This window comes from uncultured Acinetobacter sp. (genome assembly GCF_947626835.1).
In the GTDB taxonomy this organism is placed as follows: Bacteria; Pseudomonadota; Gammaproteobacteria; order Pseudomonadales; family Moraxellaceae; genus Acinetobacter.
On the sequence record NZ_CANQTS010000012.1, the window covers coordinates 1 to 57671 of the forward strand.

49 protein-coding genes (1 of these 49 running past the window's edge) are annotated in these 57671 nt (G+C 41.8%); 28 read left to right on the top strand and 21 right to left on the bottom strand.

Features of this window, described 5'->3' with window-relative positions:
* On the top strand, positions 1-263 hold a 263-nt coding region (locus Q0Z55_RS06675; protein ID WP_297426026.1), incomplete at its 5' end, for a hypothetical protein.
* 30 nt (positions 264-293) lie between these two features.
* On the opposite strand, the gene Q0Z55_RS06680 is transcribed toward Q0Z55_RS06675, so the two are convergent.
* The 3 genes from Q0Z55_RS06680 to Q0Z55_RS06690 form a co-directional block, all read right to left on the bottom strand.
* Positions 294-1250 carry a 2-hydroxyacid dehydrogenase gene (locus Q0Z55_RS06680; protein WP_297426030.1) on the bottom strand — a complete coding sequence of 319 codons (957 nt, stop codon included), beginning with the start codon at positions 1248-1250 and terminating at the stop codon, positions 294-296.
* A gap of 77 nt (positions 1251-1327) precedes the next feature.
* Positions 1328-1522: a hypothetical protein gene (locus Q0Z55_RS06685; RefSeq protein WP_297426033.1), complete on the bottom strand. Its 195-nt coding sequence runs from the start codon at positions 1520-1522 to the stop codon at positions 1328-1330.
* A gap of 114 nt (positions 1523-1636) precedes the next feature.
* Entirely contained in the window at positions 1637-2902 is a 1266-nt protein-coding gene (locus Q0Z55_RS06690; RefSeq protein WP_297426036.1) for a hypothetical protein, read from the bottom strand.
* A 121-nt stretch (positions 2903-3023) separates the two neighbouring features.
* Between Q0Z55_RS06690 and Q0Z55_RS06695 the strand changes: the two genes are divergently transcribed.
* The gene (locus tag Q0Z55_RS06695) at positions 3024-3800 is read left to right on the top strand and encodes a class I SAM-dependent methyltransferase (RefSeq protein ID WP_297426039.1); all 777 of its coding nucleotides are present in this window, start codon (positions 3024-3026) and stop codon (positions 3798-3800) included.
* A 19-nt stretch (positions 3801-3819) separates the two neighbouring features.
* Positions 3820-4338, top strand: a complete 519-nt coding sequence (locus Q0Z55_RS06700) for a hypothetical protein (protein ID WP_297426042.1) — start codon at positions 3820-3822, stop codon at positions 4336-4338.
* On the opposite strand, the gene Q0Z55_RS06705 is transcribed toward Q0Z55_RS06700, so the two are convergent.
* Positions 4335-5537 (bottom strand): TIGR03862 family flavoprotein, encoded by a 1203-nt coding sequence (locus tag Q0Z55_RS06705; protein WP_297426045.1) that lies wholly within the window; start codon positions 5535-5537, stop codon positions 4335-4337. The genes Q0Z55_RS06700 and Q0Z55_RS06705 overlap by 4 nt on opposite strands.
* Positions 5538-5540: 3 nt before the next feature.
* Positions 5541-6182, bottom strand: coding sequence for an SAM-dependent methyltransferase (locus tag Q0Z55_RS06710; RefSeq protein WP_297426179.1), 642 nt, complete (start codon positions 6180-6182; stop codon positions 5541-5543).
* Positions 6183-6262: 80 nt separating this feature from the next.
* Between Q0Z55_RS06710 and Q0Z55_RS06715 the strand changes: the two genes are divergently transcribed.
* Both Q0Z55_RS06715 and Q0Z55_RS06720 read left to right on the top strand, forming a co-directional pair.
* Positions 6263-6448, top strand: a complete 186-nt coding sequence (locus tag Q0Z55_RS06715) for a DNA gyrase inhibitor YacG (protein WP_297426048.1) — start codon at positions 6263-6265, stop codon at positions 6446-6448.
* A 114-nt stretch (positions 6449-6562) separates the two neighbouring features.
* Positions 6563-6742 carry a hypothetical protein gene (locus Q0Z55_RS06720; RefSeq protein WP_297426051.1) on the top strand — a complete coding sequence of 60 codons (180 nt, stop codon included), beginning with the start codon at positions 6563-6565 and terminating at the stop codon, positions 6740-6742.
* A gap of 31 nt (positions 6743-6773) precedes the next feature.
* On the opposite strand, the gene Q0Z55_RS06725 is transcribed toward Q0Z55_RS06720, so the two are convergent.
* The 5 genes from Q0Z55_RS06725 to Q0Z55_RS06745 form a co-directional block, all read right to left on the bottom strand.
* Positions 6774-7418 carry an MBL fold metallo-hydrolase gene (locus tag Q0Z55_RS06725; RefSeq protein WP_297426054.1) on the bottom strand — a complete coding sequence of 215 codons (645 nt, stop codon included), beginning with the start codon at positions 7416-7418 and terminating at the stop codon, positions 6774-6776.
* Positions 7419-7427: 9 nt separating this feature from the next.
* Positions 7428-8447: a ferrochelatase gene (gene hemH / locus Q0Z55_RS06730; RefSeq protein ID WP_297426057.1), complete on the bottom strand. Its 1020-nt coding sequence runs from the start codon at positions 8445-8447 to the stop codon at positions 7428-7430.
* Between the two features lie 63 nt (positions 8448-8510).
* On the bottom strand, positions 8511-9539 hold the full coding sequence (locus tag Q0Z55_RS06735; protein ID WP_297426182.1) for a DUF4062 domain-containing protein: 1029 nt from the start codon (positions 9537-9539) through the stop codon (positions 8511-8513).
* 40 nt (positions 9540-9579) lie between these two features.
* Entirely contained in the window at positions 9580-10446 is an 867-nt protein-coding gene (gene murI, locus Q0Z55_RS06740) for a glutamate racemase (RefSeq protein ID WP_297426060.1), read from the bottom strand.
* 40 nt (positions 10447-10486) lie between these two features.
* Positions 10487-11098, bottom strand: a complete 612-nt coding sequence (locus Q0Z55_RS06745; RefSeq protein ID WP_297426063.1) for a DUF1285 domain-containing protein — start codon at positions 11096-11098, stop codon at positions 10487-10489.
* Positions 11099-11283: 185 nt separating this feature from the next.
* Here Q0Z55_RS06745 and Q0Z55_RS06750 point away from each other — a divergent pair, with 185 nt between their 5' ends.
* Complete coding sequence (locus tag Q0Z55_RS06750; protein ID WP_297426068.1) at positions 11284-12996, top strand: electron transfer flavoprotein-ubiquinone oxidoreductase; 1713 nt, start codon at positions 11284-11286, stop codon at positions 12994-12996.
* Positions 12997-13116: 120 nt separating this feature from the next.
* Here Q0Z55_RS06750 and tusA read toward each other — a convergent pair whose 3' ends face one another.
* Complete coding sequence (gene tusA, locus Q0Z55_RS06755; RefSeq protein WP_297426070.1) at positions 13117-13368, bottom strand: sulfurtransferase TusA; 252 nt, start codon at positions 13366-13368, stop codon at positions 13117-13119.
* Positions 13369-13524: 156 nt separating this feature from the next.
* Between tusA and Q0Z55_RS06760 the strand changes: the two genes are divergently transcribed.
* Together Q0Z55_RS06760 and lnt are read left to right on the top strand one after the other, a co-directional pair.
* On the top strand, positions 13525-14364 hold the full coding sequence (locus tag Q0Z55_RS06760) for a transporter associated domain-containing protein (protein WP_297426073.1): 840 nt from the start codon (positions 13525-13527) through the stop codon (positions 14362-14364).
* Entirely contained in the window at positions 14361-15920 is a 1560-nt protein-coding gene (lnt, locus tag Q0Z55_RS06765; protein WP_297426076.1) for an apolipoprotein N-acyltransferase, read from the top strand. The genes Q0Z55_RS06760 and lnt overlap by 4 nt, the downstream gene beginning before the upstream one ends.
* A gap of 34 nt (positions 15921-15954) precedes the next feature.
* Here the strand turns inward: lnt and Q0Z55_RS06770 are convergent, their stop codons facing one another.
* The 3 genes from Q0Z55_RS06770 to gspF form a co-directional block, all read right to left on the bottom strand.
* Positions 15955-16290 carry a hypothetical protein gene (locus Q0Z55_RS06770; protein ID WP_297426079.1) on the bottom strand — a complete coding sequence of 112 codons (336 nt, stop codon included), beginning with the start codon at positions 16288-16290 and terminating at the stop codon, positions 15955-15957.
* A gap of 283 nt (positions 16291-16573) precedes the next feature.
* On the bottom strand, positions 16574-17038 hold the full coding sequence (gspG, locus tag Q0Z55_RS06775) for a type II secretion system major pseudopilin GspG (RefSeq protein ID WP_297426082.1): 465 nt from the start codon (positions 17036-17038) through the stop codon (positions 16574-16576).
* A gap of 10 nt (positions 17039-17048) precedes the next feature.
* A complete protein-coding gene (gene gspF, locus Q0Z55_RS06780) occupies positions 17049-18254 on the bottom strand; it encodes a type II secretion system inner membrane protein GspF (protein ID WP_297426086.1) in 1206 nt (401 codons plus the stop codon).
* 154 nt (positions 18255-18408) lie between these two features.
* On the opposite strand from gspF, the gene Q0Z55_RS06785 reads away from it, so the two are divergent.
* From Q0Z55_RS06785 to Q0Z55_RS06805, 5 genes are all read left to right on the top strand, one after another.
* Positions 18409-20613: a primosomal protein N' gene (locus Q0Z55_RS06785; RefSeq protein WP_297426088.1), complete on the top strand. Its 2205-nt coding sequence runs from the start codon at positions 18409-18411 to the stop codon at positions 20611-20613.
* Between the two features lie 37 nt (positions 20614-20650).
* Entirely contained in the window at positions 20651-22471 is a 1821-nt protein-coding gene (locus tag Q0Z55_RS06790; protein ID WP_297426091.1) for a cation:proton antiporter, read from the top strand.
* Positions 22472-22513: 42 nt separating this feature from the next.
* Positions 22514-23389 carry an Hsp33 family molecular chaperone HslO gene (locus Q0Z55_RS06795; protein WP_297426094.1) on the top strand — a complete coding sequence of 292 codons (876 nt, stop codon included), beginning with the start codon at positions 22514-22516 and terminating at the stop codon, positions 23387-23389.
* Positions 23390-23667: 278 nt separating this feature from the next.
* Positions 23668-23985, top strand: a complete 318-nt coding sequence (locus Q0Z55_RS06800; protein WP_297426096.1) for a chaperone modulator CbpM — start codon at positions 23668-23670, stop codon at positions 23983-23985.
* A 67-nt stretch (positions 23986-24052) separates the two neighbouring features.
* Positions 24053-24307, top strand: a complete 255-nt coding sequence (locus Q0Z55_RS06805) for a DUF465 domain-containing protein (RefSeq protein WP_297426100.1) — start codon at positions 24053-24055, stop codon at positions 24305-24307.
* Positions 24308-24352: 45 nt separating this feature from the next.
* On the opposite strand, the gene pnp is transcribed toward Q0Z55_RS06805, so the two are convergent.
* From pnp to Q0Z55_RS06830, 5 genes are all read right to left on the bottom strand, one after another.
* Positions 24353-26440, bottom strand: a complete 2088-nt coding sequence (gene pnp / locus Q0Z55_RS06810) for a polyribonucleotide nucleotidyltransferase (protein WP_297426185.1) — start codon at positions 26438-26440, stop codon at positions 24353-24355.
* 239 nt (positions 26441-26679) lie between these two features.
* Positions 26680-26949 carry a 30S ribosomal protein S15 gene (rpsO, locus tag Q0Z55_RS06815; protein ID WP_004692669.1) on the bottom strand — a complete coding sequence of 90 codons (270 nt, stop codon included), beginning with the start codon at positions 26947-26949 and terminating at the stop codon, positions 26680-26682.
* A gap of 633 nt (positions 26950-27582) precedes the next feature.
* Positions 27583-29247 (bottom strand): exodeoxyribonuclease V subunit alpha, encoded by a 1665-nt coding sequence (gene recD, locus Q0Z55_RS06820; protein ID WP_297426188.1) that lies wholly within the window; start codon positions 29245-29247, stop codon positions 27583-27585.
* 29 nt (positions 29248-29276) lie between these two features.
* On the bottom strand, positions 29277-33002 hold the full coding sequence (locus Q0Z55_RS06825) for a UvrD-helicase domain-containing protein (RefSeq protein ID WP_297426107.1): 3726 nt from the start codon (positions 33000-33002) through the stop codon (positions 29277-29279).
* On the bottom strand, positions 32999-36655 hold the full coding sequence (locus Q0Z55_RS06830) for an exodeoxyribonuclease V subunit gamma (RefSeq protein WP_297426111.1): 3657 nt from the start codon (positions 36653-36655) through the stop codon (positions 32999-33001). The genes Q0Z55_RS06825 and Q0Z55_RS06830 overlap by 4 nt, the downstream gene beginning before the upstream one ends.
* Before the next feature lie 159 nt (positions 36656-36814).
* Here Q0Z55_RS06830 and Q0Z55_RS06835 point away from each other — a divergent pair, with 159 nt between their 5' ends.
* The gene (locus Q0Z55_RS06835) at positions 36815-37384 is read left to right on the top strand and encodes a hypothetical protein (RefSeq protein WP_297426190.1); all 570 of its coding nucleotides are present in this window, start codon (positions 36815-36817) and stop codon (positions 37382-37384) included.
* 29 nt (positions 37385-37413) lie between these two features.
* On the opposite strand, the gene Q0Z55_RS06840 is transcribed toward Q0Z55_RS06835, so the two are convergent.
* Complete coding sequence (locus tag Q0Z55_RS06840) at positions 37414-38820, bottom strand: phosphate--AMP phosphotransferase (RefSeq protein ID WP_297426114.1); 1407 nt, start codon at positions 38818-38820, stop codon at positions 37414-37416.
* Between the two features lie 157 nt (positions 38821-38977).
* Between Q0Z55_RS06840 and Q0Z55_RS06845 the strand changes: the two genes are divergently transcribed.
* From Q0Z55_RS06845 to Q0Z55_RS06880, 8 genes are all read left to right on the top strand, one after another.
* Positions 38978-39682: a hypothetical protein gene (locus Q0Z55_RS06845; protein WP_297426116.1), complete on the top strand. Its 705-nt coding sequence runs from the start codon at positions 38978-38980 to the stop codon at positions 39680-39682.
* A 166-nt stretch (positions 39683-39848) separates the two neighbouring features.
* Entirely contained in the window at positions 39849-40766 is a 918-nt protein-coding gene (gene ubiE / locus Q0Z55_RS06850; RefSeq protein ID WP_297426119.1) for a bifunctional demethylmenaquinone methyltransferase/2-methoxy-6-polyprenyl-1,4-benzoquinol methylase UbiE, read from the top strand.
* A gap of 10 nt (positions 40767-40776) precedes the next feature.
* Positions 40777-41427, top strand: a complete 651-nt coding sequence (locus Q0Z55_RS06855; protein WP_297426122.1) for a hypothetical protein — start codon at positions 40777-40779, stop codon at positions 41425-41427.
* A gap of 18 nt (positions 41428-41445) precedes the next feature.
* On the top strand, positions 41446-43065 hold the full coding sequence (locus Q0Z55_RS06860) for an AarF/UbiB family protein (protein ID WP_297426125.1): 1620 nt from the start codon (positions 41446-41448) through the stop codon (positions 43063-43065).
* Between the two features lie 210 nt (positions 43066-43275).
* A complete protein-coding gene (locus Q0Z55_RS06865) occupies positions 43276-44835 on the top strand; it encodes a hypothetical protein (RefSeq protein WP_297426128.1) in 1560 nt (519 codons plus the stop codon).
* 64 nt (positions 44836-44899) lie between these two features.
* Entirely contained in the window at positions 44900-45997 is a 1098-nt protein-coding gene (locus Q0Z55_RS06870) for a hypothetical protein (protein ID WP_297426130.1), read from the top strand.
* A 234-nt stretch (positions 45998-46231) separates the two neighbouring features.
* Entirely contained in the window at positions 46232-47914 is a 1683-nt protein-coding gene (locus tag Q0Z55_RS06875; RefSeq protein WP_297426133.1) for a hypothetical protein, read from the top strand.
* An 82-nt stretch (positions 47915-47996) separates the two neighbouring features.
* The gene (locus Q0Z55_RS06880; RefSeq protein WP_297426136.1) at positions 47997-49070 is read left to right on the top strand and encodes a patatin-like phospholipase family protein; all 1074 of its coding nucleotides are present in this window, start codon (positions 47997-47999) and stop codon (positions 49068-49070) included.
* Here the strand turns inward: Q0Z55_RS06880 and Q0Z55_RS06885 are convergent.
* Positions 49065-49385 carry a hypothetical protein gene (locus Q0Z55_RS06885; RefSeq protein ID WP_297426139.1) on the bottom strand — a complete coding sequence of 107 codons (321 nt, stop codon included), beginning with the start codon at positions 49383-49385 and terminating at the stop codon, positions 49065-49067. The two genes, Q0Z55_RS06880 and Q0Z55_RS06885, sit on opposite strands and share 6 nt — an antisense overlap.
* A gap of 138 nt (positions 49386-49523) precedes the next feature.
* Between Q0Z55_RS06885 and hisIE the strand changes: the two genes are divergently transcribed.
* From hisIE to Q0Z55_RS06915, 6 genes are all read left to right on the top strand, one after another.
* Positions 49524-50306 carry a bifunctional phosphoribosyl-AMP cyclohydrolase/phosphoribosyl-ATP diphosphatase HisIE gene (gene hisIE, locus Q0Z55_RS06890; RefSeq protein ID WP_297426142.1) on the top strand — a complete coding sequence of 261 codons (783 nt, stop codon included), beginning with the start codon at positions 49524-49526 and terminating at the stop codon, positions 50304-50306.
* A gap of 9 nt (positions 50307-50315) precedes the next feature.
* On the top strand, positions 50316-51800 hold the full coding sequence (locus Q0Z55_RS06895) for a UvrD-helicase domain-containing protein (RefSeq protein WP_297426145.1): 1485 nt from the start codon (positions 50316-50318) through the stop codon (positions 51798-51800).
* Positions 51801-51820: 20 nt separating this feature from the next.
* Positions 51821-53146 (top strand): AAA family ATPase, encoded by a 1326-nt coding sequence (locus tag Q0Z55_RS06900; protein ID WP_297426148.1) that lies wholly within the window; start codon positions 51821-51823, stop codon positions 53144-53146.
* Between the two features lie 342 nt (positions 53147-53488).
* On the top strand, positions 53489-56329 hold the full coding sequence (locus Q0Z55_RS06905) for a monovalent cation/H+ antiporter subunit A (protein ID WP_297426151.1): 2841 nt from the start codon (positions 53489-53491) through the stop codon (positions 56327-56329).
* Between the two features lies 1 nt (position 56330).
* Positions 56331-56696, top strand: a complete 366-nt coding sequence (locus Q0Z55_RS06910) for a Na+/H+ antiporter subunit C (protein ID WP_297426153.1) — start codon at positions 56331-56333, stop codon at positions 56694-56696.
* Positions 56696-57671 carry the 5' portion of a monovalent cation/H+ antiporter subunit D gene (locus tag Q0Z55_RS06915; protein ID WP_297426156.1) on the top strand. The gene runs 836 nt beyond the window's last position, so 976 of the gene's 1812 nt are visible here — the first part of the coding sequence; it begins with the start codon at positions 56696-56698; its stop codon lies off the right edge, out of view. The genes Q0Z55_RS06910 and Q0Z55_RS06915 overlap by 1 nt, the downstream gene beginning before the upstream one ends.

The following is a 57671-nucleotide window of genomic DNA, read 5'->3' on the forward strand; positions in this document are numbered from 1 at the left end:
CAGCATCTACAGCATCTACAGCATCTACAGCATCTACAGCATCTACAGCATCTACAGCATCTACAGCATCTACAGCATCTACAGCACAGTCTGACGTTGGCATAATACAAGCTCAATCTACTTTAGATTTAATGCAACAAATTCACCCAACCTTACCCAATAATTTTGTTGGTCAGCAACCAAATAAAAAAGAACCACAAATTATTATTGAAGAAATCCCCATTGAAATTGAAGATGATTTATTAAAAACCCTACATCTATAACCTAAGCCGTGCATAGCACGGCTTGTAGTTTTAATTGACTTGGCGAATCGGTTGTCCTTGTTGAAATGCCAATAGGTTTTCAATCATTTGCGTCACAATACTTTGCCGTGCATCTACACTTCCCCATGCACTATGCGGTGTAATGATTAAATTAGGGATACTATCATCATCTAATAATAGATTGCCTGCTACAGGTGGCTCAACGCTTAAAACGTCTGTGGCAGCCCCTGCAATAGTTTTATTAATTAAAGAAGCTTTGAGTGCCGCTTCATTGACAATACCACCACGAGCACAATTAATTAAAAAGGCGGAAGGCTTCATCTTTGACAATTCTGCTTCAGCAATTAAATCACGGGTTTCGTCGGTCAGTGGACAATGTAAGCTTAAAAAATCTACTTGCGATAACAGCTCATCTAAAGTCATACGCCCTTGTACGGACGGACGGTTTGGCAACTGTGCCACCAAAATTTTCATGCCAAAAGCTTCGGCAAGTTTTGCTACGGCTTGACCCAACTCACCAAAACCGACAATCCCTAAAGTTTTACCTGATAATTCAGAGATCGGAAAATCAAGCAAACAAAATTGCTGCGCTTGCTGCCATTTACCCTCACGTACTGCACGGTCGTATTTTAAAAATGAGGTGGCTAAATTTAGCATCAGCATTAAAGTATGTTGTGCCACAGCGGCTGTGCCATACCCTTGGCAATTACACACCACAATGCCTTGGGCGCGAGCTTGTGCTAAATCTACATTGTTGGTACCAGTGGCTGAAATTAAAATTAACTTAAGTTGTGGGCATTGCTTTAAGACAGCTGCATCAAGTTTAACTTTATTGGTCATCACCACATCCACATTTTGAATGCGTGATAAGACGTCTTCTGGACTGGTGCTTGCAAATAGCGCTAAGTGGCTAAAAACTTGGCTTAAACCGCTAAAATCTAAATCGTTTTGATCTAAGGATTGATAATCTAAAAATACCGCCTGCATGGGGGTCGATCCTACACACTGCAAAATCCCATTAAACCCAATTTAATTGTCCTTATTCAAGCATTAAAAAAGCCTGCTTATTCCACAGGCTTATTACTATGTTGACGAATGAGATAACGCATCTGTTTGACCACATAGGTCGCTAAACCCAATAACAATAGCAGTCCACTTGCCATGGTCAAATAAACCGGTGCACCTAAGGTTTCAGCAAAAGCGATATTGGGTAAGCATGCACCCATCAGGAGCAGTAACACTGACAATGCTTTTGGCATTTGACTCTCCTTGTGTCATAGATATGCCTGCTCTTTGATCTTAAGTCATCTAGTGATAAAAGCAAGCTGTGCCATGCTAGACCTAAGTGCAAGCCGATTTGGCACAGTTGCTGCTTAATCAATTTGCGTGACAAATTGGCTTTGCTCGTCTAAATGCGGGCTAAATTCGGTAGCACCAAACTCATTACTGTGCAAATTCAAATCCTTATAGCTAATCACATAATAGTCGCTATATTTTTTTAGCATTAAAGGATGCATGCCGACACCCAATGGATCTTGGACTTTGCACAATTTCATTACATGACGATCATTCATGGTAATTAAATACACTTCGTCATTGACCAAAATGCGCACCAAAGCATTGTGCTGTGCATAAATAGGAATCAAAAATTTATGGTTTAAATTAATGGCATCAAAGGTATAGCTTTCAATGTTTTGGCTAATGGCATTAAACACTAAGGCATGACCAAAACTATCCAGCAAATGATTGTGATTTTCTTGTGGCAAGTTAAATTGAATGCCTAATTTTTCAAGATCTTGCTGACTCACTTGTTTATTACTGAGTAATTCACGCACTAAACTTTGTTTGAGCTTGTTGTCAAAAAATTGCTGATCGAGTGCCAAATGGTTATTTTTTAAAATTTTCCCTAAAGCAAAGCGATGCCGCGGTAACAGGTTTTCAATCACTTTACGATAATAAAACTTACTATTTTTTTTGACCTGACGCATTTTTTGATAGAAAAACTCTGCATCAAATTCACGCGTTAAAAAGTCATGCAAAAGCTCTGAACTGGCCAAAATGGCAATCGCATCATGTCCGGTAAATGGCAAGTTTAAAGTATGTAAATTGGGTAAAACTGCTTTTAATTTTTCATAATGACGACGATCTTCAACACAATACGGATCATAAACAATAATGTACTCGCACTCTGTGCTGACATCCTGTGTAGTAACCCGCATATTTTGATTATTGTCTTTATGAAAGAACATGTTATAGCGCGGATCATCAACATCTTGCGGGTCAATTGAGTATTGCGGCACTAAGGCCACCACACGCTGACAGCCCAATTGTTGTGAATATTTAATCGCAGCATAACCGCCCATAGAACCTGCATAAGCAATACGTTGCTTAAATTTTGCCATAATAGGTGCAATGGCAATCAGCATGGCTTGCATGGATTTATGCGGAAACCATGAACGCTCTTTAGGCATAATGCCAATCACGTTAAACTGGTATTTGGCTAAGGACTTTTCGGCATTAATGTTGTTGCCTTTGGCGCGGGTAATTAAGTCACCAAACGAGAAAATTAGTTGCTCGGACTGACCGGGCATCCAAATCACACGAATATGCTCATCTTCAAAAATAATCTGTTTTTCCATGTTTCAACCAAAAGCGTTAGGCGCTTATTTTTATTACGAGGGTTACGATCCGCGAACCTACTTGTCAGCGCGATGAATAGTGTTATTTTATAGATATCAATAAGATTAAAAAGCACAAAATATGACACAATCATTGCATCCTGCCGCAGCCGTAGGCTTTGCTACAGCGGCAAAACTGTATCAAGATGTGCGTCCAAGTTATCCGCCTACCATACAGACTTGGTTACAACAACACTTAAAGCTCAATTCAAACAGCCATATTTTAGATCTAGGCAGTGGCACCGGTAAATTTATTCCACACTTACAAACGATCAGCTCACATATTATTGCAGCCGACCCCGTGGCCGCCATGCTTGAGCAGCTACAACAACAATTCCCTGATATTCATACCATACAAACTTTAAGCGAATCTTTACCGTTTCAGCCTGAGCAGTTTGACGCAGTGACCTGTGCGCAATCTTTTCATTGGTTTGCCAATACATCGGCACTGCAAGAAATCCATCGGGTGTTAAAACCCAATGCTGCTTTGGGCTTGATTTGGAATCAACGAGATGAAAATGTGCCATGGGTTAAAGCACTTGCCGATGTGATACAAACACTTGAAGGTGATACACCACGTTTTCATAGTGGTCATTGGAAAAAAGTCTTTGAAGATCAAACACTCTTTGCTATGGTAGACCAACAAGTATTACAACACCAACACATCGGAACAGTGCAACAGGTGGTGTCAAAGCGTTTGCTTTCGACCAGTTTTATTGCTGCTTTAGCAAAAGAGCAACAGCAACAGCTCAAACAACAATTTGAACAGATTGTCTTTGAACATACTGGTTTAACGGCAGATCAGGAAATTTGCTTTCCCTATCAAACCTTTGCCTATTACTTTCAAAAACTGCCATAAATAAGAATGAGGGCACGTTATGCGTATGCTTTATTTGCTAGCGCCAATGATCTTGACAGGTTTAATCTTGGCTGCATGTCATGAACCTGTAGAAACGCCTAAGGCGCAAGATAGCGTCATGCAACAACTGATCAACGCACCAGTTAAAACTTTTGCTTTAACCCAATATGATCAACATGACATTAGCATCTTAAACGATTACGACAACCGTTTTAATGAGATGAGTGATGCCACAGAAGATGAATTAATTGCTATGCGTGAGGCAGGCACGTTGAGTGAAGACTTTGCCTTATTGCGTAAACGTGACAACATTGGCTCAGCTTTAATCATGCTAAAAGATTTAGATTTAAAAACTGAGCAAGGTCGTTATATTCAAGGCATTATGTATGAATATTGGCAGCAGCAAGATCAATTGTATGCAGCCAGAATCACCGGCAGCAATACACTACGCCAACAAGACATTGCTATGCAAGGCATTGGGCATTTTTTACATGCTCACCAACAACTTGAGCATTGGCAAGCACAATATCAACCTTAAGGCTTAAGATGGCTTAGGTATCTATGCACGCCATGTCCTGCTGCACGTCCTGTGGCAAAACATGCCGTCAGCAGATAACCGCCTGTTGGTGCATCCCAATCTAGCATTTCACCGCATGCAAAGATATGTGGCTGTGTACTAAGTGCCAAGTGTTCAGTAAAAAATTCACGGCGTATACCACCTGCACAACTAATGGCTTCTTCAATAGGACGAAAACCATCTAATCTTAGCGTTAAATGTTTAATGGCCCCAGCCAATTGAACATGATCTTGCCAAATTTCTTTTGCAACCAATTCACGTACCAAATTGGCTTTGGCACTATCTAAACCTGCTTTACGCCAAATATTGCTCAAAGACTGCTTTTTACTTGGCTTAAGTTTTTGGCTTAACTCGTCTAGGCTTAATTCAGGCATTAAATCTAAACTTAAGCACATCTTGCCTTGTTGCTGCTGCATGTCACGTAAAGCACGCCCTTGTTTATAGATTAAGCCACTTTCTAAACCATAGTGGCTAATCACAATATCACCCATGGCTTTGTCGCCATGTTCAACCCATGCATGTACGCGTTTTAAGGGCTGCCCAAACACAGGCTGCATAAACTTAGACCACGCATATTCAACCCCTGCGTTACTGGCTTGAAAAGGTGCAATACTGTTAGGATCTAGCCATGCTTGCCATGCGCCATCACTGCCAAGCGCAGACCATGATATAGCGCCACAGGCTAAAACAATGGCATCAAATTCTTCTTCACGTAAACAATTATTTTTCAGGTCATATACGCTTAAGCAATGATCGTTTAAGTTTTTCACTTGATGACGATAAAAAAACTCTACCCCAGCCGCGTTAAGACGTTTTAACCACGCACGCAATAAAGGCGCAGCTTTCATCTCCATGGGAAAAATACGGCCTGATGAACCCACATACGAAGCAATGCCTAAATCTTGCATCCAAGCTTGGATCCATTTGGCATCCCATTTTTTCACCCACGGCGCCAGCCAATCACATTGGTCATAACGCTGAATAAACTGCGCTATATCTTCAGCATGTGAAATATTTAAACCGGTTTTACCCGCCATTAAAAATTTACGCGCCGCTGAAGGCTTTTGTTCAAACACCTGTACCTGATAATTGAGTTGGCTTAAGACTTCTGCTGCCATTAAGCCTGCCGGCCCAGCACCCACAATTGCAATCCGTTTCATGCTTTATTCTGCTGCCACATGCTGCCCTTGTAATGGGGCAAAATCTTCAAAACGTGTTGTATAGCCCACAGGCTTGGTGATAATCAATTGCTGACACAATTCACCACGCTGTAAATATTTCACTTCAAAATGGGTACGCGCTGAAGTTGAGGCAATTTTTTCTTTTACAAATGGCAGTTTCCACACATCAATCAATTGCTGCTGTGCTTCTTGAATATATTCTGGAATATTACTGGCTAAGGTGATTTGACCACCAGTTTTTAAACGCGATAATAAATATTCAAAAAATGGCATATTCAACCAACGCTGCGCGGGGTTATGCGGTTCTGGATTTGGGTACAAAATAAAAAAATCTTCAACCTGCCGAGGGAATAAAGCATGTACCACCCAAGGTAAGGCATCGGCATGGACCGGTGTTAAATTATGTTGCCCTTCAATTTGATGCTGCTTTTGCATCGCCAAAAATTTCTCGCGAGTACGTTCAATGGCAATTAAAGTCCGATCTGGATTGGCTTGGCTAAATAGCAAGGCATGCTTACCCTTGCCTGCGCCAATTTCTACACAAATTGGGCTGTTGTTGATGGCTTGAAAGTCACGTGGTGCACGCATACGTTGGGCTTGAAATTGACGAATTGGCATAATCAGATCAAACTTAGAAAAATCAGCACAAGTCTAACAAGTGTGCTTGATTTTGCCTAATCTATTGCTGAGGTTAAAGATACATTATGCCAACTCAACTCCAATGCCCACGCTGCGGTAACACCACCACATGGCAATGCAATGACTTTCGTCCATTTTGTTCTGAACGCTGCAAGCTGATTGATTTAGGCGCTTGGGCAAGTGATGCATATAAAATCCCAACCCAAGATGCCCCACAAGCCTTGGGCGATCCAGATGAAAATCAACACTAAGATCATAGTGATAATGTTGCATTTTGTTGTATTTTGTCCTAGAAAATGATCCTTATTTCACACAAAATATCCCTCTATCATTTGGTTGCATATTTATATAAGAGGGATATAAACATGACAGCATTAACGTTAAAACTAACCTTTGCCGCTTTAGTCGGATTAGGGATGTGTTTTTTAGCCATGGGGATCTACGCAAACGATCATATTTATTTGGTGATTGGTGCGTTGCTTGAGTGTGCCGCAGCATTGGTTTTTCCAGAAATTGGACGCGTGCATCGTCATCCATTTCGTTAAAAAGGGTCAAATTATTTGACCCTTTTTTAAGTTAGCCAGCTTTGCCTGCCACAAATGGATTATGCATTTTTTCATGTCCAATGGTTGATATTGGACCATGGCCTGAAATAAATTGCGTGTCATCGGGCAGGCTAAAGCATTCACGTTCAATAGAATCAAGCAACTGCTGATGGTTACCGCGTGGGAAATCTGTGCGTCCAATTGAGCCTTTAAACAACACATCACCTGTCCATAATACGCCATAGTTTTTGTTATAAAACATCACATGACCTGGGGTATGACCTGGGGCAAAGCGTACTTCAAATTCTTCACTGCCAAGCGTTAAGACTTCACCACCTTCAAGCCATTGATCAACAGTCACTTTTTCTGGAATTGGAAAGCCATAACGCGCTGAAACTTCTTGAATTTGATCCAACCAAAATGCATCTTCTTTATGCGGCCCAATCACAGGCACATTCCAAAGTTGTTTGAGTTTACCTACTGCACCAGCATGATCTAAATGCCCATGGGTTAGCCATAAAGCTTTTACGGTTAAACCCAATTCATCAATCACGCCTTGCAATTTTTCAGGCTCACCACCGGCATCAATTAAAATGGCTTCTTTGCTGTCTTGATCCCAAACAATTGAACAGTTTTGGGCAAATGCCGTGACCGGCACAATTTGAACTTGCAACATGGGAAATCCTTAAGGCGAAATGGCCAAAGTTTGGCGTAAGGCTTCAAGATTAGCTTGAAGCAAATGGCTGAGCAATTGTAAATGATCACTACGAGTGTTTAAGGCAGGAATATAGGCATAGCTTTGCCCACCTGCAGCTTTAAAGTTCTCTGCATTTTCAATCGCAAGCTCTTCTAGGGTTTCTAAACAGTCGGCAGAAAAAGCTGGACTCATAATCTGTACCGATTTCACCCCTTGTTTGGCCCAATCTTCTAACAAAGCATCGGTATAAGGTTTGACCCATTCTTGCTTACCAAAACGCGATTGGAAACTCACCGCCCATTGATCTTCTGTTAAACCTAACTGCTGTGCGACTAGCTTTGCGGTGCTGCGACAACGATCAGCATAAGGGTCACCTTTATCAGCATAAGGCTGTGGAATACCATGAAAGGACATCAAGAGTTTATCGGCACTGCCATGCTCTGCTCTAAAATCACGTACGCTTTGTGCTAAAGCCTGAATATAAAGCGGATGCTGATAATAATCGCGAACAATACTAATACCCGGCAAATTACGTTGCTTTAAAGTCCACTTGGCTAATGCATCATACAGTGGTGCGGTAGATGTGGCTGAATACTGCGGAAACAATGGCAATAAAATAAGATGATCATGCGGATCTTGGGTTAAATTTTGTAGTACCTGTTGAATGCCCGGATTACCATAACTCATAGCAGGCACAATATTGAGTTCAAATTCCGGGAATTGCTGCGGCAGCTGAGCTTGAATCTGCTTAACTTGCTCAAACAAAATCTCACGCATAGGTGAATCTTCACGCCAAACACTGGCATAAGCTTCTGCCACACGCTTTGGTCGAAAAGGTAAAATAAACAATCTTAAAATGATTTGCCAAATCGGTTTTGGAATTTCAATCACACGCTGATCTGATAAAAATTGCGCTAAAAAACGACGTACCCCAGCAACGCTGGCTTCGTCTGGCGTACCTAAATTGGCAACAATAATGCTCACTTTTGGTTTTTTTACCGACGTCATACAACTGGCACCTTCATCAATATGCGCTTACTTTAACAGCTTTTTTAACCTTGACTCTATGGATTAATTTGAAGATTTTAATTGAGAAACACGATGACTATCGAGCAAACGACTCTCGACCAGTTTTTGTGCTTTTGGGGTCATTTTCCACAATAAGCGTTGTCGCTCGTCACGGGTTTGTGGACAAATCCATTCATTGCGACGCATTTGCGCTTTAATACTATGCAATGCGCGGATATTAATTTGCGCGCGTGCCACCGCATGTACCCGTGGCATCTGTAAACGGGCTTGATCAATTGCGGTATCGTTTAGGTAATCATTTAACCGTTTATTGAAATATTCTTCTGGCATGGCACGCAAAAAGGTATCGCTTAAAGTCAGTAACAATTGTGCCCAACTGATTTTTTTAATGAGTTTAAGTTCCTTAAAGTTACCATCTTGATAGGCATGAATGCGATATTCAAACTCAAAATCATCATGCATGGCCACTTTTTGAATATTCAGCACAGGGTCAGCTTCACGTTTGCCTTGATCAACTTCAAGTTGCGTCAGTTGATGTTTAAGCTTTTCAATTTCATCCAGTAGCTTTTGCGTACCTTCTGGTCGCACCCAACCTTGTGCCGGATAACGCTCAAGCATTTGTGGCATTTGGCGGCGCAATACCAACTCTAAATCACGCAGGCTGCGGTAGTAAAATATATGCTCATTTTCATTGCACACTTGCTGACGAAATTCATAAAATTTTTGTTGTGATTCAATTTTCTCATCTGCCAGAGCCGCTGCACGGCTTTCTGGTGCTTCATGCACAATCACAAGAATAGGTTTTTGCTTACTTTTGGCATACAAATATTCAAGATGTAAGTAGCTGACTCCCGAAACTGACAACTCACCATATTGACTGCCTAATATTAAAATCAGGTAATCACTTTCATCAATCTGACGACGCGCAAAAGCAGTCGTGACAGGCGTACGTTGTGCTAAGCCCCACGAGAAAAATCCCATGCCAATCAATGTTTGGCTTAACGTCATACGCTCAGGTAGCATATCAAGCCCTGATGTTGCAATAAACACCTGATAACGTTTGTCCTGCATCCCCATTCCCCAAGTCATTTGTGTCTTCATCCCAAAGTGCTTAATTTAAGTTAGCAATCGTCCATGACATTTGTGTTGTAATTAAATGATTTAAAATTGGTTTTAACGTGACTGCATTACCACCACTGACATAGCAATCAATTTGGCTGGTTGTCTCTTGCCTTTGAGCACATAGCAAGCCATGTTTAATTAAGATTCTTGCCGTTTGCCGTGCCACAGCCAAACCTGAGTCCACCAAGGTCAATTGTGCTGGAAACAGATGTTCAATTGCAGGTTTTAAAAATGGATAATGCGTACAACCTAACACCAAGTGATCTACCCCTTGCTCAATCAGTGGTGCTAAGAGTTTGTGTAATGTATCTAAACATGCTGCGCTCATCTGCTGGCCGGCCTCAACAAAAGGCACTAGGTCCAGACACGTTACTGCCACAACATCTACCCTAGCAGGTTCTGCAAAACGTGCGATAACATCTTTAATCAATTTACCGCGGAAGGTTGCAGGCGTGGCTAAAACTGCTACTTTTTTAGTTTTAGTATTTAAAACAGCAGGTTTTAAAGCCGGTACTAAACCAATAATCGGAAAGTTATCACCATAGTGATCACGTAAGTAATCTAAACTAAATGCCGATGCCGTATTACACGCCACCACCGCCACTTTACAGCCTTGTCGATACAACCATTCAATCGCATGTGCGGTGAGTTCACGAATCTCTTGATCAGAGCGTGGCCCATAAGGCACATGTGCAGTATCAGCAAAATATACAATGCGCTCATGCGGCAGGTAATGGGCAATCTCAAGTGCCACCGATAACCCACCTATACCTGAATCAAAGATGCCAATGGGCGCATCAGCTTGTGCTTTGGGCATAGGATCGATTAAATCAGGTAAAGGATAGCGCGTGCTCATAGCCAGTAAAGTGCGAAAAAGAATCTGACAAGCTTAACTCTCAGCTTTGTAATTGCAAGTAAAAATCACCACTTTGTAGCTGTAAAATTGTTGTGCCTTGATCAGTTTCCAGCAGCTGCCCCATCTCAATGAGATGGAAAAATGCTGCACGCTCAATTAAAGCGTTAATCCCATAACGTACATGTACATAAGGACGCATTTGCCCTTGATAGTCACGCATAAAGATTGAATGTGCCTCATCAACAATCACCACATCATCATGATCTGTCATCAACTGAATATAAGACTTGCCTTCAATTTCAACTTGCGCTGCTGATTGAATCAATAAAGGCTCATCTTCGACCTCAATTTCAATCATCTCCACCGGCGTTTTTAAATAAAATTTTTGATCCTGTTTCCAAAGTACACTGGCAAATAAATCGGTTAAGGCTTTACGCTGAATCAATTGCCCTTCATGCCACCATTCGCCATTGGCCAACACCTTTAAATCCATCTTGCCACAGTGTTGTGGATTCCACTGCGCTAAAGGTGGTATGGCTTTTTTGTGACCCACCTGTGCACTTTTTAAGTATTGTGCTATTGAGTTTAAGTTTTTATTATCAAGACTTGCTGAATTTTGCGTCGGATGATCAGCATTATTTTGATTTTGCATAGTTAAATACCCGTCAGACGTAAAAATAAAAGGAGTCTGCCGATTGGCTAGAACTCGGTTTAAAACTATACTAACCCACAATCAAGGTGTGATGCCAAATCATGCTGCGGTATTCAGAGCACTCATGGCAGCGCCGATTTTAAAAATCATCGGTTGCCACCCTTAAATAATATGAGGAGTCCTACATGGAACACATCGAACGTGAATCGATGGAGTTTGACGTTGTTATCGTTGGTGCAGGCCCTGCCGGCCTTTCTGCTGCGATTAAAATTCGTCAACTTGCAATTGAAAATAACCTAAACGATTTGTCCGTTTGTGTCGTGGAAAAGGGCTCCGAAGTCGGTGCACACATTTTATCTGGCGCGGTGTTAGAACCACGTGCTATGAATGAATTGTTCCCAGATTGGAAAGAACAAGGCGCACCATTAAACGTGCCGGTGACAGAAGATAAAACCTACTTCTTAATGTCAGACACAGATGCCAAAGAAGTGCCGCATTGGATGGTGCCAAAAACCATGCACAATGATGGCAACTATGTCATCTCACTCGGTAACGTGGTCCGTTGGTTAAATACCAAAGCTGAAGAACTCGAAGTGTCTGTGTTCCCAGGCTTTGCTGCTTCTGAAATTTTGTATCATGCTGATGGTACAGTCAAAGGTATTCAAACCAGCGACATGGGCATTGGTAAAGATGGCGAACCTACGCATAACTTTATGCCGGGTTATGAGCTGCATGCCAAATACACATTATTTGCTGAAGGCTGCCGTGGTCATTTAGGTAAACGCTTAATTTCTCAATTTAATCTTGATCAAGATGCCGACCCTCAACATTACGGCATTGGTATTAAAGAACTATGGGAAATTGACCCTGCCAAGCATAAAGCTGGTACGGTGATGCACGGCGCAGGTTGGCCTTTAACTGAAACTGGTTCGTCAGGCGGTTGGTGGTTATACCACGCAGAAAACAACCAAGTGACCTTGGGTATGATTGTGGATTTGTCTTATCGAAACCCACACATGTATCCATTCATGGAAATGCAGCGTTGGAAAACTCATCCTTTAATTAAGCAAGTATTAGAAGGCGGTAAACGCATTTCTTATGGCGCACGTGCTGTAGTCAAAGGCGGTTTTAACGCGCTACCAAAATTCACCTTCCCAGGTGGTTGCCTGATTGGTGATGACGCAGGTTTCTTAAACTTTGCCAAAATCAAAGGCTCACACACAGCCATGAAATCGGGCATGTTATGTGGTGAAGCGGTATTTGAAGCCATTGCAGCCGGCGTAGAAAAAGGTGGTGATTTAGCCATTGCCCGTGTCACTGAAGGCGATGACGTATTTATTAAAGAAGTCACAGCCTACACCGACAAGTTTAACAACAGTTGGCTCAAAGAAGAGTTATACAACGCGCGTAACTTTGGCCCTGCCATGCATAAATTTGGTACCTTTGGTGGCGGTGCCTTTAACTTTATCGACCAAAATGTCTTTAAAGTGCCATTTACCTTACATGACTTAGTACCTGACTTTAGTGCTTTAAAAACAGTCGATGCAGTCAACTTTAAGCCCAACTATCCAAAACCAGATGGCAAGCTGACCTTTGACCGTTTGTCTTCTGTGTTTGTATCCAATACGGTACATGAAGAGAATCAGCCGGCGCATTTAAAACTGACCGATGCTTCAATTCCAGTGAACGTTAACTTACCAAAATGGGATGAGCCTGCTCAGCGTTACTGCCCTGCGGGTGTTTATGAAATCATGGACAATGATGATGGTTCTAAGCGTTTCCAAATTAACGCGGCCAACTGTGTGCATTGTAAGACTTGTGATATCAAAGACCCATCACAAAACATTACTTGGGTAACCCCTGAGGGTGGCGGTGGTCCTAATTACCCTAACATGTAATGTTAGTGTAACCTTGCCAAGCATTGCTTCTCATACCCGAATATGTAATGTGCCATAAGAACAAGCCTGTCTTTTTCTTAAAGCATAAAAAATCCCTGCCATGTGCAGGGATTTTTTGATTTAGCCTTTTTGTACTAAATAATGAAATTCTTTATTGCCTTGTTCATCCAGACATTCTTCTTGTAACAACAATTCATGCCCTAAATGCATACAAAATTTAGGAATATCCCATGAGGTTGAGTTGTCGGTGGCAAAGACTTCAACCACATCACCAGATTTGGATTTACGAATCGCTTGATGCAACATCATCACCGGTTCAGGACAACGTAAACCACGGGTATTAAGTTGAATACTTGGAACAATATCGGCCATGACCACGCTCAGAATAAAAAACCGCAATTATTTTAACATATCTTCAGCAAAGTTAAATTCTGCCCAAGCTCAGGCATGTTTATCCATAGACAAGTGCTGTTTCTGCGGTATGATTCAAACTATGTTTTTTGATATTAAGAGTCTTTAGGAAAGATCATGCACGAGGAATCAGGCCCATCGTGGGGTATGCGCGGTTTACGCAAATGGTTAGGTACCGCGCCAGAAACCCGCGATGAATTGCTAAAATTAGTACAAGATTCACGTCGATTTTTAGAACCCGACACAGTGGCTATGTTAGAAGGTGTACTTGACCTTCCGGCTACTAAAATTCGTGAAGTCATGACCCAACGTCCGGCGATGGTCAGTTTACAAGAAGATGATCAGTTAATTGATATCTTGCCGGTCTTGGTTGAGTCTGCACATTCACGTTTTCCGGTGTTTTCGGTAGAACAGCCCGACAATGTGGTGGGGATTTTATTGGCCAAAGATTTATTGCCGTTTTTATTAAATCCCGGTCAAAGTATTCATGTACATGCCCTCATGCGTCAGCCTTTATTTGTGCCCGAAAGCGCACGTTCAGATCAAGTGCTACGCATGCTAAAAAACACCCAAACGCATATTGCCATTGTGGTGGATGAATATGGCTCAACCGCAGGTTTAGTCACCTTAGAAGATATCTTAGAAGAAATTGTGGGTGAAATTGAAGACGAACACGATACAGCCGATGCCGAATCTGATTATATTGTTCCCGATCAAGACCCACAAACTACCAATACATGGTTAGTGCAAGCCCTAACCCCGATTGAATACTTTAACAATATGCTCAACACAAATTTCCCTGACGATGAAGTGGAAACCATGGGCGGTTTATTGCTGCAAGAGATTGGCTTGGTCAGTGATTTACAAGGTCAAACCGTAACCATTGACCATTGGCAGTTCACTATTTTAAAAGCCGATGCGCGTAGCATTCAATTGATTCAGGCTGTGCGTCAATGAGAGCGTACTTCAACAAATTAGCCCGTGATGTAGAGCAAAAAAAAGCTTTGCCACTGATTTATCCCTTACTCTTAGCACTCATCGCAGGCGCAATTTTTAGTTTTAGCTTGGCGCCCTTTGAACAGTGGTATCTTGCCCTGCTCTCACCGGCTTTACTGTATGCAGCGCTGCATAAACGCTCGCCTGTGCATGCTTTTGCCATTGGCTTAAGTTATGGCATTGGTTTATGGTTTGTGGGTGCGTTTTGGCTGTATACCTCAATTCATGTGTATGGTGATACCGCAGCGCCACTTGCTATTTTAATGATTGCCGTAATGGCTGTGCTCATGGGATTATTTAGCGCGTTTCAGGCATGGAGTTATCGTCGCTTTTTCCCTGAAACACCGCTGACCTTTGCGCCATTGTGGGTATTGTTTGAATGGGCAAAAACTTGGGTATTTACCGGTTTCCCATGGTTGTTTGCAGGTTATGCCTTTACTGGTTATTTCTTAGATGGCTATGCACCTTTGTTTGGGGTGTTTGGCGTGTCATTTGTGGTGATTATCTTAGCCTGTGCTCTGGTCGAGTTATGCCGCAAACGCTTGATTTGGCTAGTGCCATCAGCAGTTTTACTCATTGGTGCATGGGCAGCCAGTCAGATTGAATTTGTGAAACAAAAAGCAACTGCGCCGCTTTCGGTGTCTTTGATTCAAGGCAATATTCCTCAAGATTTAAAATGGCTGACCGAATATCAAGGCAAAACCTTGAGTATTTATGCAGATTTAACCCGTAGCGAATGGGGACGCGATTTAATTGTCTGGCCTGAATCATCGATCCCGATGTTCCAAACTGACATTCAGCCATTTTTAGCGGCTATGCAACAGCAAGCACAAAATACAGGCAGTGCATGGGTCACCGGTATTCCGTATTGGGATTTGGCCGAATCGCAACGTGAACAGCATCCCATGTTCTATAACAGTATTATGGCCAGTGGTACACAAGCTGAAGGCATTTATAAAAAGCAACGCTTAGTGCCTTTTGGTGAATATATTCCACTGTCAGGACTGTTAAGTTGGGTATTGCCGGCCTTACAAAATGACCCATCAATGAGTGGCTTTAGTCGTGGTGCCAGTGATCAAACACCACTTAAGGTTCATCAGCATCACTTAGGCGCAGCAATTTGTTATGAAGTGGCTTATCCGAATTTAACCCGTCGTAATGCCAGTCAAAGTGATTTCTTGGTGACCGTATCTAATGATGCATGGTTTACCGGTACAGCAGGACCGTTACAACATTTGCAAATGGTACAAATGCGTGCCAAAGAAAATGGTCGTTGGTTTATTCGTGCCACCAATACCGGCGTAACCGCTATTATTAATCATCATGGGGAAATCGTAAAACGTGCCCCAATGGATCAAGCTGTGGTATTACGTGGTGAGTTGCCTGCGATGCAAGGACAGACCTTATATACGCGTTTAAGTGATTGGCCAATTATTGTGGTGTCACTGTTATTACTGTTGTTGGGTTGGTTCTTCCGACCAAAGAAAGTTGATGTGTCATTTAAATCACGTCGTTAACTACCAAAAACCGAGGTTCATGCCTCGGTTTTTTTTACAGCTGACAACTTAAATACGACAACATACTGGCAAGCGATAGCATCGGTACATAACGATACAGCTGTATTACACGCTGCTCAAGCACCGTCATCTCTTGCTGCTGTAATTTGGCAAGCGTGGCCTGTAAAGCAAAGTAAAAACTTAATAGCGTGACGGCACTAAATAAACTAATGGCAAAAAACCCCACCATAATTTGACTACTACCTTCGGTGGCTTGCCAGCCATTTAAAAACATTTGACTCATCGGCAATAAGCTCAGTACCAACAGCACCGATTTCAACATAGACCAATGGAATTGGTTGATTTCATCCGACAAAATTAACGCTTTCATTCCATCCTCCTTCGTCAAAAACGTTGCGATGAGGACATTATGCGAGTTTGTTTTTTAAATAAAAAGCCTATTTGTCTACATATTTTTCGATTATTGTAATCATTAAATATGGGAATAATTCTTATTATAAGTCGCATCTATCAATTATTATTTTAATTTATATAAATCATTAACTTAATATAATTTATGGTATTAAGATGTATTATCACTTCAGTCTAGATTGACACAATCGATGCACTGAAGTGATATATTCAATCTATTAAAATTTTAGAATGATTCTCAATTAAGGCTGATAGTAAATATCGGCATCTGTGCCTTCACCACCTTCTTGACCATCGGCACCAAATGAGTATAAATCAAAGGCACGACCTTCACTGCCCGGCGCGATATATTGTAGGTCATTGTCCCAACTGTCTTTTGGATAACCACCTTTTACATAGCCGCCTGGCATCCAATTTTTGGCTGACTCAGGCTGCGTGACCAATGCTTCTAAACCACCATCTTGCATGCTTGGATAACGACTGTTGTCTAACTTATATTGATCCAATGCACCTGCCACGCCTTTTAAGGTAATAGCGGTGGTATCCACTTTGGCTTTTTCACCACGTCCCATTACATTGGGTACGATTAAGGCAGCTAACACGCCTAAAATTACAATCACCACCATCACTTCAATCAGGGTAAAACCCGCGGCACGTTTTAGACGTGGCATGTTATATTTTGCTGTATTCATGTTCATCTCGTTCATACACATTTTATTAAATCATATTATTCATATTGACAATCGGCAGCATCACGGCAATCACAATCACCAACACAATACTGGCCATGAGCACCAACATTAACGGCTCAAGCAAAGCCAATAAAGTGCTAATTAAACTGGTGACTTCGCGATCTTGCATGGTCGATGAGCGCTCTAACATGCGATCTAACTCACCTGAGCTTTCACCGCTTTTGATCATTTGTACCATCATGGGTGGAAAATAACTACTGCGCTCTAATTGCGTACCTAAGTTGCCCCCTTCGGTGACTTTTTCTGCTGCTAGATTCACAGCATCACGAATCACCCAATTATTACTCACCGCTGCGGCAATTTTAAGTGCATCCACAAGCGGAACACCCGATTGGGTCAAAATAGATAAGGTACTGGCAAAGCGTGCGGCATTAATGCCACGCGATAATTTCCCCAATAAGGGCAATTTTAAAATCAAACGGTCAAACGCATAATGTCCTGCATCGGTTTTTAAAAAGCGTAGCCATAACAGGCCACCCACCACACTCATGACCAACATTGCAGGCCATGCCACACGGATTAAATCACTCGCTTGCATTAAAGCCACGGTAATCCACGGCAAGGCTTCAGGATTTTGGTCAAAGGTTTTAACAATATCCGGCACCACATAGGTCATTAAACCCATAACAATTGCAAACGACATCAGCATTAAAATGATCGGGTAGATCATGGCACCCTGAATCTTTTTTTGCATGGCAAAACGATTTTCGGTGTAATCGGCCAACTGTTCCAAAATTAGATCTAAATGCCCTGAGCGTTCACCTGCGGCAATGGTGGCAATATAAAGTTCAGGAAAACGTCCGGCTTGATCAAGGGCTTTGGCCAATGAATAACCTTCAAGTACTTTTGAACGTACTGCAATTAAGACATTACGCACATGGGCTTTTTCACTTTGTTTACTGACCGCACGTAATGCTTCTTCTAAAGGAATCGAGGCGGCAATTAACACAGACAACTGACGGGTCATGAGTGCTAAATCATAAGCGCTGACTTTTTTATGCCACCATGCACGTTGGCTTGCATCTTGTTGTTGTTCTACCGGCTCTACACGAATGGGTTGTAACTGTTGATCGCGCAATTGCTGTCGAATTTGGCGTGCCGAGTCGGCTTCAAGTACGCCTTTATGTTGTTTTCCTGCAGCATCAAGCGCAGTAAATTGATATGCAGGCATGTGAATGCTCTAATTTTTCCTAAAAAAATCCCTGAACTTCAGTTGCGCCACAGACGCAAAATCATTCATAGTGAGGGCTATAAAATGTGTGATCACTCTAACATAACTCTTTATCACATACCCATTGCATTTACCTTGTCAAGTTGAGCGTACTATGTCCAATCTTAACTATCGTGTTCGTGTGGCCGTACCGGTTCACCTCTACGATTGCTTTGATTATTTGTTGTCTGAAAGTCAATATCAGCAAGCCCAAGTCGGTGCGCGTGTGACCGTATCGTTTGGTCGACAAAACTTAGTGGGCATCATTATTGAAAAGCTCGCACCCGATGCACCAATTGCGCCACATATTAAACTAAAAAGTATTACCGAATTATTAGACGATGCGGCAATTTTTGATGCCAATAGCTTAAAACTGCTCACTTGGGCGTCTAAATACTACCAATTTCCCTTAGGCGAAGTCTTACATAGCGCCTTGCCAAGTTTATTGCGTCAAGGACGACCGTATAATTTGTTGGCTCGTATGTGGCGAGTGCTCGATTTAATCGCAGAAAATAAAATTAAACGCTCTGAAAAACAGCAAGAAGCGTATAAAATTTTAAAGCTACACCCTACCGGCACGGCAGAAAATATTCTCAATTTAGCCGGCATTGAAACCGCGACTTTAAAAGCTTTGGAAAAAAAAGGCATTATTGATTGTGTGTTGGAAGCTCAAGACTTTAGCCCCATCCCCATGACTTTGGCACACATGCCATTAACTGCCAATGATGAACAAAAGCTCGCCATTCAAAGTATTTTAAAAGCTAAAAATAAATATCACGCATTTTTACTCGATGGTTTAACCGGCAGTGGCAAAACCGAAGTGTATTTGCAGGTGATGCACGAGGTACTCAAACAAGGCAAACAAGTCTTGGTATTGGTGCCTGAAATTGGTTTGACCCCACAAACCATTAGCCGTTTTCAATCACGCTTTCATTGCAATATTGCCCTCATGCATTCAGGGCTAAACGACTCAAAACGCCTACAAGCATGGCAACACGCCCAAACAGGCAAAGCATCCATTATTTTAGGCACACGTTCAGCAATTTTTGCACCGATGCATAATTTAGGCTTAATCATCTTAGATGAAGAACATGATTTGTCTTTTAAACAACAAGAAAGTTTTCGTTATCATGCCCGTGATGTCGCTTTGTACCGTGCCTACTTACAACAATGCCCGATTGTTTTAGGTTCTGCCACACCAAGCATTGACAGTTATGCGCTTGTGCAGCAAGGCAAAATGACTGCTCTGCAACTTAACCAACGTGCCGGTAGCGCAGTGATGCCCAAAATCCATGTCTTGGATTTAAAAGCTGAGCATAAAGTCCAAGGCATCAGCCAAAGTTTGATTGGTGAAATTGGCAAACGCTTAGAAAAACAAGAACAAGTGTTGGTGTTTTTAAACCGTCGCGGTTATGCACCTGTATTAATTTGTGATAGCTGTGCATGGCAAGCCAAATGCCCACACTGCGACGCCAATTTTACCGTGCATCAGCAACCTTATTTACATTTGCATTGTCATCACTGTGGCACAATTCAACGTCAACCTGATCAGTGCCCAAGTTGTCAGCATAAAGAACTCAAGCCAATTGGCTTGGCCACTGCAAAAGTTGAAGAGCAACTCAATCAGCTTTTTCCCGATTATCCTGTGTTACGTGTCGATCGTGACTCAACCAGTCGGGTCGGCAGTTGGCAAAAAATTTATGACAAGATTCATAGTAGCGAGCCGCTGATTTTATTGGGTACACAAATGTTAGCTAAAGGTCATCATTTTCCCTATGTGACTTTGGTGGCGATTTTAGATATAGATTCAGGTTTACTCAGTGTTGATTTTCGGGCCCCTGAACGTACCGCACAATTGATTATTCAAGTTGCAGGCCGTGCCGGTCGTGGGGAGCGTAAAGGTGATGTATATTTACAAACCCTACGGCCTGATCATCCGTTACTAAGTACTTTAGTCAATAATGACTATCGCGCATTTGCCAAACAAACCTTAAGCGAGCGTGAGATTGCGCAATTACCACCCTTTCGTTATGCCGCATTGCTACGCTGTGAATCACGCTTACAAGAACAAAATTTAGATTTCTTGCAACAACATGCCACTTTTTTACGTGAAATGTCTAATGATACCATCACCATTTGGGGTCCCATTCCCGCGCCTATGGAGCGTAAAGCCAACCGCTTTCATGCGCATATGGTGATGTTGGCACAAGATCGTGCACAATTGCATCTACAGTTACGTACCTGGTGGCCAAATCTGTTGCAACAAAAACCCTCACAGATGAAACTGAGCCTTGATATTGACCCACAAGAATTAAGCTAACTTACCGCTTGAACTGCTGTTTACCACAGGACGCTGCATGTCTTTACTTATACAACTGACGATCATCTTGGCGTTTGCCTTGGTCTTGGTGCCTATGACCAAGTCTTTAGGACTCCCCTCTTTGCTCGGCTATGTCATCACAGGGATTATGCTTGGGCCTTTTGCTTTAAATTTGATTGATTTAAGTGTGGAACTCAAACAACTGCAACACTTAGGTCTGCTGTTCTTATTGTTTTTAGTGGGCATGCAACTGCATCCTGCGCGTTTAATTTCAATCCGTAAACAAACGCTTCAATTGCCTATTGCTGCATGGCTCATTTTAAGCAGCCTAGGCACAGTGCTTGGTGTTTTCGCTTTAGGTTTAACTGTGCTGCAAAGCTTAGTCATCAGTGGTGGGTTAAGTTTGCTGAGTTTTAGCTTATTGCAGCAGCAACTTAATACCATCTTAAATTCTCGTATTACCCAAAAATTAACACAATTTGGCTTAGTGCAAAGCTTAATTGCTGCAATTTTTATGGCTATGTTGCCACTATTTAATATGGCCTCACCTCAACATGGCTTGGCTTATGTGATGAGTTTAGTGGCTGCAATCAGTGGTTTATATTTACTACAACGTTATGTGCTACAACCCGTATTTGATCTATTAGAAAAAACACATACCCATGAACTCATCCTAGCCAGTGCTGTGTTTAGTGCCAGTTTAAGTTTTATTGCTTTAGAGGCATTAGGCATTCATGCCACTTTAGCCGCCATGCTTGCTGGTTTTTTAATTTCTGATTCACGTTTTGAACAGCGTTTAAAACTGTATATTCGTCCCTTACAAGGTTTAGTTTTTGCTGCATTTTTTATTGTTTTGGGGCTTAGCCTGCCATTACAACGCATTGTTGAGCAGCCGTTATTTTTAGGCCTAGGTTTAATTACATTATTATTGGTTAAAATGCTGCTGTATGTTGCACTAAACCGCTATTTTAAAGCCTCTTGGCCAGACAGCACTTTAAGCGCAGCCGCTTTACTTAGTAGTGGTGAATTTGGTTTTATCTTGCTGTATATGGCCTTTGAAAAACAAATCGCCAATGCAGCTTTACTTGAACCTTACTTAATTTTATTGATGTTGAGTTTTTTACTGTCACCATTTTTATTCATTGCAGTCCAACGCTACTTGTTGCCGCGTCTCCAACAAGCAGACACTGGCTCACAACATCTAGTCAACGCTCCTTTATTGATTATTGGGTTTGGGCGGTTTGGACAATTGGTGGCACGCGTGGCACATCTGCAACACACCCCATTTACAGCCATCGACAGTCATCTCAAAGCTGATTTAGCCCTAGAAGCCTATGGGGGAAGTTTGCATGTTTTAGATGCCACCGACGCCACACAACTAGAAACAATGACCTTAGCACAAGTTAAAGTTACAGTGATTGCCGTGGATGATGTAGAAGACAATATTAATATTGTGCGTTATTTACAGTTAAATTATCCTGAGATTGAGCTTTTTGTACGTGCTCGTGACCGTCATCATGCACATCTATTAAAAGATTTAGGCATTGCCCATATTTGGCGAGAAACCTATTTATCTGCTTTAGAATTGGCCGAGCAAAGTTTGGCATCTTTAAACAAGCAAGATGAACCTCTGATGACGAGTATAGAAGAGTTTCGAATTCACGACCAAACATTACAACGCCAACAACAGCATATCGAATATGATGATACTAAGCTGTATCAAACTCAAGAGGCAGCTTTAGATGAACTGGCTTACTTATTTCAACAAGATGCTGAGTTTAAGGCCAAGCGCCTTGCGAAACTCAAGCGTGATTTAAGCCCATCCACATCACAACAGATGAAGCTAGATGACTTGTGATTTACAATATAGCCACCATTAAGACAGGGTTTGGAGAATTTTATGTCTGATTTACGTCAACGCTTTTTTATTGAAGATAGCCCTGTTCGTGGCGAAGTTGTGCATCTTGAGCACACCTTAACCACAATTTTAGCGCAGCGTGACTATGCGCCTGCGATTAAAGTTTTATTGGGCGAAATGCTCAGCGCTACAGCCTTGCTTGCCAGTACCTTAAAAATTAAAGGTCGCATTAGCTTACAAATTCAAGCCTCAGGTACACTCAAGTGGGCGATGGCTGAATGTAACCATTTAGGTGAAGTACGTGCTTTGGCTGAATACGAACCCGATGCGCGTTTTAATCAAGCAGATGACTCAAGCACGGTACTGAAAAGCTTAGTTAAGCCTGTGTTATTTATTAATATTGAGCCAGAGGTAGGTCAGCGTTATCAAGGTGTGGTACCGCTTGAGCATGACACCTTAGCCGAATGTTTAATGCAGTATTATGATTTATCTGCACAAATTGCAACGCGTATTGTATTGGCAAGTAACGAACAGCGTTCGGGTGGTTTACTGATTCAATTGTTACCGCGCAACAATGAAGAAGAACAGCAACGTGTCGATGAAGATTTATGGCCACGTTTAACCATGCTAACCAGTACCTTAAAAGCTGAAGAGCTGACAGACCTGAGTGCTACCGACATTTTATATCGTTTATACAACGAAGAAGAGGTACGTCTACCTGAAGCAGAACCGCTTAAATTTGGTTGTACCTGTTCTAAAGAGCGCTGTGCCACTGCCTTAGAACAAATTGGCGTCACGGGTGTGCGTGAAACCCTAGAACATCAAAATCCAATTGAGATTAGCTGCCAATTCTGTAACAGCAACTACACCTTTAGTGCTGAAGAAGCCTTAGGCTTATTTGGTCAACATTTAAGTTAAATCAATCACTTAAAAGGCAGCTCATCGCTGCCTTTTTTTGGCTTTACCGTTTATCGCTTTGCAACAAAGCTACACAAACTGCCCCTAGCCTTCACGGCTGAAACATACAATAATGATTAAATAATAAACACATTAAGCATAAGCAAAATCGCATTGTGATGCTGTTACAACAACAAATACTCAACACACCCTGCATAGCTTGCCGATTTGTACGCATTCATGCTTAAGCTTTATCGCAAAAATCTTGCTTTGTGAACACCGATTACAAGGAGTTGTCCATGACTACCATCCATCATCGTGAAAGCCTAGAGAATATAGAAGACGGCGTGAGTTTTGATTTACACAGCTTTGCACAAAGCTGCGGACAAAGCCCAGAATGGGTCTTGCAGCTTTTAGAGTATGAGATTCTGTCACGCCGCCCAGAAGAGCGCATTCATCAGTTTTTTGCCGCCGACCTTGCCCGTGCTCAACAAGCCTATCGTTTACAACGTGACTTTGACGCCAGTTTTTCTGCCGTGGCCATGATGCTTGATTTGATTGATGAAGTCCAACAGCTACGTAAACAAGTCAAACACTGCAACTTTATTCATAGCTAATTACGGTGTTGTTTAGGCAGCCTGTTGTTTATATGTCAATCAACTCAGTTGAGATTTTAAAAGCACTATGAAAACCAAAGAATGTAATAAAAAGACCAAATTCATGTTCCCTGAATTTCGTGATTTGATTCCGAAATTACGTGAGGATAATCCACATTTCGCCAAAATGTTTGAGGAGCATGAACAGTTAGATAAAACCGTGATGCAGTTAGAACTTGACCCTCTGAGTCAAATTCGTGATGACATTGAAGTATTAAAGCGCAAAAAATTAAAGCTCAAAGATCAAATGTATTTGATGTTGCAAAAAATACAAAGTTCATAAAAAAAGCCCGCATGAGCGGGCTTTTTTTCAATCAAAACAAAGCAATTATGCTTGTTCGATTTCTTTCATGGTCAACTTGATACGACCACGGTTGTCGACATCAGCAACTTGGACTTTAATCTCTTGACCTTCTGTCAACACGTCTGCCACGTTAGCAATACGCTCGTTAGAAATTTGTGAGATATGAAGTAAACCATCAGTACCTGGTAAGATATTTACAAACGCACCAAACTCAACGATACGAATCACTTTACCTGTGTAGATCGTGCCAGGTTCAATTTCAGCAGTTAAGGCTTGGATTTTTGCAATCGCAGCCATGGCAGCAGCTTTGGTTTCACCAAATACGCGTACTGTACCGTTATCTTCAATATCAATCGCCGCTTTAGTTTCTTCAGTAATAGCACGGATAGTTGCACCACCTTTACCAATCACGTCACGGATCTTATCAGGGTTGATATTGATCACTTGGAATGTAGGCGCGTGCATAGAAATTTCTGGACGTGCACGTGAAATCACTTGGTTCATCTCGTTTAAGATGTGCATACGACCAGCATAAGCTTGGTTTAATGCAGATTCCATGATTTCTTCGTTGATACCTTCAATCTTAATGTCCATTTGAAGTGCAGTAATACCGTTGGCAGAACCTGCTACTTTAAAGTCCATGTCACCTAAGTGATCTTCATCACCTAAGATGTCAGAAAGAACTGCAAAACGATCGCCTTCTTTCACTAGACCCATTGCGATACCCGCAACTGGTGCTTTCAGAGGCACACCTGCATCCATCAGTGACAATGATGCACCACATACAGACGCCATTGACGATGAACCGTTTGATTCAGTGATGTCAGATACAATACGAATCACATACGGGAAGCGATCAGCTGCAGGAAGAACAGCTTGAACACCACGACGTGCTAAACGACCGTGACCAATTTCACGACGTTTAGGACCTGATTCACGACCAGTTTCACCTACAGAGTATGCAGGGAAGTTGTAGTGAAGCATGAAGTTATCAGTTTTAGTACCTGCAAGGGTATCAACCATCAATGCATCACGCGTATTACCTAAAGTAGTCGTTACTAATGCTTGAGTTTCACCACGTGTGAACAATGCAGAACCATGCGCACGACCTAATACGCCCACTTGTACATCAATTGCACGAACAGTTTTGGTATCACGACCATCAATACGTGGCTTACCAGACAAGATATTGTCACGTACTGTACGGTATTTTAATTCTTCAAATAATTCGTCAACTTCAGCTGCAATACCGGTTTCGTCTTCTTCAGGAACAAACTGAGCAACAGCTTCGGCATGAAGTGCATCTAATGCTGCATAACGGTCTTGCTTAACTGCAATGGTATACGCTTCAGAAATTTTCGCTTCAAATGCTGCTTTTAATTTAGCAAGAAGTTCTTCGTTTTTAACTGGAGCAACCCAAGTCGATTCAACCGCACCTGCAGCAGTTGCAAATTCTTTGATCGCTTGAATTGCAATTTGCATTTCATCATGACCAAACAATACAGCGCCAAGCATTTGATCTTCTGAAAGTTCTTTCGCTTCAGACTCAACCATAAGTACCGCAGATTCAGTACCTGCAACCACTAAATCAAGATCTGAATCTTTGAGTTGTTCAGTAGTTGGGTTAAGGATATATTCGCCATTGATCAAACCAACGCGCGCACCACCAATTGGACCACGGAATGGAACACCGGCAATTGACATTGCAGCAGATGTACCCAACATTGCAGCAATATCAGCTTCCATCGTTTTATCAGAAGAAACCACTGTTGCAGTCACTTGGATTTCGTTATAGAAACCTTCTGGGAACAATGGACGAATTGGACGGTCAATTAAACGTGAAATTAAAGTTTCAGATTCTGATTGACGACCTTCACGCTTACCGTAACCACCTGGAATACGACCCGCAGCATATTGCTTTTCTTGGTAGTTTACAGTCAATGGGAAGAAATCTTGACCTGCTTTTGCTTTTGCTTGTGCAACAACTGCAACCAATACAGTTACGCCACCCATGGTAATCACCACAGTATTTGCTTGACGTGCAACGCGACCAGTTTCTAATGTTACGGTATGTTGACCGTATTGGAATTCTTTACGAACAATATTAAACATCGACATATATTTTTCTTTCCTGATTTTATTCTAGTGGAGACCCCTAAGGTTTGGCATTCACAATCATAGTATGTTGCGTAAATGACAAAGCTTAGAAGCCGACCTCACTAGATTTTAAACACAAAGAAGGAGCGAACATTCGCCCCTTCCCCATTATCTAACCAAAGTTAGATATGCTTTTGTTTTTAGTCCTACAGCACTCAACATGCAATAATCCGAAAAACAAAGTTTAAATCGAATTAACGACGTAAACCTAAAGCAGCAATCAAATCGCTGTAACGAGTAGCGTCTTTACCTTTAAGGTAGTCAAGAAGCTTACGACGTTGGTTAACCATACGGATAAGACCGCGACGGCTGTGGTGATCGTGCTTGTGCTCTTTAAAGTGACCTTGTAAGTCATTGATTTGAGCAGTTAAAAGTGCTACTTGAACTTCTGGAGAACCAGTGTCATTTTCAGCACGAGCAAATTTAGCGATGATCTCTGCGCGATCTGCGTTTGTTAAAGCCATTCGATTTCTCCGAGATGCTTCTATAAAAAATTTCGATATGAATCAATTTAAAAAATTGACTGCCGTGCATCACTACAGCAAGGCGCTATTTTAAGCCATATTGGTAAAGATTGCAAAAATGCTTTTGCGCAAATGCTTGTTATGTGTGAAATAGCGCTCAAATTTTTCCCAACACACCTTGCACACAAAGAAGCCCAAGTGAAACTTGGGCTTGAGGCGCTGCAATAAAACTAAATTTTATAATAATATGGCTCAGTACTCTTGTTTAACAGTAGCTGTCCTTATTGATTTAGTATGCAATTAAAATATGAAAGCAGCGAGTGGTTTTTCACCTATTACTTTGTGCGTTTTGGATTACAGCGTGTAGGACAAGATTAAAAATAAAAAGCCTTGTAGTCTCTCCCAAAACTACAAGGCTTAGCGGCTGTAAGTTTCCTCTGTGACTTACTTTCCTGTAAGTTCGCTGCCATATCGGCTTATCGTTATCATTGTGCGATTATTCTCAACATTCCGTGTTGAGCTTTTGTTAAAGCTATATTCGCAGAAAGTGCAGCAAAGCTCTATGCGTCAATTTCTCGAATCTTTGTAAGCCATGGCGTACAAAAGTCACTTTTTGACTATTCAATCAAAAAATCACGTTGTTTTTAGTTTATTTTTTAAGCCACTTTGCCGTGTAGTTTTTACTGTTAGGGCCTGTTGCAAGCTCTTTGGGTCGGCTAAAATACTCACCACCGACTTAGCACGGGTAATCGCTGTATAAAGCAGTTCCTGACTTAATAGGTTGGCAGCAGCACCATCTAACACCACAGCGCTATGTTTAAATTCGGAACCTTGCGATTTATGAATCGTCAAAGCAAAAGCTGTTTCAATATTTTTAGGTAACCGTGCTGCTGGCAACCATTTTTCTAAACTTGGGAAATACACCTCAAATTGCCACTGACCCTCTTTAAAACGCTGTAAACATACACCAATATCACCGTTGGATAGCCCAAGTTGATAATCGTTATAGGTCATCATCACTGCACGTCCGACATACCAATCACCTTGTTGAGTGGTATAGCTTGCCAACTGTTGCAATAAACGTTTTTCAATCTGCTGATTAAGCTGTTTTAAACCCAAAGCTCCATGACGAATCGCCGTTAAAATACGATAGTCGTCAAAATGTGCTAAAACTTCTGCCAATAAAGTTTCAGGTTCATCACTCGCTAAATAGGCTTTTAAGGCAGCTACATAAGGTTCAAAACCGAACATTAGGCGATCGTAATAGGCTTGATAGTCTTCAGAGGTAATTTTTTCTGGTAAATATTGAAGCTGCACCACATCGCTCATGTGTGTTGTAAGCCGGATGGCTTGTAAAGTAGACGATGCAATCAACTGCTCTAGCTCATGCAGCATTGAACTCTTTACATGTGGGGCTTGGATAAAACCTGCCAACTCACCAATCGCTGCACCTGCTTTAAAGCGACGACTGGTATGTAAATGCACCCGATGTGAAGCTAGATGTTCTACCTGTTGTAAATCTGCCAAGACTGAACCCACATCCACGGAGGCCAATTGCTGTGCATCGCCCAATAAAATTAAGCGGGTACCATTGGCAATAGCATTAAACAATAAAGCAGCTAAATTTAAGTCCAGCATGGAAGCTTCATCAACCACCACCACATCAAATGGTAAGGGCTGCTTGGCGGAAAAACGCGGTTTATGTTGTGTGCCTAAGCCTAATAAACGATGTAAAGTAATCGGTTGTAAATGCTTTAAATCATCGCTGACCAAATGCTCAAGTTTTGGGTCGTTAAATGCATTTTGCAAAGCTTCTTTCATACGCTGTGCCGCTTTACCTGTAGGTGCGGCCATAGCAATACGTAAATCGGGTAAAGTTTGATTTAAAGCAGCAATAATACGCGCCAAAGTATAGGTTTTACCTGTGCCCGGTCCTCCAGTAATGATGCTTAAACCTTGCTGTGCCACAGCGTGTAAAGCCGCTTTTTGATGATCATCAGTTAATAGCTCTTGATCATCTGCAACAGCCACTTGGGTAACTTTCGCTTCAATTAAGCGTTTAACATCTTGGGCCAATTGTTGTTCTAATTGCCAATAACGATATAAATATAAGTGACTTTGATCATAAATAAACGGCGCAATTGCATGTGGTGCGGCCACCAATGTGCCTAAACTTCGCACTTGTTCAGGTAAAGCTTGCACACAACTGTGCCCATTTTGTATGGCAAGCAGCAACTCTTGAATTAAATTTTGTGCCTCAAGTGATGTATCAGCAAAATAGCCACTCCATGCTTTCATCCATGCTACATCGTTTTCAGTGCTCATATTCATAGCATGTCCCCTTGCATACGACCTAACAGTGCATCTAAACGCAAAATAAATTCATCCTCAGGTTTAAAATAATGTAAACCTTGCTCAGCTTGCCCATTCATACCACGCAAATACAAATAACTTGCGCCACCTAAATGGGTGTGGATGTCGTAGTCTTGCAGTTGCACACTTAAATAACGATGTAAGGCCACTAAATATAAACCTGCTTGTAACCAATAACTTGCTTGTGACATATTGGCTTGAATATGAGCATTGCTATAGTCAGCTTGATGTTGACCTAAAAAATTACTCTTATAGTCGGCAATGTGATAACGCTGTCCATCATAAAACACCAAGTCGATTGAACCTGTGAGATAACGCGCTGAATTGGCGTGATTTAGTGGCACCATATGAATGCCATATTCTTGAAATAAATCACTTATACGCTGCACGCCAAAGATGCGATCGGCGAGCGCCAAATAAAATGGAAATTCGGCAATATGAGCATCTGCACTTAACTGACTTAAACAGAAATCGGCAAATAATGGTGTATTTAAAATCTCAGCTAACCACTCGCCCAACATGGCATATAAGTGTTCGTCATTGACCAGCTCAAACTCTGCCACATATTTTTCTTTTAATTCTTGCCAAAGGCTTGGATAACTGTTTTTAAAACGTCGATGTAGCTCTAAACCCCAATCACTTTGATCTTGAAAATCAATGTGTTCAAAGATTTCATGTAAGAAGTTACCCGCCAATGTACCCATCGGGAAGTTACGTTTAATCCAAGATAAACTTTGCTCGCTTGGATGACTGTCTGCAACCACATGGATTTCATCGGCAGCATTGTTGTGCTGTTCATGCTGTGTAGCCAAAACATCCATTGCTTGCTTACGGCTTAAATGCTGCGCTAAAGCACTAAAACTGGTTTTACTGCGCGGATAAAAGCGTTGTTTGGGTAAATCTAATGCATACAGCACAGGCGTTTGAATCTGTTGCGGCGGACGAATCCAGATCGGACACTCCGCCAATAATGGCTCATCCTGACAATGAGCATGACAAAAGCCTTCACCAACATTTTTCCAAAACAATACACCATGTGCTTTATCTAATAGTTTTTTACTTAATATTGCATACACCCGATGACTGGCACGGGTGAGCGCCACATACCACAAACGGTGCTGTTCGGCTTCTAATCTGGCGTCATGTTCGGCAATGGCTTGTGTATCTAATAAATGTTTATCGTTAATTGCCACTACACGTTGGATTTCAGTTTGTCCAGTCTCACTGTGATTGATCACTTGAGTCGAGAAATTCAAGGTTTTATTGATCTCACGCCCAGCCGAGCTTGCCCCAAGCAAAAATACAATTTTAAATTCAAGCCCTTTAGATTGATGCACTGTCATCAGTTGCACGCCTGCTGTGTTACTTAAACTGCGCTCCATTTCCCAATCACGTTGCCCCGGTGACTGAATTTGTTTTAAATACCATGTATATAAGGTTTGCGCACCTTGATAGCTTTCGCTGTGCTGGGTCAGACTTTCAGTTAAATGACGTAAATTGACCACTAAGCGTTCATTATCACGGCTTTGATAACGCACCAAATTTTCCCACACCGCAAAAATATTTAAGGTGTATTGCCATGCAGTTAAAAAACCTTTGCCCAACCACATTTCACGAATATGCTCAAAGTCGTTCATATAACGACTTAAACCCTCAGGCTGAGCTTGCATCGCAATCAGGTCATTAAGTTGCAGTCCAATCAAATGACTGAGTAAAGCCCGTTTGACTTTGGCTTCATCAAAAGGATGCAAAATTGCAGTTAAGATCGCCCCAACATCTTGGGCAATACTGCTGTCAAAGACACTGCGTTTTGAGGCACGATTAACGCGAATATTTAAACGATTTAGCTCATATTGGACTTTGTCTAAGCCATCATGATTACGTGATAAAACAGCAATATCATCAGCTTGCAAAGGTTGTTTTTGCTCTTTGTGTTGAAAATATAATTGCTGCTGTGCGCTTAAATTTAACAGATGGCGAATTTGCCAAGCCACCTGTAAAGGCTCGTGATCGGCATCTTCTAAAGTGATAAAACGCAGCGGCTTTGGATTGGGCACGCCTTGTTCATAACAGATCGGATGCGGACGTAAACCTGCTTCTACAGGACTATAAATCACCTGTTCACCAAAATTGGGCTGCTGCTGAAACAAAGCATCAACCACTTGCACCAACTCAGGTACAGAACGCTGATTGTATTTAAGACTATACAGTTTACCCTGTTTGGCTAAAACATCTTGACGCGCTTTGCTATAGGTCAACATATCGCCGCCACGAAAGCCATAAATGGCCTGTTTAGGGTCACCCACCATAATCATACAGCCTTGGCTATACCATTTGGGGTTACGCCAAATTTGCGCCAACATATTATCTTGATCTTGGTTGGTGTCTTGAAATTCATCGACCAAAATTAATGAATAACGACTCTGCACATATTGGGCAAAACGCTGTCCCTGCTCTCCCATTAAGGCATCACTTAAACTGCGCATTTGTTGGGTAAAGGTGGTTTCGCCTTGTTGTTGTAAACGCTGTGGTAGACGACGTTTGACTTCTTGGGTTAAAAAATACTTCAACTGTGTATCAATCGCGCCAAGTTGTTGCTCAAATTGTTGGGTGGCCAGCAATAGCTCTTGTAGTGTCTGTATCACCCGATGCTGTAAAAAGGCTGCTTGATCTTCGGCGCTACAGGTTTTACTCGGTTTATTAAATAAACTTTTACGTGGCAAGCCTTTACTGTCTAAAAATAAATTAAAGACTTGTTTTAGCTGTTTTTGAAATTGTGGATTAAAAAATACTGTTAAAGGTTCGTTTTGCTTTAACGTATTGATGAGATTCGGCAAAATCACCGTGAAGGTTTGTAGCAAGTTTTTTTCAGGTTTTTCTAAGACATGTGCAGAAAAATTAGAGGTAAATTCTCCTGCATAATAGGCCTGTAATTCTTGTAAATCCTCTACAGTAAAACTCGCAAGTTGATTTAGACAAGCTGATAAAACCTCAGTATCTAAAGGTTGTGGCTTCACGGTTTGCATTTTGGCTGAGGCAAAATCAAGACTTTTTTGCACCACATCCACATAAGCCAAAGGGGCTTTTAAAATTCCTTTTAGCAACAAAAAATCAATGTTGGCTTGCGGTTGTAATTGAATCCACTCACGTAATACATCGTGAATAATCTGTTGGGTGTATTGCTTGGCTTGATCACTAATCGCCACATGCTCAATTCTGCCACTTTCAAAAGAAAATTCTGTAAGCAGTTTTTGACTAAAGCTGTCTAGCGTTCCAACAAACAATTCATCAAATTGGTCTAAAACCAACTTTAAACGCTCGCAAGCGTAACCGATTTTATCTGCATAATCGTGTAATATTTTTTGGAATAAGACGTCTTGTTCAAGTTGCGCTTGCGCTAAAATTTCTGTACTACTTAAAGCTTGATAAGGCTGTAGAAAATGCAAAGCATCTTGCAGACGTTTACGAATACGGGTTTTTAATTCTGCTGCTGCTGCACGGGTAAAAGTGGTGGAAATCACTTGATGCGGTAAATAATCGTGCAACAACACACGTACCATTAAGCTTGATAGCGTATAGGTTTTACCTGTGCCCGCCGAAGCTTCAATCCAATGTAAGCCGCAAAATTGCATATCAACAATAGGCGCATAAGAAGGTTCAATCTGACAAAAACTGTTCATGCGTCATCCTGTATCGTTTGATGCCAAAAGATCGGCTGATAAAGTCGGTAAGAGAAGGTTAAACAGGCCTGTTCAAGCAAGCTATTGCTATCGGCATCACGTAAAATAAACTGCCAATCGCGGTGTTTAATATTCCACTCTTCATTGTCATAACGATAGCCGGCAAAACCATCCGATTTACGCCACTCTTTAATCAGTCTGTCTAGGTCTTTAACTTGCATATCACCATTTTCAAGGTCTACCCACTCGACTTTGGCTTCGTCTTTGAGGAGTAATTCGGCAGGCAATAATAAGACATTTTGCTTGGCATATTGCCATGCCTCAAGCCAATCATGTAACCAAATTTTGGCTTGATCTGAACTGACCCCTTGGCAAATTAAGGTTTTATCACTGCATACAGCGATACGGCGTAGATTTCGTCCTGCATCACCTAAATCTAAATAGGCAAGCCACAGTAAATATTCAAGCCACACCCGACCACGGCGTTTGGGCTTAGCACTGGCTGCCATTAAGCTGAGCCATGTGTCGCTCGTACTTTCTGGCACTTGAATACTGATATGTAATTGATCTTGAAGTTTTAAAACCTGTCGTGTGGTAGCGGTGGTGGTTTCAGCAAACTGATATAAGCGCTGCTGCAAATGACTGTGCTCAATTAAACTTTGCTGCCATGTGGCATGTTGGGTTTTGCCTACCGGTAATACATCTTGTAAAACATCTGCATTGGCACTTTGATGCTGCAATAAGAACTCACGCACTTGATATTTTTTTAAGCCATCTAATAACAAGGGTTCTTGATCTTCTATCACGTCACTTGGGCTTAAATTTTTCACCCCTAAGGTTTTAAGATAAGTACGCGCCGGAAATAAAATATCCTGAATCCATTGCTCACTGTCTAATAATTCATAGGCTTGCTCTAATGCCGGCAATGTATATACGCCTGTACTCCATGCTTGACGTGGCTGCTGCGCGCCCACCAATTGACGTGCTACTTTAAACCATTGGTTTTGATAGCGAATAGCATGCGCTTGACTAAAGCCTACAGGATCAAAGGGTTGTAAAGGATGAATATGATACAGACTGAGCAATTGGCTAGGTACTTCAACGCCATGTACATCGGTCTGTGGCGCAAGGGTTGGATCTTGATACACAATCAAATTTAAATGCTGTACAAACTCTTGTAACACGCTGGATGGATCACGCACTTCGCTGTCGTTTAAGTCAAACGCATTATAAAACAGCCATACATTGTCTTTGGCCAATAACAGGGCATCTAAAAATGCACCTTGATCATCTTCTAAACGTGAACGATCACCCAATTGTGGACGTAACATTTGCATGAGGTCAAAAGGAATATGCTGATCACGATTTGGGAACTTGCCACTGTCTAAATTAAGCATCACCACCAATTTATATGGCACAGGACGAATCTGCCCCATTTGGCTAAAGGTGATTTGTCCTGTAGGTTCGGCTTGCTCTAACTGGCTGCCTAAACTTTTTTCAATTTCCGCTAAAATATAAGGTAAAGGCAGGGTTAAACTGCGTAAAGCATCTTGTTCATCGTCATCATAAAAACTGGTTAAAGTCAGCATACGTTCTTGTTTTTTAACCAACAGATACACGCTGTCTAACACATCTACGCCTGCGGCTTTAAACTCATTAATTTCATCCATTAAACAGTTTAGCCAATATTCAGCGCTGCGTTGTTCTTGGGTTTCATGCTCAATCAGCCATGTACGCCGTGCCGCAATATCTTGATAAATTTCAATTAGGGTACCAATTAAAGCAAAATCACTTGGGCGAACTTCGGCATAACTTAAGGTGTTTTCAAAGACACAATGCTCAGGAATAGCAATGCCGAGTGCTAAACGATCTAAGGCAAATTTAAAGCTAAAACGATAATCCAGATCGCCCTCAATTAAGCTTTCTTGTAAATGCTGCGCGTCGAAACCACGTTTAAAACCTGCCGCTTGGAGTAGTTCATAAATACGCTCAAGGGCATTGGCATCTAAATTGTAGCGTTGTTGGGTGGCAAATAAACTCAGCCAATCGGCAAATGCTTCTAAAGTGAATCGACCTGTTAATAACTCAATGCGCCCGAGTACAGCACGCCATGCATTTTGCGCATCGAGTGGTGTAACACCGGCAATTTGAATGGGCAGATATACGCTATCTTGCAGCATACGTTCGCGCTCAGACAAGGGCGCGGCAAAGGTACTACGAATTTGTGGTTCAATGTCTTTAAGGTTAGGACACAACACCAAAATATCACTGGCACGGCGCGGTGCATCAGGTGTGCCTTGGCTTAACCAATGTAAAATTTGTTCTTTTAACACTTCAAGTTGGCGCAAACTTGAATGACACACATGAATCTGAATCGAGCCATCATCTGGCTGTAAATAGTATTGATTTGCCTCAGGCTTTCGTAAATGTAAAATATCGCTTTGGATTTTGCCTAATAACGTGTTTGGATAATCTTCAGGGAATAAATCAAACCATTGCCCTTCTTCGTTAGAAGATAAATTCGACAACAACGAGAAATGGTCACGCGCTTGTTTACCAAAACGGGTGAGTAGCGGATGATGCGAATCGCGTTTTTCGGCATGAAACTCTAGACTAAATTTTTCAATATAGGCATTAATGGCTTGATCATCGACGCTACGCCCTTGCGCTTGCTCACGTTCAATAAATCTTTGCCGTAACTGCGCGTCATAGCGGGCTTTCCAATGCGGGTCGACCATATCGGCCCAATATTCTTGTGAGGGGTTGTAATGCATCACAAAAATATCAAGGTACTGTCCTAAACGACGTAAAAATTGCAGTTGTACTGGGGGTAAATCCAATAAGGTAAATACTACAATTTGATTGGGCAAACGTTTTAGGGCATCTTGGCGTGTGTTTGGGTCATCAAGGCGTTGCCAAAACAGCGCATCAATCCGTGCCACGTTTTTAAAATCTTCGGCAAAAACGCTTTGCCATAACCAACGTTGCCATGCTTCAAGCTCATAGGCTTGCTCAAGCTTAAATTGCTCAATTTCGGTGCCGACCTTAAAAAACAATTGCTCGACGTTTAAAGCCTGTTGCTTGCCCCATGTTTGCAGCCAATTATTGCCACAAGCACACAACTGCGCGCCACAACGTGCACAATGGCTGCGGTATTCCATATAGTTGGAAAATAAACGCGATACTTGTTCGGCAACCCAATACAACATGCTTTGTTTTTTATTGAGTTGTTCAAGCCCCTCTAAACGGTCGGCACTGGCATAAATACGTTGAATGATAGGATACAACGGATGTTGCTGACTTAAGGTATTGTGTGGTGCTTGCACAAAATCTTTTAGACTTTGATAAATACGCCATTTGATCATTAAACGCGGCAGGTTGGCTTTACGTACTTCATCGCGTTGATCATGCAGCACTTCTTGATATACCCACCACTGAAAACCACGCATACGGTGATGAAATTGATTATTGGCACTAATACCGCGCTGTTCAGCCAGACGCTGAGTAAGCCATGTTTCAATGGCTAAAGATGGCACAATAAAATGTTGGGCTTTTAACACCATCAAAGGATGTGCTTTGCTGTGTTGCACCGCGCGCAGCATGGCTTCAAATAACACTTCAATTCGCTGACTTTGCATTACATGAATGGCCATACTGCTCCTAACATCTGAATAAAAATAAAAATTTATCTACAAAATCACAAAGATTCTGTACTAGACCGACACCATTGGCTATGTCAAATTAAGCTTAAGTTGGCTTAAACCACACGATCAGACATAGAAAAAATTCATATTAGTTTAAGGTATTTCATGATGAAAATTGACAATATTCCACAAACAATTGATCCTACATTAAATTTAGAACAAGTCCGTGAAGAGTGTTTAGAGTTGGTCAAAAAACGGGCCTATATGTCGGCAGGTGTTGCCATTATTCCTATTCCATTTTTAGATGTTTTAATTGATGTGGGGATTTTGTCACAACTGATTCCTGAGGTGAATGCCCGCTTTGGTTTAGCACCTGAACAAGTGACTGTATTTGACCCAAAAACCAAGCAAATTCATTGGAGTGAACTCAAAAAACGTGGGGTTGAGTTCTCAGGTTTAGTGGTTGCGCGTACTGCCATGAAAAAATCATTTAATAATATGGCTGCCAAATACTTAACCAAACAAGTGACCAAGTTTATTCCACTTGGCGGACAAATGATTGCTGCCAGCTTAGGTTATATTGTGATGAAAAAAGTGGCCGAAGCGCATGTTGAAGAAAGCTACAAATTAGCCAAAGGCATTCAGCTTAAACAAGGCGTTGAGCGTGGCCAACCTATAGCACCACCTGTGACCAATGTACCGACCCTTGAGCAGCAACAAGACGATGCTGCCAAGTAAATGTTAAAAACGCTCGCAAGGGCATTTTTTTATGTGGCTTTGAGCTGCTTTAAAATGGTTTCTAGCACCTCAATTCGTGCGGTGTTTTTATCGTCCGTGGCAATAATATGCCACGGCGCAGCCTGAGTACTGGTATGGGTAAACATATCGGCAGCGGCTTGTAAATAATCATCCCAACGCTCACGATTACGCCAATCTTCTTCGGTAATTTTAAAGCGTTTATGTGGCGTTTCTTCACGCGCCTTAAAACGTGCCTCTTGCTCATCTTTAGAAATCGCCAACCAAATTTTGACAATCACACTGTTATTTTCAATTAAGTCTTGTTCAAAACGGTTAATTTCAGCATAGGCACGTTGCCATTCGGCTGGATGCGCAAAACCTTCAATACGCTCAACCAACACCCGCCCATACCAACTACGATCAAAAATACTAATATCGCCTTCGGTTTGTAAACGTCGCCAAAAGCGCCATAAATATGGGCGGCGCAGCTCATACGGTTCAGGTGCGGCAATGCTATGAATTTGATATTCACGCGGATCAAGCTTTTGCACAATACGTTTAATCGCCCCCCCTTTACCGGCTGCATCCATGCCTTCAAAACACACAATCACATCGCGTGGATCAAAACGTAAAGCGTCGGCAACTTCACGGGTTAGGGTTTTTAGTTTGTCCTTATATTCAGCTTTGTCCAATACGTTTTGTTCAGGTGAACGTAAAACTTGGGGAATAGGATTGTTTTTCCACTTTTTGGCACTGGTTTTAATATGATCGGGGCAGTCTTTTAAGGCATTTAAAATATGTTGGGCAAAAATTTGATCACGGTTTTTATCTGCCCCATCAATGACTAACCAATCTTGGGTAAAACGCGATCTTAAACGCTGCAAGGTCTTGTATTTATTTTGATTACGCCAATCACTGCTTTGCAATTTATGCCAACGGGCTTCACTGGGTTCCATCTCATCAATACGTTGTTGCAAAGTTTCCCATGACAAATCAAACCACACCTTAATGACATCCACATTATTGTTTCTTAAATCTTGTTCGTACTGCGCCATTTTGGCAATGTAATCATCATACAAACTGTCATCAATTGGGTTCGATACATGCATCGCGGTGCTGAGTAAGTCGGTATACCAATTGCCAAATAAAATAGTGATTTGACCTTCTTTGGGCATAAATGGTACATACGGCAGCCAATAAGGTTGCTCACGCTCCAGCACCAAAGCTTTATCGGCTTTTACCTTTAAATAACGCGGATCGACCCATTCACGTAGTTGTTTAACCGCCTCACCTTTTCCGGCTAAATCAATTCCGTTGACCAAAATCAGTAAACTTTTGGCATTTTTTTGGTCACGGCTTTGGCGTAAAGCAAATTGTGCCTCAATTAAATCTAAGGACAGTTGATCTTCATCCATTGCTTTAAATTTTTCTGCCATGTTATGTTGCCCTTATCATTTTTATGGTTGTGGCTTCTATGTGTACAAAGATTTAGTGCAGCTTGCAATCAACAAATCGTTTTTTTTGGATTTAAGGATAGCTGTTTGAGGTGTAAATCTTTAAGCTTAAGGCACAGTGGCAAGCAATGGAGCCGATATGTCAAAACTTGCGGTTTTAAACGATCTATTTATGACGTATCAACAATTAAATTATCACCACAATCCGCAGTTATTACAGCGATTACGTGATGTGCAAAATTGGCAAAAAAAACGCATTATTCGTAGCCATGCGCCACAATTTAAACAAAAACAAAATGTATTAATGGCCGAATATTTTATGAATCGCCTGTATGGTGGTCCAGACTTTGATGCCCTTGCTGCGCAGATTCAGCGCTTGCTGCCTAAGATTCATAAAGCAGAAAAACTGATTCCCGAAAATGCCATTAAAACTGGAACTGCTGGTATTCAATTGGCTTTGCTCGCGGTACAGCTTGATGAACAAGTGGCTGCCCAGTTATTGCAAGATTATCCTGAAAACACCCCATTAACCGACGAAATCATGCGTGTGACCTATTTAAAACTAGACCAAGGCACACAGCGTTTAGAACAATTACGCCAACTGGATCAATTGGGTTTAAGTTTAGATAAATACTTGCGTTCTTTTGTGGTGCATACTGCGTTTAAAATGTGTAAAAGTACGGCCTATAAACATAAATTTGATGTGATGTATGATTTTATGCAAGATGGTTTTGCTGCCATGAAGCCACTTAAATCGGCTGAAAAATTTGTGCGTGACTTTACCGCTCAAGAACGTGAAATTATTGCTAAAGTACACGCCGGTGATCCACAACCGTTTGCATAAGCGAAAAGCCATCGCTTGCACTTTGGTTGCGTTATAAATACAACAAATGCAGTGTTTTTTCTGTATATTATGCAACACATTCAAGTCTGCATCGCTATAAGGCTTTAGAATCTGTCATGATGCATGCACTGTTTTTAACTCTATTTCCCTGTTAGGAGTGAGACTCATGTCTAACGAAAATCAAACGCCTACAAATGCACAGAACACAGACAAAGTGAGCCCATTCTTAACCGAGCCACTCCCACAAGGTGCGCCACAAGGTCAGCAACAAAGCGTTGAAGCCACTACAACACGCGCTATTCCTAAATATAATTTACCGCGTGGTGCCAATACCGGCAATGTGGGTGAAAAAACTCACTTTGGTTATCAAACGGTAAATAGCGAAGAAAAAGCGCAAAAAGTTGCCGAAGTGTTTCACTCGGTGGCCGCTAAATACGACATTATGAATGATTTGATGTCATTTGGTATTCACCGTCTATGGAAGCGCTTTGCGATTAATATGTCGGGTGTACGTCGTGGTCAGCATGTGCTGGATATTGCAGGCGGTACAGGTGATTTAGCCAAAGTCTTTAGCCGTGAAGTTGGCCCAACAGGTCATGTGGTGTTATCTGATATTAACGAATCGATGCTGAATGTCGGTCGTGATCGTTTAATTGATGCAGGCTGTGCCAACGTTGATTTTGTGCTTGCCAATGCCGAAACTTTAGAGCCTTTTGCCGATAACAGCTTTGACTTAGTGACCATTTCATTTGGTTTACGTAACGTAACCGATAAAGATGCTGCATTAGAAGCGATGTACCGCGTGTTAAAGCCGGGCGGTCGTTTATTGGTATTAGAATTTTCTAAACCTGTGTTTGAACCATTCTCAAAGCTTTACGATTTATACTCGTTTACAGCATTACCGGTGATGGGCAAAATCATTGCTAATGACTCAGAAAGCTATAAATATTTAGCCGAATCAATCCGTATGCACCCAGACCAACGTACCTTAAAAGGCATGATGGAAAATGCAGGCTTTAGCAACTGCGACTACCACAACTTAACCGGTGGTATTGTAGCAGTACATCGCGGCTTTAAACTCTAAGGTTTAACTTATGTGGTCGATTCTTGCCTTAGGTGCAATCGAACGCTTTATGCATCATTTCATTGATCTGGATGCGATTACCCGTATTCAGCTCAATGGCTTACAAGGCAAAGTGTTGCGCGTAGTGATTGACACACCGCAACTGTCTGTTGATGTCTGCTTTGATGATGGCAAAGTGCGCCTAGAACCTACTCCAACAGGACACAGTCAAACAGGTTCTATTTTTGAGCAGCGTCCCTTTGACCCAAACCATGTACCTACTGTCGCAACGGCAACTTTACATGTTGGCAATATCGTAGAACTGCTCAAACTGCTGCTCAGTGATGAAATCGGCACGATTCCTTTGCAAGGCGATTATCGTCTATTGCAAGAGGTGCAGCGCATCATGCAAAACAGCGAACTCGACTTAGCGGCACATTTAAGTCCATGGATTGGGGCAAATTTAGCGCATGAAATTGGTAAATTACAACGCTTACCTCGCCTCATGAAAGATCAACTGCACAGCCAAGCCTTTATTGCAGAAGATTATTTAAAAGAAGATTCCGGTTTATTTGCACCACGTTGGCAAATGGACGAACTACAACAAGCGACCCGTCGCTTGCTGCAAAACCTTGATCGTGCTGAAGCGAAAATTTTAGCGCTGCAACAAAAAATTTCTTAACTTTAGGTAATGGCATTTATGATTCCGCATGTTTCACGTTTACTCGAACTTTGGCGCATCGCCGCGCACTATAGACTCGACACGTTGTTTCCTGCCGAAGAACTTCCTGCCAAAGCCCGCCCGATTTTAAAACTGATTCGTCTGCATCCTGCGGCATGGTCCAGCAAAGAAAAAGACAACCCTTTAAAGCTCAAACAAGCTTTAGAAGATATGGGACCATTGGCCATTAAATTAGGTCAATTGCTCTCAACCCGCCGTGATTTGATTCCACCCGAAGTGCTTGAACAATTGGTGTTATTGCAAGATCGAGTCAAACCCTTTGGTTCCGATGTAGCCAAAATGCGTATTCAAAGTGCTTTAAAAGCCGATATTGCTACTTTGTTTGCCCGCTTTGATGAACAACCGCTTGCCGCAGCATCGATTGCTCAAGTGCATACCGCAGCTTTGCATGATGGGCGTGAAGTGGTGGTTAAAGTCACGCGTCCTGATATTAAACGTCAGCTATTACAAGACTTTGAAATCTTGCAATGGTTGGGTCTCACCTTAGAAAAGCGTCTTGAAGCGGCTCGCGCTTTGCATTTATCGGAAATTATTCAAAGCTATCGTCAAACCATTTTAAATGAGTTAGACCTGACTTTAGAAGCAGACAATACCCGTCGTATGCGCCATTACTTTACCGGCTCTAGCATGATGTATGTGCCTGAAGTGTATATGGATAGCGTAGATGTGATGGTGGCCGAGCGCATCACCGGTGTGCCGATTTCTGAAACCCATGTTTTTGATGAAATGGGCATGGATCGTGCTGATTTGGCTGAAAAAGGCCTCACGATTTTCTTCACCCAAGTGTTTCGTGATAACTTTTTCCATGCCGATATGCATCCGGGTAATGTGTTTGTAGAAACCATTAACCCAAGCAATCCACGTTATATCGCCCTCGATTGCGCCATTATGGGTGAGCTGTCTAAAAGTGACCAAATGACCGTAGCGCGTATGCTGCTTGCCGTCATGAACAGTAACTTCTTACAACTCATTCAAATTGTGCATCAAGCCGGTTGGATTCCTCCGGGCACTAATCAAGACGAATTAGCACGGGAAATGCGTCGCACCGTTGGCCCAATGGTTTCTAAACCTATGGATCAATTGGATTTTGCAGGCATTTTGCTACAAGTAATGGATATTGCACGTCGTTTCCATTTAGAAATTCCACCGCAATTGATGTTATTGCTCAAAACTTTAGTGCATGTTGAAGGCTTAGGCACGGACCTGTATCCACAGCTTGATATTTGGAAACTGGCCAAACCCATTCTCACCGATTGGGTCAAAGCCCAAATGAATCCACAAAAAAATCTTAAAGAGTTGGGTGAGAAAATTCCTGATTTACTCTTAGGTGCACAAGACTTACCTACCCTCCTGATTGATAGCTTAAATGGCTTAAAAAATCAGTCAGCTTGGCAGGAAAAGCAATTGCGTGAATTACAACATTTACGGCTACAAATGGAACAACAACAAAAACGCTCATGGTTTTTTGGCAGCATCATCGCTGTATTGCTTGCAATCTCAGTCATTACGCCTTGGTATATCTCGAGCGTACTGATTGGCTTAAGTAGCATTTTAGCCCTTTGGCGTATCGCCAAATAAAGTAACCAAAAGACCATCAACATGATGGTCTTTTTATTCCGGTAGTACTCGACCCTTTAAAATAACTACAAAATCGACATATAAAAACTCGTAATTATTTAAATTTTGCCTATAATTCATCCTTAATGTGACACAAGTAATCTTTTACTGTCTTTCTTTATAAGTAAACTCATTAAAAAATTATTATTTTTATTTAGGATCGGTCTACGTATGTTTAGCAAAACTTTGAAAATCTCTATGCTGAGCGCTGCAATCACAACTTTGGCTGCATGTGGTGGCGGTGGGGGGGGTAGTGATAGCGCTGCACCGGCGTATAAAGGCAACACAGTGAATGGTGTAGCAGTAGATTTTTACTTAAAAGATGCACTTATTCGCTTTAGTAACCCCAATTGTGCACCTATAAGAACCAATGCCCAAGGTCAGTTTAGCTTTACAACTACAGCAACTTGCCAATCTTCAGAAATGCTGATTAGCGGTGGTATAGATCTAGGTACAGGCTTGCCATTTACAGGTCGCTTACAATTAAAAAACACGAACTTTAATCAAGCCACTCAACTTGCAGTGACGCCATTAACCACCTTAGAAAAACATTTAGTTGATGCAGGTCAGCAAGCCCTATTGCCTACCATTTTGCAAAATTTAGGCATTAATGATGTAGATCAAGACCTAAGTACCTTTAACCCTGTTACCGATGCCAATGCTCAAACTGCTGCCGCAGTATTTGCTCTGCAACAATTGGTCAACAAAATTGAAGATAACTTAGAAAGCTTACAAATCAATGGCACCTCAGCTTTTAGTGCTGATCAAGCAGCCCAAATTGCTTTTTTAGCGGTCATTGACATTGTAAAAGAGCAACCTTTATTTAAAGATGGTGCAGTAAATTTTGATGAAAACACATTAGATGCTGTACTCATTGAAGCATTTAGCATGGCTGAAAATCAACTCCAAGCTCAAGATCCAGATGCAACAATCCCAGCGAGTTTAATCAGTGACATCGCGGCTGATTCTGTTAAATTATCAACCTTATTAGATACTTTGGTTCAACAAGGCGGTGATGGACAGCAATTACTTTTAGAACTGCAAAAACCAGAAAATCAGGCTGTTCTTGAAGAAACTTTGCAGCCACCACCAGCTGAGATCATTACCCAACCTATTTATGGCGATTTCTCTGTGGCCGATTACAGTGTAATGGATTTAAAAAATTCAAGCCAAGTACAACCGATTGAACTTGATCTTAAAGATATTGATACAGTAGTTGAATTTAATTTTGGTATTCAAAATACGCAAAAAGCACTACAAGATAACTTCAAACTTGGTTTTAGCATTCAAGCACAAACCAATAATCGCACAGAAACACTAGATGTCATCTTAGATGAAGTGCAGGTCACTTTTGATAAGACCGGTCGTATCGCAACAGCAAGCATCAATAAAGATACACTGCTTACGGTAGCATCTAGTCTGAATTTCCCAATACCGGGTACCAGTGCAAGCACTTCATATGCTTCATTTGAGCTACCACGTGCTTTTAGCGTGAGCAATAACCGAACTATTTCTTTAAGCCAACTGCTAAATAGCGATCAGCGTTTAAAGTCTGCATATGATACTTACAAAGCTAGTTTGGTATCAGGCAACAGCTTACGTGCTAAAATCTTCGTGGCACCAACTAACTATCAAATTGATGGCAATTTAGGTTTAGATGTGTCTAGCATGAGCATTCGAAACATCAACTTCTCAGCGCCAAGTGTAGCAGCGTACTTTAAACTGAAATAATTAAGACTTAAGGTCAGCACATGTGCTGACCTTTTTTATCATGCTTAAATATATGTATAACTCTATGAAAATAAAATATCTAATTCTTAGCTTAATAGGCCTAAGTGGCTACAGTATTGCAGCACCAAACGACTTGTTTTTACAAGCAGATGATTTTAAAGCTAAAGACGGAGCGCTTAAAGTCACAATTGCCATTGATGCTGTCAATGATACTATTGATGTGTTTGACATGCGCCAAAGTGAAGGCGTGAGTGGTGATCGTGGCGACTATATTGGTGGCAATATTGCAGCTGAGTATCAACTCAATCAGAAATGGAGCATTGAAGGTCGCTACCACTATCGCGATATCGATTTAGCTCCAGATACCAACACTATTCACACAGCGTTACTAGGCATACGTTATCAGCCGGAATTTTCATTCTTAGACAAAAATGATGCACTGGCATTTCGTGCCAGTGTTTGGGGAAATAAAAGCGATGAGCTGACCAAATCTACTCCAACACGGGTAAATCAAAATACCTTTGATCGCGTCAGCGTTGAACAGCCGCAAGATCTCCAATTGCAATTTGATGCCATGTTTTCACGTAAAATTGACCACATGAATCAAATTAATGCGTTTGCAAGTTTAGGTTATAGCAAAGTGGAGATGGAGCGTCTTAACCTCACCACCCGTTATCGCGATTGCCTGACCAATATTCAGATTAACAGTAACAACCAATATGTGGGTCAATTACTAGAACGTTGTAATATTGATGGCCTAATGGTCAATGATCTTGAAATTGTAGGTGATGCCAAAGACTATGGTTTAGAGGTAGACAAAGACCTTAACTATGACAGCTATTTTGCCAGTTTAGGTGGTTCATGGAATTGGCGTTATCAGAAATTTGAAAGCCAAGTGGCCTATCAATACCAACGTTTATGGCGCAAAGATATAGATGATCGCGTAGCGCAATTTGGCAATGGTGCAATTAAAGACAATCATAACTTAGGTTTAAAACTTAGTTATGATCTAACACCGCGTATGAGCGCATTTGTACAAGGTGAAATTTACCAACATAACTTTGTCGGTCATATTCCATTTTTATACAATGGCGTGACAGCCTCACGTTTAGATCGCCGTTATGGTTTAGCTTCATTGGGGCTTAAACTACATAGTTTCTAAGTAGCGCATCAAGAAAGGGCGTTTAAATTACATTTTAGGCGCCTTTTTTTGTGACTCAATTCACGTTAAATTTAAAATAAATAACATTTATTAAACAAATCTTTATAAAAATAAAACACCCTAAAATGCAAAAAAATTATGACAAGCAAAAAAAAATGGATTTAAAGTTTGCTTTTTTTTGTATCTTTTTTTGATATAACTACAAAAACATACTGACAATCTAAGGACATAATAATGTTAAATACACGTTTTTATAACTCGATACTAGCAGTTTCTATTGCAGCTGCATTAGCTGCATGTGGCGGTGGGGGTGGAAGTAGTAGCGATGGTGTTAAACCTGTGACTGAAAAAAATGGGCGTGCGGTAGATGGTCCTTTAGCAGGTTCATTGGTGGTTTTTGAAGACTGTCAAAATCAAACGACCCAGACCGATGCACAAGGTTACTTTAAATTTCCGCTGGGCTGTAGTTCTAGTAGCATTCGTATTTCAGGTGGTCTAGACACAGCCACTAATTTGGCTTTTAGTTCTACTTTAAAAGCACCAAAATCAAGTTCTAATCATGTTATTGTGTCACCAATTACTACATTGATTCAAACTCAAGTTGAAGCAGGTAAAACAGTGACCGAAGCAAATGCAGAAATTGCGCGAGCTTTAGGTTTACAAGGTACAAATCTGCTCACAGCTGACCCAATGGACAGTCAAGAGTTGTATACCAAAACAGTGGTGGTACAACAGTTGGTTGAACAAATTAAATCGAGTATTGCACCACTTGGCGCATCTTTATCAGAAGAGGCTTTTACTGCTGCAATTTTTGCAGCTTTAAGTCAGGCGCTTACAGCAGATACCTCTATTAGTTCTTTACAAGACCCAGCCATCATTCAAGCTACCATTAGCCAAACTTTAACTGCAATTGAAGACAACTTGGCACCTGAATACCAAGGTAAACTGGATGAAGTCAGTGCAAACTTAGCTGCACTTGCTACCCCTGCCATTATTGCTAATGTACAAAGTGTACAAGAGACTTTAGAAAGTCTACCAAGCGACACCTTTAGCGCAGGCGTAGATGCGATTCAAGAATCAACCGCAGCCGATCTGCAAACAGCCAAAGAGTCTATTGTAACTCATAAATTAGTCAGCACTTTAAGCGCGGCGCTGACACTCCCTGCTGAGCAAGCCAGTAGCACTCTTGCAAATGTAGGCAATGCAGCTGCTTCATCAAGCCAAGAAAATCTAACCGATGCCTTAATACAATTGGCTGAAATTGATAGTTCTATTAATGTAGAAGCCTTAGAAGAAAGTTTAACGGCAGAGTTTTATGCCGACTATATTAAGTTGGCTAGCTTTAGTATTTTAAATACAAACTACACTTATCAAGAGTTTAATGATTCTTTACAAAGCCCAATTGATTTATCTGAGCTCAATGGTTTACTGCTTGGTGTTGAAAGCTACGGCAAATTAACCAATCAAACCTTAGATTTTTCTGCTGGTCTGAATCTCAATACGCTCAGCAACAAACAAGTCACTATTAGTATTGATCGTTTAAATTTAACCTTTAATGCTGCTGGTGAGCTACAAGCTGCACGCTTACCGAGTGGTGCCAAACTCAATTTAAGCTCAACATTAAAATCGGTACCTAATGCTGATATCACCTTAGGTACACCAATTGATGTGTTAAAAAATGGAAAAGTGGCGTTAAATGGTGATGTATTGGCTCAAATTGCGCCACAGTTTGCCAATTTAACCAAGTTGCCATTAAAAGGTGAAACAGTACTATTAACAGCTGTATTACAACCTCAGAACAATGCCTATGTCGCCAATGATAATGCACAGCAAAAACCTGTGTTAAGCAACAAGTATCAAATTAACGCGCAAAGCTTTGGTTCTGGTATTAGCGCCAAGTTTAAGATTGCGCCTTAACATACAGCTAGCTTAAACAAACAGACCAACAGGCTTATGCTAAGCTTGTTGGTCTTTTTATTTTTATATTCGCTTCTTGATAATGCACCATATTTTAAAAAAATCTGCATACCCATTAACCTTAAAAGCTGGTCCCATTGCCAAAGCGCATATTCTACAACAGGGCTTATGTGCTCAAGACGTTGATACTCTTCCCGGTGCAGCAGGTGGTCCTAAAGGCATTGGTATTTTGGGTTTAGAGCAAGCTATTTTTAATGAATTTTTACCACAAGCACCCAAGCGGCGTACTTTAATTGGCTCCTCCATTGGGGCTTGGCGTTTTGCTAGTATTACGGCTTGGGGCGCCACACAAGGTTTAAGCCGTTTAGCTGATCTATATACCCACTTATATTTTGATCAACATATGAAGATGCAAGACATTGCAGCAATTTGTCCAAATATGTTGTTTGAATTGGTGCAAGGTCGTGAACAACAGATGATTGAACATCCCGATTATCACCTCACCATTATCTCTGCCAAAGCACGGCATCTGTTTAAAAGTGACCGTGCTGTGCCTTTACTGGCATCTATTGCAGGTATTATTGGATGCAATGCTCTATCACGTAAATATAATCGCTTTTTTATGCAACGCGTGATTAGTCAACCCAATCAAGGTCAACTATTTCAAGTCAGTGATGATTTTGTCACCCATTATCATGCTCTTGAGCAAGACAATATCTTGCCTTGGCTGATGGCTTCTGCCTCGATTCCGGGGGTCATGCATGCGGTGAAAAACATTCCCAATGCTCAAGGTAGTTATCGTGATGGGGGTTTAATTGACTACCATATTGATTTACCGTTTAACAGCCAAGGTATTGTGTTGTATCCACATTTTACTGACTCTATTACACCAGGATGGTTTGATAAAAGCATAAAACGCCGCGCAAATCCAAACCATCAAGCACGAACTTTGTTAATTTCACCCTCAGCTGAGTATTTAAAACATCTACCTTTAGGTCGTTTGCCCGATCGTAAAGACTTTGCCTTAAAAGGTTTAGATCAGGCAACCCGAATTAAATATTGGCAACAAAGCGTAAGCGAAAGTCAGCGTTTAGGCGATGCCTTTTTAGAATTGTTACACAAGCAAAATTTTGCTGAGCATCTACAAGATTTATAGAGCTTGTTGTGCTGCTTTGCGTTGTAAAAATGCTTTTTCGCGTGCCATTGCATCTGAGTGGTCAAAATTTTTTAAGGTTTCGCTGTGGCTGGCTTGAATAGTTTGCCATTCTTTTTGGCTTAAACGTCGATCTTGGTCAGCCTCTTTAATTAATTGCAAGGTCTGTTGATCTTGATTGATAACCGCCATTTTATAAATACGCGCAAGCTCACGCTGTACCTGTAGATTTTTGCCTAAATCTTGCTGCTGCCATATCCAATAAGCTCCCCCACTGAGCAATACCACCAGCACACATCCAAACCCTATATATTTCAAACTTCCCCCCTTTACGACATACAATGTCGTGATCTATGATTTTTTTAAACGATGCCATGCCAAAAGCCAAGCGTTTTAGGCTAATATGAGACTCGCAAAATTCTGCACTTTTCTTTTTTAAACCTTTAGGTGAATCCAATGAACAATCTGCAATGGCTCGATGAAGTAAAATTTAACGAACACGGTCTTGTACCTGCTATTGCACAGCATCATCAAAGCGGGCGTGTGATGATGGTGGCTTGGATGAACCGTGAAGCTTTAGCGTTAACAGCTGAGAAAAACCAAGCGGTGTATTTTTCACGTTCGCGTCAAAAATTATGGCATAAAGGTGAAGAGTCAGGTCATTTTCAAACCGTACACGAAATCCGTTTAGACTGTGATGCCGATGTAATCGTGTTACAAATTGAGCAACACGGCGGGATTGCCTGCCATACCGGTCGTGAATCTTGTTTTTATCGTAAACTCACCGCAAATGGTTGGGAAATTGTCGACGCGCAACTTAAAGATCCAAACACGATCTACGGTGAAAAATCAAGCAACCCACATACGCTTGCCATGAATGCATCAACGGCTCAAGCAGAACAAGTTGAAGTATTGTCATATTTAGGTCAAATGATGGCAGAGCGTAAAGCGGCTGATCCTGATTCATCTTATGTAGCGAAGCTTTATCATAAAGGTTTAAACAAAATCTTAGAAAAGGTTGGTGAAGAAAGTGTTGAAGCGATTATTGCGGCTAAAGACTTTAAAACAGATGCCACAGAAGATAATAAAAACGATTTAATTTATGAAGTAGCAGATCTTTGGTTCCATACCATTGTCATGCTTGGTTACTTTGATCTTGATGTGCAATTGGTGCTGAATGAATTGGCACGTCGTCAAGGTTTATCAGGTTTGGTTGAAAAAGCCAACCGAGACCACTAAATTTTGTCTGTGTCTGCACATCAGCCCACCCCCGAACAAGCGGTTGCCATTGAACAAGCCTGCCAAGGCAACTCTTTAAAAGTTGTGGCTTATGCCGGCACAGGTAAAACCACCACCTTACAAATGATGAGTGCTGCCATGCCCAAACGGCGTGGTATGTACTTGGCATTTAACAAAGCCATTGCCACCGAAGCGCAAAGCAAATTTGGCAGTAACGTGGATTGTCGTACCTTTCACTCACTTGCTTATCGCAATGTGGCACGCGGCATTACCAACAAACTGCGATTACCACGGTTAAGTCCAAGCTTTTTAGCCAAAGAGTACCACTTAACCCCCATTACCTTACGCCGCCTCATGGGTGGACGTTATGAAAAATACGTCCTTATGCCCTCGCGCTTGGCAAGCTTAGTGGCGGATGCCGTTGGCTTTTTTTGCTCAACGAGTTCGCAATATCCTGCACCCAGACATTTACAAGCCCCAAGCTGGTTACACCCCGATGATATCGAAAGCTTACAACAGCATTTGTATCCTGCGCTTGAACGACGTTGGTTAGAGTCGATTGATCCTCATCATCAAGCTGGTATTGGGCATGACATTTATTTAAAACTGTGGGCACTGTCTGAACCAAATATTCCTGCCGACTATATTTTGTTTGATGAAGCCCAAGATGCCGACCCTTTAATGCTTGGGATTTTGCTACGTCAACAACGCTCACAAGTGATTTATGTTGGCGATGCACATCAGCAAATTTATGCATGGCGTGGTGCTATCAATGCCATGCAAAAACTGCCTTTGCCTGAATCACGTTTGACCACATCGTTTCGTTTTGGTCCCGACATTGCAGCCAATGCCAATGCTATTTTAAGTGCTTTACATGAAACCGTACCTCTATTGGGTTACCAAGCGCTTGATTCAAAATTAATTCGTACACAACATCATGGTACACGTGATGCGATTTTATGCCGCACCAACGCCCGCGCTATGGAATTGTTACTGGCAGGTTTAGTCAAAGGCGATAAAGTCAGTCTACAAGCTGACCATGTTAAATTGGCGCGCTTTGTCGATGCAGCGAGTTTACTCAAACAAGGCCGCCGCCCCAATGATGTGCCTGAACTGGCTTGGTTTAATTCATGGCATGACGTGCATGAATATTGTGAAACCAATGAAGGCAGTGACATAAAACCTTTGGTCAAATTGGTGGATGATCACGGCACCGATGCACTTAAACGCGCTTTAGTCAAAATCACCCCGATTGCCCAAGCCGACTATATTATTTCCACGGCGCATAAAGCCAAAGGCTTAGAATGGAATCGGGTACACATTGAAGATGACTACCAATTTAAGCTCAATCAAAATGATTATAAAATAACTGATGAAGAGTTACGTTTACTGTATGTTGCGTGTACTCGTGCTAAAGTCAGTCTAAATATTCACCATATTTATGACTTGATGCAATTACTCAACAAGAAAATGCCAGCATCAATGCGTAGATAAATACATCATTTAGGTGCTCAATGAAGCTCTCTACGTTTATATTAAAAAATACCGCTCCATTTGTTCGACTCAAACTCAATATTCCAAGCCACAAGCATATGACTGTCATTGCCGGCGAACAAGGTTCAGGCAAAAGCAGCTTATTAAAACATCTGTATCATAGCCTGACATGGTTTCAAGCCCGCTCACGTGATTTACGTAGCTCAGGCGTGGTCATGAGCGAACAAGACATGTTAGAACAAAAGCAAACCGCGGAGCTAACAGTGAGCGTGCAGATCAGTGATGCATTACAACAATTTATACATACACAAAATACAGAACCTCGCCCTAATCTTTATACATGGCAGCTCAAAAAATCAAATCTGAGTGCAGTGGAAACAGCTGAGTTAGAGCATTTAGCCAAAATGTATAAACGTGCCAATCATCACGACCCTGATTATGGTTTACCTTTGCTGGCTTATTATCCAGCAGAGCGTTTTATTCATGAGGTCAGTTTACTGAGTAAAAATAATCCGCTGGTTTTACAAGCGCAGTATGCCTATGATTTGGTGAGTATCCCTTACACCACGTTTAGTCGTTTTTTTGAATGGCTGCGTGAAATTCATGATGTTGAAAATGCCCAAGCTGCTACCTATTTAGCCCGTTTACAACAGCTTGAGCTGACCGATGTGCAACAGCACTTGACTACTCAACCACCACGTCCTCATTTAACAGCACTTAAAACTGCCCTACACACCGTGTTGCCTGAAATTGAAGATTTGTTTTTAGACTATCAACCTAAAATTCAACTTAAAGTCAAAATCAATGGCGAGGTCTTGCTGTATCAACAACTGGCCAGCAGTTTAAAAATTTGGATTGCTTTAATTGGCGATGTGGTACGCCGTTTATGCGTATTAAATCCCACTCAGTTACAACCGTGTTTAGCAGGGGATGGTATGTTACTGATTGATCAAATTGAACAGCAACTGGATGAGTCACATATCAGTACATTGTTACCACGTCTACAACAGGCTTTTCCAAAGCTACAGATCATTGTAACCACATCTAATCCTGAATTACTCAATCTGCAACCTGAATATCACTGCTTAAAATTGCATGCAGGCAAATTACAGCCCTTAATTACGCAAATTATGATTTTTAATGAAACTTACCGTAATTTGTACACCCCATGTCTTGAACTCACAGAAACTACAACACCTGTTGAGATGCTCACCCTGCCTGAACAGCCTTATGATGAGTTACTGACCCAGATTCAGCAACAATTCAATCTAGAACAACAACAGCAATTGATTTTGGATTTACAGAATTTACACGCCCAGCAGTTGCATAGTAAAACTCTTGAATAAGCCCTGTCATGCAAGGCTGTGCTTGATCAAGCAATACCAGAGTATGCTGCTTTGAGCCTAGTTGACATAGGTTAAACTCAGCAGGTTTTATGTTTTTTTGGTGTCTGCGCAAAAGTGTTTGAAGTTGTGTTGTTCGTGTAATAAGATCAAATAAAATCAACACTTTTATAGTAAAATCCGATTTTAATGTCGTTTTTTTCATCAAGTTGCGCAACACAACTTGTTAGTGACACCTGTAAACACCTTTGGTTTTCAAGCTTGAGCCTTTTTTGGATCACTCTTTGTGGTCCTGTAAGTTTGAAAAAATAAGATTCACCCTTAGGTTTTTAACCTATCACGACAATGGATATCAGTGTGCTACCGATTATTATCTTATTACCGCTAGTACTAGGCACCACCCTTGTCTCGTGGCTGAAGCAATTTTCGCGCGGGGTAACAGCTTTAGCGGCTATTGGCATCAGTTTAAGCAGTTTGGTTTTACTGCTTTTACATGCCCCTGATGTACTCAATGGTCAGGTCATTCAACAAACATGGCGTTGGCTACCTGAATTAGGCCTAAATCTAAGCTTTAGGCTTGACGCTTTGGGGTTGCTCTTTGCGCTGCTCATTAGCGGCATTGGGACATTAATTTTTATTTATGCCTATTACTATTTAGGCCCCAAAAATTCGCTCAGTAAGCTCTACATGCTTTTAATGCTGTTTATGGCAGCCATGCTTGGGATTGCGCTGTCTAATAACTTGATTTTACTGCTGACCTTTTGGGAGCTAACCAGTATTTCATCATTTTTATTGGTGGGTTATTGGAGCAATTACGATGCTGCACAACGCGGCTCGCGTATGGCACTCACCATTACCGGTATGGGCGGTCTGGGTCTGCTGGGTGGTTTTATTTTACTGGGACAAATCACCGGCACCTATGAGATTGATCAGATTTTAACAATGACGGATCAGATCCAAAGTCATGCGTTATTTGTGCCTATGTTGTTATTGGTACTCTTGGGTGCTTTTACCAAAAGTGCGCAATTTCCTTTTCACTTTTGGCTGCCCAATGCCATGGCGGCACCAACACCAGTGTCGGCCTATTTGCATTCTGCCACCATGGTGAAAGCCGGTATTTTTTTAGTGGCGCGTTTATTGCCAATTTTTGCCGGCGCTGCGTTATTTCATAATATTGTGACCTTTGTGGGTTTGTTGACCTTATGTATGGCTGCATTTTTTGCCATTTTTAAGGAAGATTTAAAAGGCTTGTTGGCTTATTCCACCATCAGTCATTTAGGTTTAATTATGTGTTTATTGGGCATTGGTTCACCACTTGCGGTAGCCGCTGCCATGTTCCACATTATTAACCATGCCACGTTTAAAGCGGCGCTGTTTATGATTGCTGGCATTATTGACCATGAATCTGGCACCCGTGATTTACGTAAGTTATCCGGTCTATGGCAACTGTTGCCATTTACCGCCACACTGACCATGATTACTGCCGCGTCTATGGCGGGTGTGCCACTGACCAATGGCTTCTTATCTAAAGAGATGTTCTTTACCGAACTTTTGGCTAACTTAACTGGACCACTGATGATTGCTTCGGCAGTGGTGGCAACTTTAGCCGGTATTTTTGCCGTGGCCTATTCAACACGTTTGGTACATGGGGTATTTTTTGATGGCCCTCTTGGTAAAAACGTACCCAATAAAGACGCGCATGAACCACCTTTTGGTATGCGTGCACCGGCCACGTTACTTGCTATTTTATGTATTTTAGTCGGAATTTTACCGAGTTTATTGCTTGAACATATCGTCAATGCCACGACCCGTGCCAGTACGCAAAACTTCGCTTTTGAAGGCACTCATCTTGCTATTTGGCATGGTATTAATACACCGCTATTGATGAGTGTGATTGCCCTAGTGGGTGGTTTACTGTTTTATTTTGCTTTGGCAAAAGGTGGACGTTTGCGTGACATCGACCTTGATCCACGCTTAGGTAAACTGCAAGGCAAATTACTCTTTGAAGATGCGCTTAAACATTTATTGCAATGGGCACGTAAGCTCAAAGTCCATACTGAAACCGGTTCACTACAAAGCTATTTGTTTTACATCATTGTGTTCACCTTGGTGTTGGTGGCCATGCCATTGTTATTCCAAGACTTAACCACAGGCACGCGCATCTTAACCCCGGCACCTATCTTAGCCATTGTGTTATGGCTGTTATTGTTCTCAGCCTGTTGGATGATGTTGTGGTTCCACCATGAACGTATCAAAGCTGTCTTGATTAGTGGTGCAGTGGGCTTAGTGGTCACCATGATGTTTGTGGCGTTGTCGGCACCCGATTTGGCTTTAACCCAAATTACGGTAGATGTGGTCACCACGGTGTTGTTGCTGATGAGCTTATCTTTATTACCGCAACTTACGCCTTATGAATCGAGTCGTTCACGCCGTTGGCGGGATGCTTTAATTGCCATTGGTGGCGGTTTGTCGATTGGTTGGATTGCTTGGCTGATTATGACCCGTGATCACAACTCGATTTCGTGGTTCTTTATGCAACAATCGATTCCACTGGGTGGCGGCACCAACGTGGTGAACGTGATTTTAGTAGATTTCCGTGGCTTTGATACCTTTGGTGAAATCACCGTGCTTGGCATCGCGGCAATTGGTGCGTTATGTATGATGGATGGTATGCGTGCGCATGGCACCACCATTACCCAAGGCCTAACTTATCGCTTTAACCCATCGCCTTTAATGCTACGTATGACTGCGTCTTGGATTTTACCATTGGCCTTAGTAGTCAGCGTGTATATCTTCTTACGTGGTCATAACTTACCAGGGGGTGGTTTTATTGCAGGTTTGGTCACGGCTATGGCCCTGGTCATTCAATATATTGCTTTAGGTCAAGATCGTGCCGAACAAATGCTCAATGCCCAATCTGGACGTTTATATGAAGTATGGATTGGTGCAGGTTTAGTGATTGCGGGACTGTCAGGTATTGGGTCATGGTTCTGGGGTCGTCCATTCTTAACAAGTGCACACATTTATGTATCGCCTCCGGTGTTAGGCGAGATGCATTTGGCCTCAGCAGCCCTGTTTGATTTAGGGGTGTATATCACGGTGGTAGGTGCAACGATGTTACTGATCTCGGTGCTGGGTGATTCACGTCATTCAAGCATGTCGGGTCCTGTACCTAAGGGGAAATAAGATGATCAGCTTAGAATTTTTATTGGCCTCTGCCATTGGTTTATTGATCGCCACAGGAATTTATTTGGTGCTACGTGCGCGTACTTTTCCGGTAGTGTTGGGCTTGGCCATGATTGGTTATGCGGTCAATATTTTCTTATTTACCATGGGGCGTGTACAAATTAACTCACCGGCCGTCCTCACCAATACGACACAAGCCACCGATCCACTCCCACAGGCCTTGGTACTCACTGCCATTGTAATTGGTTTTGCAACCACCGCTTTTATTGTGCAATTGGCACTACGCAGCCGCTTTGAATCAGGGACAGATCACGTTGACTCTAAAGAAGATCTACCTGCCATTGACCCACGCGAGGATGAGCCCTAATGACTGATCTTCTACATTTTTGGCAGCAACACGCACCTATTTTTAGTATTTTAATTCCAGCGCTCACTGCCTTTATTTTGCTATTACTAGGCAATCCCGGTTCAGGTGCATTGGCGTATGATTGGCGTCAACCGTGGCGTCGTGGTATTAGCTATGTTTCGGCAACCTTAGGTTTGGCCACAGCCCTTTGCTATTTAAGTTATGCCAGTAGCGGGCAAATTATTATTTATAACTTAAGTGAGTGGGCTGCGCCTTTTGGCATTATTTTAGTGCTCGATCAGCTCTCTGCATTAATGTTGGTGCTGACCTATACCCTTGCTGTTCCAATTTTATGGTATGCCAGCCGACAATGGGATGAACGCGGTCGCTATTTCCATGCCATGCTGCACTTTCTGATTATGGGTCTGTGCGGAGCATTTTTAACGGGCGATTTATTTAACCTGTTTGTGTTCTTTGAAATCTTGCTGATGGCATCTTATGTGTTGCTATTACATGGTCAGGGCAAGGTGCGTTTTCAGCTAGGCATTCATTATGTCACCATTAACTTATTGGCATCTGCGCTATTTTTAATTGGTTTGGGCATGATTTATGGCAGCGTTGGCAGTTTAAATATGACCGACGTGGCACGTTTAATGCCAATGCTTGAACCTACTGAGCAGCGCTTGGCGGTGGCTGGTGGTCTCATGCTATTTGTGGTGTTTGGGATTAAAGCTGCCATGTTACCCGTGGGTTTTTGGCTACCAAAAACCTACGCTGTGGCAGCCACCCCTGTTGCTGCATTCTTTACCATTATGACCAAAGTCGGGATTTATGCCATCTTACGGATTAATGGGACAGTCTTTGATGACCCGTTAAGCCATAGCATTTTGGCACCGTGGTTACTCACCATTGGTCTGATCACCTCGCTATATGGTGCCATTGCAGCACTGGGTGCTGAGCGTTTACGCCGTTTTGTTGGCTTTATGATTTTGTCCT

Excerpts from the sequence above, each read along its gene's own strand:
- Q0Z55_RS06680 (WP_297426030.1), bottom strand. The coding sequence starts at position 1,250 with ATGCAGGCGGTATTTTTAGATTATCAATCCTTAGATCAAAACGATTTA.
- Q0Z55_RS06685 (WP_297426033.1), bottom strand. The coding sequence starts at position 1,522 with ATGCCAAAAGCATTGTCAGTGTTACTGCTCCTGATGGGTGCATGCTTA.
- Q0Z55_RS06690 (WP_297426036.1), bottom strand. The coding sequence starts at position 2,902 with ATGGAAAAACAGATTATTTTTGAAGATGAGCATATTCGTGTGATTTGG.
- Q0Z55_RS06695 (WP_297426039.1), top strand. The coding sequence starts at position 3,024 with ATGACACAATCATTGCATCCTGCCGCAGCCGTAGGCTTTGCTACAGCG.
- Q0Z55_RS06700 (WP_297426042.1), top strand. The coding sequence starts at position 3,820 with ATGCGTATGCTTTATTTGCTAGCGCCAATGATCTTGACAGGTTTAATC.
- Q0Z55_RS06705 (WP_297426045.1), bottom strand. The coding sequence starts at position 5,537 with ATGAAACGGATTGCAATTGTGGGTGCTGGGCCGGCAGGCTTAATGGCA.
- Q0Z55_RS06715 (WP_297426048.1), top strand. The coding sequence starts at position 6,263 with ATGCCAACTCAACTCCAATGCCCACGCTGCGGTAACACCACCACATGG.
- Q0Z55_RS06720 (WP_297426051.1), top strand. The coding sequence starts at position 6,563 with ATGACAGCATTAACGTTAAAACTAACCTTTGCCGCTTTAGTCGGATTA.
- Q0Z55_RS06725 (WP_297426054.1), bottom strand. The coding sequence starts at position 7,418 with ATGTTGCAAGTTCAAATTGTGCCGGTCACGGCATTTGCCCAAAACTGT.
- hemH (WP_297426057.1), bottom strand. The coding sequence starts at position 8,447 with ATGACGTCGGTAAAAAAACCAAAAGTGAGCATTATTGTTGCCAATTTA.
- Q0Z55_RS06735 (WP_297426182.1), bottom strand. The coding sequence starts at position 9,539 with ATGCAGGACAAACGTTATCAGGTGTTTATTGCAACATCAGGGCTTGAT.
- murI (WP_297426060.1), bottom strand. The coding sequence starts at position 10,446 with ATGAGCACGCGCTATCCTTTACCTGATTTAATCGATCCTATGCCCAAA.
- Q0Z55_RS06745 (WP_297426063.1), bottom strand. The coding sequence starts at position 11,098 with ATGCAAAATCAAAATAATGCTGATCATCCGACGCAAAATTCAGCAAGT.
- Q0Z55_RS06750 (WP_297426068.1), top strand. The coding sequence starts at position 11,284 with ATGGAACACATCGAACGTGAATCGATGGAGTTTGACGTTGTTATCGTT.
- tusA (WP_297426070.1), bottom strand. The coding sequence starts at position 13,368 with ATGGCCGATATTGTTCCAAGTATTCAACTTAATACCCGTGGTTTACGT.
- Q0Z55_RS06760 (WP_297426073.1), top strand. The coding sequence starts at position 13,525 with ATGCACGAGGAATCAGGCCCATCGTGGGGTATGCGCGGTTTACGCAAA.
- lnt (WP_297426076.1), top strand. The coding sequence starts at position 14,361 with ATGAGAGCGTACTTCAACAAATTAGCCCGTGATGTAGAGCAAAAAAAA.
- Q0Z55_RS06770 (WP_297426079.1), bottom strand. The coding sequence starts at position 16,290 with ATGAAAGCGTTAATTTTGTCGGATGAAATCAACCAATTCCATTGGTCT.
- gspG (WP_297426082.1), bottom strand. The coding sequence starts at position 17,038 with ATGAACGAGATGAACATGAATACAGCAAAATATAACATGCCACGTCTA.
- gspF (WP_297426086.1), bottom strand. The coding sequence starts at position 18,254 with ATGCCTGCATATCAATTTACTGCGCTTGATGCTGCAGGAAAACAACAT.
- Q0Z55_RS06785 (WP_297426088.1), top strand. The coding sequence starts at position 18,409 with ATGTCCAATCTTAACTATCGTGTTCGTGTGGCCGTACCGGTTCACCTC.
- Q0Z55_RS06790 (WP_297426091.1), top strand. The coding sequence starts at position 20,651 with ATGTCTTTACTTATACAACTGACGATCATCTTGGCGTTTGCCTTGGTC.
- Q0Z55_RS06795 (WP_297426094.1), top strand. The coding sequence starts at position 22,514 with ATGTCTGATTTACGTCAACGCTTTTTTATTGAAGATAGCCCTGTTCGT.
- Q0Z55_RS06800 (WP_297426096.1), top strand. The coding sequence starts at position 23,668 with ATGACTACCATCCATCATCGTGAAAGCCTAGAGAATATAGAAGACGGC.
- Q0Z55_RS06805 (WP_297426100.1), top strand. The coding sequence starts at position 24,053 with ATGAAAACCAAAGAATGTAATAAAAAGACCAAATTCATGTTCCCTGAA.
- pnp (WP_297426185.1), bottom strand. The coding sequence starts at position 26,440 with ATGTTTAATATTGTTCGTAAAGAATTCCAATACGGTCAACATACCGTA.
- rpsO (WP_004692669.1), bottom strand. The coding sequence starts at position 26,949 with ATGGCTTTAACAAACGCAGATCGCGCAGAGATCATCGCTAAATTTGCT.
- recD (WP_297426188.1), bottom strand. The coding sequence starts at position 29,247 with ATGAAAGCATGGAGTGGCTATTTTGCTGATACATCACTTGAGGCACAA.
- Q0Z55_RS06825 (WP_297426107.1), bottom strand. The coding sequence starts at position 33,002 with ATGAACAGTTTTTGTCAGATTGAACCTTCTTATGCGCCTATTGTTGAT.
- Q0Z55_RS06830 (WP_297426111.1), bottom strand. The coding sequence starts at position 36,655 with ATGGCCATTCATGTAATGCAAAGTCAGCGAATTGAAGTGTTATTTGAA.
- Q0Z55_RS06835 (WP_297426190.1), top strand. The coding sequence starts at position 36,815 with ATGAAAATTGACAATATTCCACAAACAATTGATCCTACATTAAATTTA.
- Q0Z55_RS06840 (WP_297426114.1), bottom strand. The coding sequence starts at position 38,820 with ATGGCAGAAAAATTTAAAGCAATGGATGAAGATCAACTGTCCTTAGAT.
- Q0Z55_RS06845 (WP_297426116.1), top strand. The coding sequence starts at position 38,978 with ATGTCAAAACTTGCGGTTTTAAACGATCTATTTATGACGTATCAACAA.
- ubiE (WP_297426119.1), top strand. The coding sequence starts at position 39,849 with ATGTCTAACGAAAATCAAACGCCTACAAATGCACAGAACACAGACAAA.
- Q0Z55_RS06855 (WP_297426122.1), top strand. The coding sequence starts at position 40,777 with ATGTGGTCGATTCTTGCCTTAGGTGCAATCGAACGCTTTATGCATCAT.
- Q0Z55_RS06860 (WP_297426125.1), top strand. The coding sequence starts at position 41,446 with ATGATTCCGCATGTTTCACGTTTACTCGAACTTTGGCGCATCGCCGCG.
- Q0Z55_RS06865 (WP_297426128.1), top strand. The coding sequence starts at position 43,276 with ATGTTTAGCAAAACTTTGAAAATCTCTATGCTGAGCGCTGCAATCACA.
- Q0Z55_RS06870 (WP_297426130.1), top strand. The coding sequence starts at position 44,900 with ATGAAAATAAAATATCTAATTCTTAGCTTAATAGGCCTAAGTGGCTAC.
- Q0Z55_RS06875 (WP_297426133.1), top strand. The coding sequence starts at position 46,232 with ATGTTAAATACACGTTTTTATAACTCGATACTAGCAGTTTCTATTGCA.
- Q0Z55_RS06880 (WP_297426136.1), top strand. The coding sequence starts at position 47,997 with ATGCACCATATTTTAAAAAAATCTGCATACCCATTAACCTTAAAAGCT.
- hisIE (WP_297426142.1), top strand. The coding sequence starts at position 49,524 with ATGAACAATCTGCAATGGCTCGATGAAGTAAAATTTAACGAACACGGT.
- Q0Z55_RS06900 (WP_297426148.1), top strand. The coding sequence starts at position 51,821 with ATGAAGCTCTCTACGTTTATATTAAAAAATACCGCTCCATTTGTTCGA.
- Q0Z55_RS06905 (WP_297426151.1), top strand. The coding sequence starts at position 53,489 with ATGGATATCAGTGTGCTACCGATTATTATCTTATTACCGCTAGTACTA.
- Q0Z55_RS06910 (WP_297426153.1), top strand. The coding sequence starts at position 56,331 with ATGATCAGCTTAGAATTTTTATTGGCCTCTGCCATTGGTTTATTGATC.